The 55,753-nt window shown below is 64.0% G+C and carries 57 protein-coding genes and 1 tRNA gene (1 of these 58 running past the window's edge); 14 read left to right on the plus strand and 44 right to left on the minus strand.

The window, feature by feature from the left end; all coding sequences use genetic code 11:
- Positions 1 to 83: 83 nt before the first annotated feature.
- The 3 genes from HU772_RS20275 to HU772_RS20285 form a co-directional block, all read right to left on the minus strand.
- A complete protein-coding gene (locus HU772_RS20275; RefSeq protein WP_166883726.1) occupies positions 84 to 1,667 on the minus strand; it encodes a peptide chain release factor 3 in 1,584 nt (527 codons plus the stop codon).
- A 110-nt stretch (positions 1,668 to 1,777) separates the two neighbouring features.
- A complete protein-coding gene (locus HU772_RS20280) occupies positions 1,778 to 2,107 on the minus strand; it encodes a helix-turn-helix domain-containing protein (protein ID WP_186658705.1) in 330 nt (109 codons plus the stop codon).
- 3 nt (positions 2,108 to 2,110) lie between these two features.
- A complete protein-coding gene (locus tag HU772_RS20285; RefSeq protein ID WP_367617150.1) occupies positions 2,111 to 2,494 on the minus strand; it encodes a type II toxin-antitoxin system RelE/ParE family toxin in 384 nt (127 codons plus the stop codon).
- A gap of 381 nt (positions 2,495 to 2,875) precedes the next feature.
- Here HU772_RS20285 and HU772_RS20290 point away from each other — a divergent pair, with 381 nt between their 5' ends.
- Genes HU772_RS20290 through HU772_RS20305 form a run of 4 tightly spaced genes read left to right on the plus strand, consistent with a single transcriptional unit; the run spans position 2,876 to position 6,291 of the window.
- A complete protein-coding gene (locus HU772_RS20290) occupies positions 2,876 to 3,562 on the plus strand; it encodes an ABC transporter permease (protein WP_186659035.1) in 687 nt (228 codons plus the stop codon).
- Positions 3,563 to 3,575: 13 nt separating this feature from the next.
- Positions 3,576 to 4,487, plus strand: coding sequence for a glycine betaine ABC transporter substrate-binding protein (locus HU772_RS20295; protein WP_186658708.1), 912 nt, complete (start codon positions 3,576 to 3,578; stop codon positions 4,485 to 4,487).
- Entirely contained in the window at positions 4,484 to 5,137 is a 654-nt protein-coding gene (locus HU772_RS20300) for an ABC transporter permease (protein ID WP_186658711.1), read from the plus strand. Before HU772_RS20295 ends, HU772_RS20300 begins: the two co-directional genes overlap by 4 nt.
- A complete protein-coding gene (locus HU772_RS20305; protein WP_186658714.1) occupies positions 5,134 to 6,291 on the plus strand; it encodes an osmoprotectant ABC transporter ATP-binding protein OsmV in 1,158 nt (385 codons plus the stop codon). Before HU772_RS20300 ends, HU772_RS20305 begins: the two co-directional genes overlap by 4 nt.
- A gap of 115 nt (positions 6,292 to 6,406) precedes the next feature.
- Here the strand turns inward: HU772_RS20305 and HU772_RS20310 are convergent, their stop codons facing one another.
- The 3 genes from HU772_RS20310 to HU772_RS20320 form a co-directional block, all read right to left on the minus strand.
- On the minus strand, positions 6,407 to 8,824 hold the full coding sequence (locus tag HU772_RS20310; protein ID WP_186658716.1) for a TonB-dependent siderophore receptor: 2,418 nt from the start codon (positions 8,822 to 8,824) through the stop codon (positions 6,407 to 6,409).
- Positions 8,825 to 8,931: 107 nt separating this feature from the next.
- Entirely contained in the window at positions 8,932 to 9,894 is a 963-nt protein-coding gene (locus HU772_RS20315) for a FecR family protein (RefSeq protein ID WP_186658719.1), read from the minus strand.
- Positions 9,895 to 9,911: 17 nt separating this feature from the next.
- Positions 9,912 to 10,397 carry a sigma-70 family RNA polymerase sigma factor gene (locus tag HU772_RS20320; RefSeq protein WP_186658722.1) on the minus strand — a complete coding sequence of 162 codons (486 nt, stop codon included), beginning with the start codon at positions 10,395 to 10,397 and terminating at the stop codon, positions 9,912 to 9,914.
- 612 nt (positions 10,398 to 11,009) lie between these two features.
- Here HU772_RS20320 and HU772_RS20325 point away from each other — a divergent pair.
- Positions 11,010 to 12,173, plus strand: coding sequence for a type III PLP-dependent enzyme (locus HU772_RS20325; RefSeq protein WP_186658725.1), 1,164 nt, complete (start codon positions 11,010 to 11,012; stop codon positions 12,171 to 12,173).
- Positions 12,174 to 12,251: 78 nt separating this feature from the next.
- On the opposite strand, the gene HU772_RS20330 is transcribed toward HU772_RS20325, so the two are convergent.
- The 3 genes from HU772_RS20330 to HU772_RS20340 all read right to left on the minus strand — a co-directional run bounded on the left by HU772_RS20330 (position 12,252) and on the right by HU772_RS20340 (position 14,331).
- The gene (locus tag HU772_RS20330; RefSeq protein ID WP_186658727.1) at positions 12,252 to 12,797 is read right to left on the minus strand and encodes a hypothetical protein; all 546 of its coding nucleotides are present in this window, start codon (positions 12,795 to 12,797) and stop codon (positions 12,252 to 12,254) included.
- Between the two features lie 97 nt (positions 12,798 to 12,894).
- The gene (locus tag HU772_RS20335; protein WP_186658729.1) at positions 12,895 to 13,647 is read right to left on the minus strand and encodes a tetratricopeptide repeat protein; all 753 of its coding nucleotides are present in this window, start codon (positions 13,645 to 13,647) and stop codon (positions 12,895 to 12,897) included.
- Positions 13,648 to 13,650: 3 nt separating this feature from the next.
- Entirely contained in the window at positions 13,651 to 14,331 is a 681-nt protein-coding gene (locus HU772_RS20340; protein WP_186658731.1) for a Fe2+-dependent dioxygenase, read from the minus strand.
- Positions 14,332 to 14,556: 225 nt separating this feature from the next.
- Here HU772_RS20340 and HU772_RS20345 point away from each other — a divergent pair, with 225 nt between their 5' ends.
- Together HU772_RS20345 and HU772_RS20350 are read left to right on the plus strand one after the other, a co-directional pair.
- A complete protein-coding gene (locus HU772_RS20345; protein WP_186658733.1) occupies positions 14,557 to 16,809 on the plus strand; it encodes a TonB-dependent receptor in 2,253 nt (750 codons plus the stop codon).
- Positions 16,810 to 16,908: 99 nt separating this feature from the next.
- A complete protein-coding gene (locus HU772_RS20350; protein WP_186658735.1) occupies positions 16,909 to 19,464 on the plus strand; it encodes a sulfite reductase flavoprotein subunit alpha in 2,556 nt (851 codons plus the stop codon).
- A 114-nt stretch (positions 19,465 to 19,578) separates the two neighbouring features.
- On the opposite strand, the gene HU772_RS20355 is transcribed toward HU772_RS20350, so the two are convergent.
- The 21 genes from HU772_RS20355 to trmJ form a co-directional block, all read right to left on the minus strand.
- Positions 19,579 to 20,370, minus strand: a complete 792-nt coding sequence (locus HU772_RS20355; protein ID WP_186658737.1) for an amidohydrolase — start codon at positions 20,368 to 20,370, stop codon at positions 19,579 to 19,581.
- Positions 20,358 to 21,506, minus strand: coding sequence for a pyridoxal phosphate-dependent aminotransferase (locus HU772_RS20360; protein ID WP_186658740.1), 1,149 nt, complete (start codon positions 21,504 to 21,506; stop codon positions 20,358 to 20,360). The genes HU772_RS20355 and HU772_RS20360 overlap by 13 nt, the downstream gene beginning before the upstream one ends.
- Positions 21,507 to 21,697: 191 nt before the next feature.
- The gene (gene der, locus HU772_RS20365; RefSeq protein WP_134689978.1) at positions 21,698 to 23,161 is read right to left on the minus strand and encodes a ribosome biogenesis GTPase Der; all 1,464 of its coding nucleotides are present in this window, start codon (positions 23,159 to 23,161) and stop codon (positions 21,698 to 21,700) included.
- A gap of 117 nt (positions 23,162 to 23,278) precedes the next feature.
- Positions 23,279 to 24,448, minus strand: a complete 1,170-nt coding sequence (gene bamB / locus HU772_RS20370; RefSeq protein ID WP_189664960.1) for an outer membrane protein assembly factor BamB — start codon at positions 24,446 to 24,448, stop codon at positions 23,279 to 23,281.
- The gene (locus HU772_RS20375) at positions 24,423 to 25,064 is read right to left on the minus strand and encodes a tetratricopeptide repeat protein (RefSeq protein ID WP_186658746.1); all 642 of its coding nucleotides are present in this window, start codon (positions 25,062 to 25,064) and stop codon (positions 24,423 to 24,425) included. The genes bamB and HU772_RS20375 overlap by 26 nt, the downstream gene beginning before the upstream one ends.
- 39 nt (positions 25,065 to 25,103) lie before the next feature.
- The gene (hisS, locus tag HU772_RS20380) at positions 25,104 to 26,393 is read right to left on the minus strand and encodes a histidine--tRNA ligase (RefSeq protein ID WP_186658749.1); all 1,290 of its coding nucleotides are present in this window, start codon (positions 26,391 to 26,393) and stop codon (positions 25,104 to 25,106) included.
- Between the two features lie 22 nt (positions 26,394 to 26,415).
- A complete protein-coding gene (gene ispG / locus HU772_RS20385) occupies positions 26,416 to 27,525 on the minus strand; it encodes a flavodoxin-dependent (E)-4-hydroxy-3-methylbut-2-enyl-diphosphate synthase (protein ID WP_134689982.1) in 1,110 nt (369 codons plus the stop codon).
- A 3-nt stretch (positions 27,526 to 27,528) separates the two neighbouring features.
- The gene (locus HU772_RS20390) at positions 27,529 to 28,554 is read right to left on the minus strand and encodes a RodZ domain-containing protein (protein ID WP_186658752.1); all 1,026 of its coding nucleotides are present in this window, start codon (positions 28,552 to 28,554) and stop codon (positions 27,529 to 27,531) included.
- Entirely contained in the window at positions 28,551 to 29,312 is a 762-nt protein-coding gene (gene pilW, locus HU772_RS20395) for a type IV pilus biogenesis/stability protein PilW (protein ID WP_186658755.1), read from the minus strand. The genes HU772_RS20390 and pilW overlap by 4 nt, the downstream gene beginning before the upstream one ends.
- A 13-nt stretch (positions 29,313 to 29,325) precedes the next feature.
- Positions 29,326 to 30,468 carry a dual-specificity RNA methyltransferase RlmN gene (gene rlmN, locus HU772_RS20400; protein ID WP_186658758.1) on the minus strand — a complete coding sequence of 381 codons (1,143 nt, stop codon included), beginning with the start codon at positions 30,466 to 30,468 and terminating at the stop codon, positions 29,326 to 29,328.
- A gap of 28 nt (positions 30,469 to 30,496) precedes the next feature.
- Entirely contained in the window at positions 30,497 to 30,922 is a 426-nt protein-coding gene (gene ndk / locus HU772_RS20405) for a nucleoside-diphosphate kinase (protein WP_011532343.1), read from the minus strand.
- A gap of 89 nt (positions 30,923 to 31,011) precedes the next feature.
- Positions 31,012 to 31,212, minus strand: a complete 201-nt coding sequence (iscX, locus tag HU772_RS20410) for a Fe-S cluster assembly protein IscX (RefSeq protein ID WP_003257859.1) — start codon at positions 31,210 to 31,212, stop codon at positions 31,012 to 31,014.
- Between the two features lie 10 nt (positions 31,213 to 31,222).
- Positions 31,223 to 31,564, minus strand: a complete 342-nt coding sequence (gene fdx, locus HU772_RS20415; RefSeq protein ID WP_134689986.1) for an ISC system 2Fe-2S type ferredoxin — start codon at positions 31,562 to 31,564, stop codon at positions 31,223 to 31,225.
- Positions 31,565 to 31,567: 3 nt separating this feature from the next.
- A complete protein-coding gene (gene hscA / locus HU772_RS20420; protein WP_186658761.1) occupies positions 31,568 to 33,430 on the minus strand; it encodes a Fe-S protein assembly chaperone HscA in 1,863 nt (620 codons plus the stop codon).
- A gap of 43 nt (positions 33,431 to 33,473) precedes the next feature.
- The gene (gene hscB / locus HU772_RS20425; protein ID WP_186658764.1) at positions 33,474 to 33,995 is read right to left on the minus strand and encodes a co-chaperone HscB; all 522 of its coding nucleotides are present in this window, start codon (positions 33,993 to 33,995) and stop codon (positions 33,474 to 33,476) included.
- 8 nt (positions 33,996 to 34,003) lie between these two features.
- Positions 34,004 to 34,327, minus strand: a complete 324-nt coding sequence (gene iscA, locus HU772_RS20430) for an iron-sulfur cluster assembly protein IscA (RefSeq protein WP_023630636.1) — start codon at positions 34,325 to 34,327, stop codon at positions 34,004 to 34,006.
- Between the two features lie 28 nt (positions 34,328 to 34,355).
- Positions 34,356 to 34,742 (minus strand): Fe-S cluster assembly scaffold IscU, encoded by a 387-nt coding sequence (gene iscU / locus HU772_RS20435; protein WP_007929523.1) that lies wholly within the window; start codon positions 34,740 to 34,742, stop codon positions 34,356 to 34,358.
- 46 nt (positions 34,743 to 34,788) lie between these two features.
- The gene (locus HU772_RS20440) at positions 34,789 to 36,003 is read right to left on the minus strand and encodes an IscS subfamily cysteine desulfurase (protein WP_134689989.1); all 1,215 of its coding nucleotides are present in this window, start codon (positions 36,001 to 36,003) and stop codon (positions 34,789 to 34,791) included.
- Between the two features lie 42 nt (positions 36,004 to 36,045).
- Complete coding sequence (gene iscR, locus HU772_RS20445; RefSeq protein WP_008092572.1) at positions 36,046 to 36,537, minus strand: Fe-S cluster assembly transcriptional regulator IscR; 492 nt, start codon at positions 36,535 to 36,537, stop codon at positions 36,046 to 36,048.
- Positions 36,538 to 36,705: 168 nt separating this feature from the next.
- The gene (cysE, locus tag HU772_RS20450; protein ID WP_186658767.1) at positions 36,706 to 37,494 is read right to left on the minus strand and encodes a serine O-acetyltransferase; all 789 of its coding nucleotides are present in this window, start codon (positions 37,492 to 37,494) and stop codon (positions 36,706 to 36,708) included.
- A 3-nt stretch (positions 37,495 to 37,497) separates the two neighbouring features.
- Positions 37,498 to 38,268: a tRNA (cytosine(32)/uridine(32)-2'-O)-methyltransferase TrmJ gene (gene trmJ, locus HU772_RS20455; RefSeq protein ID WP_186658770.1), complete on the minus strand. Its 771-nt coding sequence runs from the start codon at positions 38,266 to 38,268 to the stop codon at positions 37,498 to 37,500.
- Positions 38,269 to 38,420: 152 nt separating this feature from the next.
- Here trmJ and suhB point away from each other — a divergent pair, with 152 nt between their 5' ends.
- Positions 38,421 to 39,239 (plus strand): type III secretion system regulator SuhB, encoded by an 819-nt coding sequence (gene suhB, locus HU772_RS20460; RefSeq protein WP_186658773.1) that lies wholly within the window; start codon positions 38,421 to 38,423, stop codon positions 39,237 to 39,239.
- 215 nt (positions 39,240 to 39,454) lie between these two features.
- On the opposite strand, the gene HU772_RS20465 is transcribed toward suhB, so the two are convergent.
- From HU772_RS20465 to queA, 6 genes are all read right to left on the minus strand, one after another.
- Positions 39,455 to 40,003, minus strand: coding sequence for a glycine zipper 2TM domain-containing protein (locus HU772_RS20465; protein WP_134689993.1), 549 nt, complete (start codon positions 40,001 to 40,003; stop codon positions 39,455 to 39,457).
- Positions 40,004 to 40,124: 121 nt separating this feature from the next.
- Complete coding sequence (gene secF, locus HU772_RS20470) at positions 40,125 to 41,033, minus strand: protein translocase subunit SecF (protein ID WP_186658776.1); 909 nt, start codon at positions 41,031 to 41,033, stop codon at positions 40,125 to 40,127.
- Positions 41,034 to 41,043: 10 nt separating this feature from the next.
- A complete protein-coding gene (gene secD / locus HU772_RS20475) occupies positions 41,044 to 42,906 on the minus strand; it encodes a protein translocase subunit SecD (RefSeq protein WP_186658779.1) in 1,863 nt (620 codons plus the stop codon).
- A gap of 64 nt (positions 42,907 to 42,970) precedes the next feature.
- Positions 42,971 to 43,306, minus strand: a complete 336-nt coding sequence (yajC, locus tag HU772_RS20480) for a preprotein translocase subunit YajC (protein WP_010223473.1) — start codon at positions 43,304 to 43,306, stop codon at positions 42,971 to 42,973.
- A 43-nt stretch (positions 43,307 to 43,349) separates the two neighbouring features.
- A complete protein-coding gene (gene tgt, locus HU772_RS20485) occupies positions 43,350 to 44,465 on the minus strand; it encodes a tRNA guanosine(34) transglycosylase Tgt (protein ID WP_186659038.1) in 1,116 nt (371 codons plus the stop codon).
- Positions 44,466 to 44,479: 14 nt separating this feature from the next.
- Positions 44,480 to 45,529: a tRNA preQ1(34) S-adenosylmethionine ribosyltransferase-isomerase QueA gene (gene queA, locus HU772_RS20490; RefSeq protein ID WP_186658782.1), complete on the minus strand. Its 1,050-nt coding sequence runs from the start codon at positions 45,527 to 45,529 to the stop codon at positions 44,480 to 44,482.
- Positions 45,530 to 45,637: 108 nt separating this feature from the next.
- Here queA and HU772_RS20495 point away from each other — a divergent pair.
- Both HU772_RS20495 and HU772_RS20500 read left to right on the plus strand, forming a co-directional pair.
- A tRNA-Leu gene (locus tag HU772_RS20495) sits at positions 45,638 to 45,722 on the plus strand.
- Between the two features lie 153 nt (positions 45,723 to 45,875).
- Positions 45,876 to 46,358 carry a GNAT family N-acetyltransferase gene (locus tag HU772_RS20500; RefSeq protein ID WP_186658784.1) on the plus strand — a complete coding sequence of 161 codons (483 nt, stop codon included), beginning with the start codon at positions 45,876 to 45,878 and terminating at the stop codon, positions 46,356 to 46,358.
- Positions 46,359 to 46,575: 217 nt separating this feature from the next.
- Here HU772_RS20500 and phnE read toward each other — a convergent pair whose 3' ends face one another.
- The 4 genes from phnE to HU772_RS20520 are packed head-to-tail and all read right to left on the minus strand — an operon-like array spanning position 46,576 to position 49,806.
- Positions 46,576 to 47,343 carry a phosphonate ABC transporter, permease protein PhnE gene (gene phnE / locus HU772_RS20505; RefSeq protein WP_186658787.1) on the minus strand — a complete coding sequence of 256 codons (768 nt, stop codon included), beginning with the start codon at positions 47,341 to 47,343 and terminating at the stop codon, positions 46,576 to 46,578.
- Complete coding sequence (locus HU772_RS20510; protein ID WP_186658790.1) at positions 47,340 to 48,167, minus strand: PhnE/PtxC family ABC transporter permease; 828 nt, start codon at positions 48,165 to 48,167, stop codon at positions 47,340 to 47,342. The genes phnE and HU772_RS20510 overlap by 4 nt, the downstream gene beginning before the upstream one ends.
- Positions 48,161 to 48,955 (minus strand): phosphonate ABC transporter ATP-binding protein, encoded by a 795-nt coding sequence (locus HU772_RS20515; protein ID WP_186658793.1) that lies wholly within the window; start codon positions 48,953 to 48,955, stop codon positions 48,161 to 48,163. Before HU772_RS20515 ends, HU772_RS20510 begins: the two co-directional genes overlap by 7 nt.
- Positions 48,952 to 49,806 carry a putative selenate ABC transporter substrate-binding protein gene (locus tag HU772_RS20520; protein ID WP_186658796.1) on the minus strand — a complete coding sequence of 285 codons (855 nt, stop codon included), beginning with the start codon at positions 49,804 to 49,806 and terminating at the stop codon, positions 48,952 to 48,954. The genes HU772_RS20515 and HU772_RS20520 overlap by 4 nt, the downstream gene beginning before the upstream one ends.
- Before the next feature lie 123 nt (positions 49,807 to 49,929).
- Here HU772_RS20520 and selD point away from each other — a divergent pair, with 123 nt between their 5' ends.
- Both selD and mnmH read left to right on the plus strand, forming a co-directional pair.
- Positions 49,930 to 50,964 carry a selenide, water dikinase SelD gene (selD, locus tag HU772_RS20525; RefSeq protein WP_186658799.1) on the plus strand — a complete coding sequence of 345 codons (1,035 nt, stop codon included), beginning with the start codon at positions 49,930 to 49,932 and terminating at the stop codon, positions 50,962 to 50,964.
- Entirely contained in the window at positions 50,964 to 52,076 is a 1,113-nt protein-coding gene (gene mnmH, locus HU772_RS20530; protein WP_186658802.1) for a tRNA 2-selenouridine(34) synthase MnmH, read from the plus strand. The genes selD and mnmH overlap by 1 nt, the downstream gene beginning before the upstream one ends.
- Before the next feature lie 3 nt (positions 52,077 to 52,079).
- Here mnmH and HU772_RS20535 read toward each other — a convergent pair whose 3' ends face one another.
- Both HU772_RS20535 and HU772_RS20540 read right to left on the minus strand, forming a co-directional pair.
- A complete protein-coding gene (locus HU772_RS20535) occupies positions 52,080 to 52,466 on the minus strand; it encodes a lysozyme inhibitor LprI family protein (RefSeq protein WP_186658805.1) in 387 nt (128 codons plus the stop codon).
- A gap of 33 nt (positions 52,467 to 52,499) precedes the next feature.
- Positions 52,500 to 53,420 (minus strand): LysR family transcriptional regulator, encoded by a 921-nt coding sequence (locus HU772_RS20540; RefSeq protein WP_186658808.1) that lies wholly within the window; start codon positions 53,418 to 53,420, stop codon positions 52,500 to 52,502.
- Positions 53,421 to 53,512: 92 nt separating this feature from the next.
- Here HU772_RS20540 and HU772_RS20545 point away from each other — a divergent pair, with 92 nt between their 5' ends.
- A complete protein-coding gene (locus tag HU772_RS20545; protein ID WP_186658811.1) occupies positions 53,513 to 53,980 on the plus strand; it encodes a DMT family transporter in 468 nt (155 codons plus the stop codon).
- Positions 53,981 to 53,990: 10 nt separating this feature from the next.
- Here HU772_RS20545 and HU772_RS20550 read toward each other — a convergent pair whose 3' ends face one another.
- Positions 53,991 to 54,530 carry a hypothetical protein gene (locus HU772_RS20550; RefSeq protein WP_186658814.1) on the minus strand — a complete coding sequence of 180 codons (540 nt, stop codon included), beginning with the start codon at positions 54,528 to 54,530 and terminating at the stop codon, positions 53,991 to 53,993.
- 52 nt (positions 54,531 to 54,582) lie between these two features.
- Complete coding sequence (locus HU772_RS20555; RefSeq protein ID WP_134690010.1) at positions 54,583 to 55,146, minus strand: GNAT family N-acetyltransferase; 564 nt, start codon at positions 55,144 to 55,146, stop codon at positions 54,583 to 54,585.
- A gap of 418 nt (positions 55,147 to 55,564) precedes the next feature.
- On the opposite strand from HU772_RS20555, the gene HU772_RS20560 reads away from it, so the two are divergent.
- Positions 55,565 to 55,753, plus strand: partial view of a hypothetical protein gene (locus HU772_RS20560; RefSeq protein WP_186658817.1) — the 5' portion only. Its footprint extends 795 nt past the window's final position; 189 of the gene's 984 nt are visible here — the first part of the coding sequence; it begins with the start codon at positions 55,565 to 55,567; its stop codon lies beyond the right edge, outside the window.

The following is a 55,753-nucleotide window of genomic DNA, read 5'->3' on the forward strand; positions in this document are numbered from 1 at the left end:
CAAGCTGCAAGCGGCAAGAAAAAAGCGGGCCAATGCGAACCCGCTTTTTCTTGTAGCTTGCAGCTTGAAACTTGTTACTGCTGTCAGTGATGCTCGCGGGTCGCGCGGAACTTGATGTCCGGCCAGCGCTCTTCCATCAACGACAGGTTGACCCGGGTCGGCGCCAGGTAGGTCAGGTGACCGCCACCGTCGATGGCCAGGTTCTCCATGGCCTTGTTCTGGAATTCCTCGAGCTTCTTCTTGTCGTCGCAGGCAATCCAACGCGCCGACCAGACGGTGATCGGCTCATAGGCGCACTCGACCTTGTACTCTTCCTTCAGGCGGCTGGCGACCACGTCGAACTGCAGCACACCGACCGCACCGAGGATGATGTCGTTGCTGCGTTCGGGGAAGAACACCTGGGTCGCGCCCTCTTCGGCCAGCTGTTGCAGGCCCTGGCGCAGTTGCTTGGATTTCAGCGGGTCCTTCAGGCGCACGCGACGGAACAGCTCCGGGGCGAAGTGCGGGATGCCGGTGAAGCCCAGCGCCTCGCCTTCGGTGAAGGTGTCGCCGATCTGGATAGTGCCATGGTTGTGCAGGCCGATGATGTCGCCGGCGAAGGCTTCTTCGAGCTGTTCACGCTCGGAGGAGAAGAACGTCAGCGCGTCGCCGATGCGCAGGTCCTTGTTCAGGCGCACATGGCGCATCTTCATGCCTTTCTCGTACTTGCCCGAGCAGATGCGCATGAAGGCGATGCGGTCGCGGTGTTTCGGGTCCATGTTCGCCTGGATCTTGAACACGAAGCCGGTGAACTTCTCTTCCACCGGTTCCACGGTCCGCTCGTGGGCGACCCGGCCCAGCGGGCGCGGTGCCCAGTCGACGACCGCGTCGAGTACATGGTCGACACCGAAGTTGCCCAGGGCAGTACCGAAGAACACCGGGGTCAGCTGGCCGTTGATGAACTCGTCCTGGTCGAACTCATGGCAGGCGCCCTGCACCAGCTCCAGCTGTTCGACGAAGCTGTCGTACTGGTCGCCCAGGTGCGCGCGGGCCTCGTCGGAATCCAGCTTCTGGATGATCTTGGCCTCGGTGCGCTCGTGGCCGTGGCCCGGGGTGTAGACGATGATGTAGTCGCCGGTGAGGTGGTACACGCCCTTGAAGTCGCGGTAGCACCCGATTGGCCAGGTGATCGGCGCGGCCTTGATCTTCAACACCGCCTCGATTTCGTCGAGCAGTTCGATCGGGTCGCGGATGTCACGGTCGAGTTTGTTGATGAAGCTGACGATTGGTGTGTCACGCAGGCGGCACACGTCCATCAGGGCGATGGTCCGTGGCTCTACACCTTTACCGCCGTCGAGCACCATCAGCGCCGAGTCCACCGCGGTCAGGGTGCGGTAGGTGTCTTCCGAGAAGTCCTCGTGGCCGGGGGTGTCGAGCAGGTTGATCATGTGCTCGCGGTAGGGGAACTGCATCACCGAGGTGGTGATGGAGATGCCGCGCTGCTTCTCCATTTCCATCCAGTCGGAGGTCGCGTGGCGGTCGGACTTGCGCGACTTCACGGTCCCCGCGACGGAGATCGCCTTGCCCATCAGCAGGAGCTTCTCGGTGATGGTGGTCTTACCGGCGTCGGGGTGGGAAATGATTGCGAAAGTGCGGCGCTTCGCGACTTCGGCGGCCTGGTTGGTCATGGGAAATCGCCTGACTGGGGATTCAAAAAGGGGCGATATCATACCTGAAGTCGGGCGACAGGCCAAAACAAGCCCCAACGGCTCGACCCAGTTCGCCCCTGCCGCATTGCTTAACCATCGATATGCGAATCGCCAGCAAGCCCCTCGATGGTTATCGGGGCTCGGCCAGGCAGATGAGCGACCAGCTCCAATCTTGCGCCCATGGCTTCCAGATAGTCACGCAACGTAGAGATCAACATATCGCTACGGTTCTCAAACCTGGAAACATTGCCCTGACGAACGTCCAGGCGCTCGGCCATGCTTTCCTGGGTGATCTCGAGTTGTTTACGCAAGGCCTGAAGCGTCATTTCCTCACGAATCAGTTCGCGACCACGCTCTTCGATTCTGGCCCTGCGCTCAGGCGTCAGCTCGCTCATCACGTCTTCAAGCGTCTTGTACATTTTTCAACCTCTGGACAAATGTCGATCAAACCGTTCATCGGCACGGGTAATCAGGTTTCCATAAAATCTGCGCTCACTGATGCCAGCCTTGTCTCCCGCGACGAGCAACAATGCAGCGCGCGAACGGTCGAAAGCGAATGCGACTCGCCATACCCCACCATCTGCGTTGAACCTCAACTCTTTCATGTTCGAATGCCTCGAGCCCTTCAGCGTGTCCACATGTGGACGACCCAATGCGGGGCCAAAATGCTTGAGCAGATGAAGCTGAGCCAGCAATTCATCCTGGACTACCTTGGTCAGCGCTTGCAGTTCAGCGCTGAACTCTCGGCACATTCCAATTGACCACCGCATTAAAATACCTCTAAGGGAATATTCCCTCAAGCGCATACCAAGATGATTCGAGAAGAAATTCTGAACATCTGTGAAACGCCTCGATAGCAGGTACTTCAACGCCTCAACGTAATATCTACGCTTGTTTTTCGCGTGAAAATTCCTACAGCCCAGTGATTAGCACTGGCCAAATGCCGCGCCAGATGGGAACCTTTACCCCCACGGAGACGTCCACTCCCCTGCAACCCGCTTCGGTTCAGGGCTGGTTTCACCTGCTTCACGAGCCCGACGGGGTTCGGCTCATGGCCTGATGCCGCGCATCGGGCTGCTACTCGCGATCACGCTGCCCGCCGCCAGGAATGGCCGGCCGCACGGGGGTGTGATCGCCGACTATAAAAAAGGAGTCCGCCTGTGGCTGCACGCTACGGAAAAGGGCTGATGGGATGGGCCGCCGTGCTCGTCATCCTGGCCCTGCTGGTCCACTGGATCGGCATCGACACGATCGCCCGCTATCGCGACGATCTTGGGTTCTACCTGCAAGCGCACCTGGTTCTGGTGCTGGCTTCGATGGCGGCGGCGTTGGCCGTGGGCATCCCTGCCGGCATTGCCTTGAGTCGACCGCACAGGGTCGACAAAGCCGAACGCTTCATGCAGTTTTTCAACGTAGGCAACACCATCCCTCCCCTGGCCGTCCTGGCCATCGCCCTGAGTATCCTGGGCATCGGCGCCGGCCCTGCGATCTTCGCGCTGTTCCTCGCCTCCCTGCTGCCCATCGTGCGCAACACCTACGAAGGCCTGAAAAACGTCCCCGCCTCGCTCAAGGAAGCCGCCACCGGTATCGGCATGACCCCGCGCCAGCAGTTGTGGCAAGTGGAGCTGCCCAATGCCATGCCGATCATTGTCGGCGGCGTGCGCGTGGCCCTGGCGCTGAACGTCGGCACCGCGCCCCTGGCGTTCCTGATCGGCGCCAACAGCCTGGGCAGCCTGATCTTCCCCGGCATCGCCCTGAACAACCAGCCGCAGCTGTTGCTGGGTGCCGCGTGCACCGCGCTGCTGGCCCTGGCGCTCGACGCGCTGGTGAGTGTCGCCAGCAAGCGCTGGCTGGAAGCTGGCCTGGCCCGATAACAAGAGGCAAACGATGAAGAAGACAATCGCCTTGCTCCTGGGCGCGGCCCTGCTTTGCGCAGGCTTAGCCCAGGCCATGGAAAAACCGCTGATCCGCATCGGCGCCCGGGTGTTCACCGAACAGACCGTGCTCGCCGAAATCACCGCCCAGTACCTGCGCGCCAACGGCTTCGAGGTGCGGGTCACCTCCGGCCTTGGCAGCAATATCGCCCGCCAGGCCCAGGAAACCGGCCAGCTCGACCTGATGTGGGAATACACCGGGGTCTCGCTGGTGTCGTACAACCATGTCGACGAGCGCATGCCCAATGCCGCGGCCACCTACGCCCGGGTCAAGGCACTGGATGCGCAGAAGGGCCTGGTCTGGCTGACACCGTCACGGTTCAGCAACACCTACGCCCTGGGCCTGCCCAAGGCGGTCGCCACGGCCTATCCGCAGATCAACTCGATCAGCGACCTCAACCAGGTGCTGCATGACGAGCAGCAGCGCAAGCACCTGGTCGCGCTGGACACCGAGTTCGCCAATCGTCCCGATGGCCTGGTCGGCCTGCGTGAGCTGTACGGCCTGCCGCTGGATCGGCGCAATATCCGCCAGATGGACGGCGGCCTGGTGTACACCGCGATGCGCAATAACCAGGTGTTCGCCGGGTTGGTGTACACCACCGACGGCCGCCTGGACGCCTTCGACCTCAAGCTGCTGGACGACGACAAGCACTACTTCCCCGACTACACCGCCGCCCCCGTGCTGCGCCAGGCGGTACTCGACGCTCATCCGCAACTGGCCGACCTGCTCAAGCCGCTGGCCGAACGACTGGACGACCAGACCATGCGCCAGCTCAACGCCAAGGTCGATGTCGAGCACCAGAGCCCGGCGGTCGTGGCCGCCACCTTCCTGCGTGAGCATCCACTCGGCGAGGTACAGCCATGAACCTGCTCGACACCTTCGCCCACCTCGACTGGGCCCAGGTCCTGCAACTGACTGGGCAGCACATCACCCTGGTCGGCGTCGCCGTGGGCCTGGCCATCGTCGTCGGCGTGCCGCTAGGCATCCTGATGACTCGCTTCCCGGTGTTCGCCGGCCCCCTGCAGGCCAGCGCCACCGTGCTGCTGACCATTCCATCCATCGCCCTGTTCGGCCTGCTGCTGCCGTTCTATTCCAAGTTCGGCCAAGGCCTAGGCCCACTGCCGGCGATCACCGCGGTGTTCCTCTATTCGCTGCTGCCGATCCTGCGCAACACCTACCTGGCCCTGACCAACGTCGAACCCGGCATACGCGAGGCTGCCCGAGGCATCGGCATGACCTTCGGCCAGCGCCTGCGCATGGTCGAGCTGCCCATCGCCGTGCCGGTGATCCTCGCCGGGGTGCGCACCGCCGTGGTGATGAACATCGGTGTGATGACCATCGCCGCCACCATCGGCGCCGGTGGCCTCGGCGTGCTGATCCTCACCGCCATCAGCCGCAGCGACATGTCGATGCTGCTGGTCGGCGCCGTGCTGGTCAGCCTGCTGGCGATCATCGCCGACCTGCTGCTGCAAATCCTGCAACGTGCCCTGACTCCGGAAGGACTGCGCTCATGATCGAATTGAAGAACCTCAGCAAGACCTTCAACGTCAACGGCAAGGACGTCAAAGCCGTTGACTCGGTAAGCCTCACCGTCAATGAAGGCGAAATCTGCGTGTTCCTCGGCCCCTCGGGCTGCGGCAAGAGCACCACGCTGAAGATGATCAACCGGCTGATCACCCCGACCTCGGGCCAGGTGTTCATCAATGGCGAGGACACCAGCGGCCTGGACGAAGTCACCCTGCGTCGGCACATCGGCTATGTGATCCAGCAGATCGGCCTGTTCCCCAACATGACCATCGAAGAGAACATCACCGTGGTCCCGCGCCTGCTGGGCTGGGACAAGCAGCGCTGCCACGAGCGCGCCCGCGAGCTGATGAGCATGATCAAGCTCGAGCCCAAGCAATACCTGCAGCGCTACCCTCGCGAGTTGTCCGGGGGCCAGCAGCAGCGGATCGGCGTGATCCGCGCACTCGCGGCAGAAGCACCGCTGCTGTTGATGGACGAACCCTTCGGCGCCGTCGACCCGATCAACCGCGAGATGATCCAGAACGAATTCTTCGAGATGCAGCGGGCCCTGAACAAGACCGTGATCATGGTCAGCCACGACATCGACGAAGCGATCAAGCTCGGCGACAAGATCGCCATCTTCCGCGCCGGCAAGCTGCTGCAGCTCGACCATCCCGATACCCTGCTGGCACATCCGGTGGACGACTTCGTCAGCAATTTCGTTGGCCAGGACAGCACGCTCAAACGCCTGCTGTTGGTACGTGCCGAGGACGCCGCCGACAACGCGCCATCGGTGAGCCCGGAAACGCCGGTGAGCGACGCGCTGGAACTGCTGGACGAGCATGACCGGCGCTACGTGGTGGTCACCGATGGGCAGAACAAGGCGCTGGGCTATGTGCGTCGGCGCGACATGCACCGCCAGCAGGGGACGTGCGGGGATTTCCTGCGGCCGTTCAATGCCACGGCGGCGCATGACGAGCATCTGCGCATCCTGCTGTCACGGATGTACGAGTTCAACCGCGCATGGTTGCCGGTGCTGGATGGTGAGCAGGTGTTCCTGGGGGAGGTGACGCAGGAGTCGATTGCGGCCTACCTGAGCTCGGGCAGATCGCGGGGGGCCAAGACCAGTATTGTGTCGCCAGCCGAGGCAGTGACCTCCTGATAGAAAGCCGGGGGCGCTGTGCGCCCCTTTCGCGGCACAAGGCCGCTCCTACAGAGGAATGCGATCTCCTGTAGGAGCGGCCTTGTGCCGCGAAAGGACCGCAAAGCGGTCCCATTCAGAACCCTACACTGGCCTGCACATAGAACGTGCGCGGCTCACCCACATAGATGCCAGCGTTGTTGTCGCTGGAACGGGTGAAATACTGCTTGTCGAACAGGTTCTTCACCCCGGCGGCCAGCTTCAGGTTCGACAGCTGCGGCCCGAAGTCATACCCGCCGCGGGCATGCCAGGTCACGTACCCCGGAATATCGCCATACTGCCCGTCGGCACTCGGCTCGGTGATGTAGTTGCCATTGAAGCTGCCATTGGCGTTCATCCCGGTACCCGGCGCGCGCTGCTTGGATTGGGCGTAGGCGTCGAGGTTCCAGGTCCAGCGGTTGACGGCGTAACGCAGCCCAGCAGTGGCCACCTGGCGCGAGTAGAACGGCAGGTCGCGGCCCTTGAAGCCGGGAATCTCCCCTTCATAGGTGGCGCGGGTGTAGGTGTAGCCACCATTGACCGACAGCCCTTCCAGGCGTGGATCGAGCCCAGCCAGGTCGTAGCGCACCGAGGCCTCGAGGCCCTGGTGCTTGGTCGCCCCCAGGTTGGTCCAGCCGACATCGTTGCTGATGTACTGCAGTTCGTCGTCGAAGTCGATGTAGAACGCGGTCAACTCGCCCGCCCAATGGCCGTTGTCATAGCGGGTGCCGATCTCGTAGGTCTTGGCCTTCTCCGGCTCCAGGCCGTTGGCGGTGCTGTCGCCAACGCCTCCCTGGCCGAGCTGGAAGTACTGCAGGCTGCCGAACGAGGTCTCGTAGTTGGCGAACAGCTTCCAGGCGTCGGACAGGTGGTACATCACGCTCAGTGCCGGCAGCGGCTCGTTGCTGGTGATGCTGCGGTTCTTCTCCGGCACCGTGCGGTAGTTGGCATCCGGCACCGGGCGGTCGCGCCAGTCGGTGTTGATGTGCTCGAAGCGAATGCCCGGGGTGATGGTCCAATTGCCCACATCGATCTTGTCATCGATGTAGTAGGCGCTGGCCTCGGTGCCGCCGCTGCGGTCCTGGAACACGTGGCCGTCGGAAGTCGGGGTCACGGTGGGCACGTTGTCGATCAAGGCCAGGCGGCTGGACTGCTCTCGCATCGCTTCTTTCAGGTAGCGATAGCCGACGCTGACTTCCTGGGTGGTCGGGCCGACGAAGAAGATCCGCGACAGCCGCGGCTCGATGGCGAAGGTGTGGTAGTTGCGCGGGTAGAACGACAGGGTCTTCATGTCGCGGGCGGCGATGGCGCTGCCGCGGAAGCTGTCGGTGTAGTAGGTCAGCACCTCGAACTGGGTGGCGTCGTCGATCTGGCGCAGCCACTTGAACGACACATCCTTGCGTCGGCCGCTGAAGTAGTCGTAGTCGCGCAGCGACTGGTAAGGATTGTGGTCGTACTGGGCCTGGGTCAGGCCGCCAGGCATGTCGGCGCGCCCGTCGTAATAGTGGAAGTTGAGCCAGAACTCGTCGACGTCGGTCGGCGCCCAGTGGGTCTTGAGCATCACATCGTCGATGTCGTTGCCGTTGTTGCGCTCACGGTAGCCATTGCCGTTGACCCCGGTATACAGCAAGGCCACGCCCATGCCGTTGTCGGCGGTGCCACCGACGAAGGCCGACTCGGTGTGTTTCCAGCCACCATGACGCGAGGTTTCCATCGTGGTCGACAGCTCGCCGGTGGCCTTCTCGGGGATAGCTCGGGTGACGAAGTTGATCACCCCGCCGACGTTCTGCGGGCCATAGCGCACGGAGCCGGCGCCACGGACCACATCGATGCTGTCGAGGTTGCCCGAGGAGATCGGTGCCATCGACAGCTGTGGCTGGCCATAGGGTGCGAAGGCGGCCGGAATGCCATCGATCAGCACCGTGGAGCGCGGCGACAGGCGCGAGGTCAGGCCACGCACGCCAACGTTGAGTGACAGGTCGCTGCCACCGGTGCCGTTGGAGTCCTGCACCTGCACACCCGGTATGCCGCGCAGCACGTCGCGCACGTTCATCGCGCCCTGCTCCACCATGGCCTCGCGACGGATCACGGTACGCGCGCCGGGATGGTTCTGCACCACGCTCTGGTCGGCATCGCCGAGCCAGTCACCCACCACCTTGACGTCCGTGGGGGCCAGTTCCAGGCTGCCGCTGGTCATGGTCCCGGCACTTGCGGCCGGCTTGACCACCACGGTGTCGGCGGACTGCTCGAAGGTCAATCCGCTGCCCTGCAGCAGTTGTTGCAAGGCCTGCTCCGGCGCCAGGTCGCCGGACACCGCCGGGGCCTGCTTGCCGGCCACCAGTTCCGGGCTGAAGAACAGTTGCAGGTTGGACTGCTGGCCCAGTTGCTTCAAGGCACTGCCCAGAGGCTGGGCCGGGATCTGCAGGGTATCGGCGTAGCTGTGACCAGCGGCGACACTGACCGCCAGGGCCAGCGCCATTCGGCGCAGCGGGAGAAGGGGCTTATTGTTGTTCACGTCTTCGAGAGGTCCTGAGAGTCGGATAAACGCCAACTGCATGCAAATGTAAATGCTTGGCAGTTGCAGCTGGCGGGGAAGACGAACGAGCGGAAAAAAACCTGAATCTATTTCGCGATTATTTCGCTGGAGCCATCCGCGTGCTGGCGCACGGCCACCGGCAAGATGCTTGGCAAGGCCCGCAACAAGGCATCAGGATCATCCGCGCTGAAGGTGCTCGACAGGCGCAGGTTGGCCACCTTGCCCGGTGCCACGCGCAACGGCTGGGCACGGTAGCGCGAGACTTCGGCCACCACCTCGCCAAGCGTGGCGTTGTCGAACACCAGCTTGCCATGGCGCCAGGCGGTCAGGGCATTGGCATCGATGGCATAGGGCGCGGCGACCTTGCCCCGCGGGTCGATATGCGCGCCCTGCCCGGCCGTCAGTTGCGCCTGCGACGCACCGGCGCCCTGCACATGCACCGATCCCTGCTCCACCGCCACCCGGGTACTGTCCATATCCTGGCGCACATCGAAACGGGTACCGGTGACCGTCACCTCGCCCTGCGCGGTACTGACCACGAACGGCCGGCTTTGGTCATGGACAACGATGAACATCGCCTCGCCCCCCTTCAGCTGAACGTGGCGGCGACCTGCGGAGAACGACACCTGCAACTGCGTGGCGCTGTTGAGCTCCAGGTGCGAACCGTCCGGCAACTCGACCTGACGCCGCTCGCCCAACACCGTGCTCAGCGTGTCGTGGTAATTGAGTTGCTGGTACTGCCAACCGCTCCAGCCCAGCCCCAGCGCGGCCAGCGCGATACCGGCCGCCAAGGCCTGGCGCAACAGCCGGCGCCGTGGCAACTGGCGTACCGGCTCGGCCTGGCACAGGGCTGCCAGGCGCTGACGTGGAATGAAGTCGACCGCCCGCCACAGGCTCGCCAAGCGCTGGTATTCCTCGGCATGCCGCAGGTCCAGCGCCAGCCACTGCTCCAAGGCCACCTGCAAGGCGCGATCCTGCGGCGCGTCCTGGACCCGGGCGAACCATGCGGCCGCCTGCTCGCCCACGGCGTCGGGCACGTGCTGTTTCATCAATGGGGTCTCCTGACTCATCCGGCCGACACATCCAGGTGCTCACGCAGATGTCGGAGCGTGCGGATCATATACTTTTCGACCATGTTCTTGGTCAAACCCATGCGCTCGGCGATCTCTGCCTGGGTCAGGCCCTCCAGTTTCTGCCAGATGAACACCCGCCGGCAGTTCAGTGGCAACTCAGCCAGGGCCCGCTCGACCCTGTCGGCCAGCTCCAGGGCATGCACATAGGCCTCCGGGTCGTGCGCCCCGGCATCCTCGCTGAAGACCTGCTGCTCCAAGGCCTGGCGCCGGTCCTCGCGGCGATAGCCGTCCACCGCGATATTGCGTGCGGTCTGGTGCAGGTAGGCGCGGGGCTGCTCGACCTGCTCGCGCGGGTTTTCCAACACGCGGACGAAGGCATCGTGGGTGAGGTCCTCGGCCTGCTGACGACTGCGCAACTTGCGCGTCCAGGTGCCGATCAGCTCGTGGTAGTGGTCGAGGAAGCCTTTGTGTCCGGACACGTTCGGGGTCGTCAGGGAGGCAGATGAGGTCGCGAATAGTAATGTTTCTCATCAATACCGGCAATCGGCCCTTGCCCGAGCCGACCAAGGGCATTTTCCGGTGTTGGTAACAAAAAATTTATGGCTGATTGGAAAAAAAACCGCGCGTCCCGGCGTGGCCATAAATATGAACACTCCAGGGACCTTGGCGGGCGAGCCCGCAGCCACGGAAAAACGCTCGCCCCTGTGGGATAGGGCTTGCCGGCGAAGCGCTCGGCACGGTCCATTCCACAATTTTTTACGCTTGCCAGAGCCCGGGGAACATCTACCGGTCATATGGGTCGGTTACTCAGGTAACAGCTCATCGATCCACGGCGAAACCACCGGGTTTGCCTGTTGATCTTGCGGTTTTCACGCCCTAAAGTGCGCGCCGAACGTCCATGCTGGAAACGATCCATCCGGCTCAAGTACTGACGACGAGACAGCAAGGTCACCCGCCGCCCTTTACCGGCACGGTTGGCCTTTTTGCTTTCGGCGACATGCCTTGGGAAGTAGGCGAACCAAAGTGGGGATACGGAGGACGTTCAGTGTGCTGCCACTTACCTTTTCAGTTTGCCCATGGAGCCCTCGAGCATGTCGATCCAGGTCGAAGACTATTTCGCGCGTGACACCTTCCAGAAGATGAAGGCGTTCGCCGACAAGCAGGAAACCCCGTTCGTACTCATCGATACCCAGATGATCAGCCAGGCCTACGACGACCTGCGCGCCGGGTTCGAATTCGCCAAGGTCTACTACGCGGTCAAGGCCAACCCGGCGGTCGAGATCATCGACCTGCTCAAGGAAAAGGGCTCGAGCTTCGACATCGCCTCGATCTACGAACTGGACAAGGTGCTTGGCCGCGGCGTCAGCGCCGACCGTATCAGCTACGGCAACACCATCAAGAAGTCCAAGGACATCCGCTACTTCTACGACAAGGGCGTGCGCCTGTACGCCACCGACTCCGAAGCCGACCTGCGCAACATCGCCAAGGCCGCGCCGGGTTCGAAGGTCTATGTGCGCATCCTCACCGAAGGCTCGACCACTGCCGACTGGCCGCTGTCGCGCAAGTTCGGCTGCCAGACCGACATGGCCATGGACCTGCTGATCCTCGCCCGCGACCTGGGCCTGGTGCCCTACGGCCTTTCCTTCCACGTCGGCTCGCAACAGCGCGACATCAGCGTGTGGGACGCGGCCATCGCCAAGGTCAAAGTGATCTTCGAGCGCCTGAAGGAAGAAGACGGCATCGAGCTGAAGCTGATCAACATGGGCGGTGGCTTCCCGGCCAACTACATCACCCGCACCAACAGCCTCGAGACCTACGCCGAGGAAATCATCCGCTTCCTCAAGGAAGACTTCGGCGACGACCTGCCGGAAATCATCCTCGAGCCTGGCCGCTCGCTGATCGCCAACGCCGGCATCCTGGTCAGCGAAGTGGTGCTGGTCGCGCGCAAGTCGCGCACCGCCGTCGAGCGCTGGATCTACACCGACGTGGGCAAGTTCTCCGGCCTGATCGAAACCATGGACGAGGCGATCAAGTTCCCGATCTGGACCGAGAAGAAGGGTGAAACCGAGGAAGTGGTGATCGCCGGCCCAACCTGCGACAGCGCCGACATCATGTACGAAAACTACAAGTACGGCCTGCCGCTGAACCTGGCCATCGGTGACCGTCTGTACTGGTTGTCGACCGGTGCCTACACCACCAGCTACAGCGCGGTGGAGTTCAATGGCTTCCCGCCGTTGAAGGCCTACTACCTGTAATGCAAGACGGGGCCGCAAGGCCCCGTTTTCATAGGTGCCAGCAATCACCGGCGAGATCAGGCGTACCTGCCCGTCGCTTCAGCGCCGGCGGTATGCGCTGAGCGCGCTGACATGATTGAACTCGGGGACATCCGTATGCTCGATGTCCAGGCACATGATCAGCTTGTTCGACGCCCCTGCCTGTACGAATTGCTCCTCGTAGGACGGCCGGTTACGAATACCCAGGAACGTGCTGCCGACTGCTGCAATCGTAATTTTCTCGGAGCGGCCAGCAAGCGGAAGGCCGAGCGCCTGCCCATCGTTCCAAATACGCCAGCGCACAGGGTTCTTGGAAGTCGGGTAATAACCGACATAGCCATTGCGGCTGAGGTCCCAGGGGCTGAAATAGTCATCGCTGTCTTCGATCCTAACGGTTCTGATCACATACCCAGGATCTTTGCCTTCGTAATAGCCGAACCAGAAACGTTGCTGGTGCGCTACCGACCAATTGGAGCTCAATGTCAGCCAGTTGTTCTTGCGAACGCTGGCTCCGGTATCCCACTCAACCGAGTCGAGAATACCTTCTTTGCCGGGCATCATCGACGACAATCTGCCGATGAACGAGCGTGCTTGTACGTACTTCATTTGTAGTGCCTCTTCAGTCTGAAATCATGACGCAGGCACCAGGCCTGCAGCGCCATGTTCTCGAGAACCGAATCGCACGTGCAGAAGGTCAGGCTTCCTACAGGGGGTCGCTCGCTTTCAACGCCTGTGCATAGGCAAGCGCGTGAGTGGTCATCATCGGCCCCGCCGCCTGCAAGGACGCCAAGGCCGAACGCAGGAAGTTGCCATTGCCCGACAATCGCGCCTTGTCGAGCCACCGGCCCGCCGCCTCCAGCTCCCCCCGCTCGACCAGCACCATCGCCAGGCTGAACATTCCGCGAAAATCGCCGGACTCGGCGGAGCGCCGGTACCAGCGTAGCGCACGTGCCGGGCTGCAAGCAGTAGCGATACCCTGTTCAATGTAACGCCCGTAAAGGTTCATCGACTTGGCATGTCCCAGGTGCGCCGCCTTTTCGTAGCAGGCCAGCGCCTGGACCTGATCGGCCGGCAGTCCGCGCCCGGTGGCCAGCAGGTTGCCCAAGTTGTACATGCCCCAGTCCAGCCCGCTGTCGGCCGCTCGCGCGTAGTGAATGGCCGCCTGGGCCAGGTCCACCGCACCGCCCCAGCCATGCTCCAGACAGCGCCCTAGCATGTTGTGCGCCATGCCATTGCCCCCTTGGGCGGCAATCTGGAACCAGCGCCGGGCTACCTCGGCATCCTGCTCGATACCGCGCCCGTCGAGCAGGATCTGCCCCAACAGCAACTGTGCCTCGACCACGCCCTGCCCTGCCGCGGCGAGGATGGCCTGGGCGGCCTGGCCGGGGCTGTGTTCGAGCATGGCTTGTAACCCGGCCAGGTCCACCACCTCTTCACGACGCAACTGATAGGACATGACTCAGACCTCGGCCCAGCGGCGCAGCAGGTTGTGATAGGTACCGGTCAGCTGCAGCAGCGACGGGTGTTCGGGCACATCGGCAGTGAGCTGGCGAATGGCGTTGTCCATCTCGAACAGCAAGGTGCGCTGGCTGTCCTCGCGCACCAGGCTCTGGGTCCAGAAGAACGCCGCGTAGCGCGCCCCACGGGTAACCGGGTTGACCTTGTGCAGGCTGCTGCCGGGGTACAGCACCAGGTCGCCGGCAGCCAGCTTGACCTGCTGCACGCCATAGGTGTCCTGGATCACCAGCTCGCCGCCATCGTAGCTGTCAGGGTCGCTCAGGAACAGGGTCGAGGACAGGTCGGTACGCACCCGCTCGGCGCTGCCCTTGGGCTGGCGCAGGGCATTGTCGATATGAAAGTCGAAGCTGCCGCCCTCGCGGTAGCAGTTGACCAGCGGCGGGAACACCTTGTGCGGCAATGCCGCCGACATGAACAGCGGGTTGCGCCACAGGCGATCGATCAACGCGCCGCCGATTTCCTTGGCCAGCGCATGGCCCTCGGGCAGTTGCAGGTTGTGCTTGGCCTTGGCCGACTGATAGCCCGCGGTGACCTTGCCGTCGGCCCAGTCGGCCTGCTCCAGGGCCTGGCGAATGCGCAGGATTTCGTCGGCGTCGAACAGCCCGGGAATGTGAAGCAGCATGACAGCGGCACCTGATGCGCGAGGAGTGAGGCGGCAATGATATTGATTACCTTTTACGTAGGACAAGCCCCCGACATTGATCCACGACGTATGACACCTTAAAAACCGTAAGGTGAAATTGTAAAGAATGTAAATTTATAGCGAATGGTAACGCTTCTCAATTGTTCCTTACATTCGCTTACATTATCATCCGCGGCCTTCATACCTTGGGGAAGGTCCATCACCATGCGTCACGTGCCAACCGCTGTGAGTTCACCACGCCTGCTCGTTTCCGCCATTGGCATGGCAATCACCGCCACTTCCGCCTATGCCGCGGATCCCGCCGCCAGCAACGCCGTCACCCTCGACGCCACCAGCGTCAACGGCAAGGCCGAAGCGAACACCGAGTACAAGGTCGAAAAGGCCTCTTCGCAGAAATACACCGCACCGTTGGTGGACACTCCGCGCTCGGTCACCGTGGTCCCACAACAGGTACTCAAGGACACCGGCGCCGTGTCCCTGCAGGACGCCCTGCGCACCGTGCCCGGCATTACCTTTGGCGCGGGCGAAGGCGGCAACCCGCAAGGTGATCGCCCGTTCATTCGTGGTTTCGATGCCCAGGGCGACACCTTCCTGGACGGCGTCCGTGATACCGGCGCGCAGACCCGCGAAATCTTCGCCGTCGAATCCATCGAAGTCAGCAAGGGGCCAAACTCGGCGGTCGGCGGACGTGGTGGTGCCGGTGGTACCCTCAACCTGGTGAGCAAGGCGCCCAAACAGGAAGACTTCCTCAACGGCGGCTTCACCTACGGCTCGGACCAGACCCGTCGCTACACCCTCGACGTCAACCGCCAATTCCTCGACACGGCCGCGTTCCGCCTCAACCTGATGAGCCACGAGCAGAACGTCGCCGGTCGCGACTCGGTCAACTACGACCGCTGGGGTGTCGCGCCTTCGGTGACCTTCGGCCTCGGCACGCCGACCCGGGTCAACCTGAACTACTACCATATGGAAAGCGACGACCTGCCGGATTCGGGCATTCCATACGGCTACAAGATCGCCGGCGCGAGCGCCCCGCACAAGCACGACAAGCCCACCGACGGTGGTGACAGCGACAACTTCTATGGGTTGAAGGACCGCGACTTCCGCAAGACCCGCGCCGACATCAGCACCTTCGCCGTCGAGCACGACATCAACGACTCGATGACCATCAAGAATACCCTGCGCCACGGCAACACCAGCCAAGACTACGTCCTGACCCAGCCAGACGACAGCGCCCACAACGTCAGCCAGTTCGGCACCGTCTGGCGCCGGGCCAACTCGCGCATCAGCAACACCAGCACTACCACCAACCAGACCGACCTGTATGGTGACTTCCAGGCCCTGGGCTTCAAGCACAGCTACTCGACCGGTATCGAGTTCACCCGCGAAGACACCATGGTCAGCCGCTACAACGTCAACCCCAACAGCAAACTGACCTGCAATCCAGGCAGCGCGCCGACCTGTACCTCGCTGTCGAACCCGACGCCAAACGATCCGTGGACCGGCTCGATCACCCGCGACTACGCGACCGTGACCGACACCGAGTCCACCACCCGCGCCGCCTATGTGTTCGACACCATCGAGCTCGACCCACAGTGGCTGTTGAACCTCGGCACCCGCTACGATTCGTTCCGTACCAAGGCCGACAGCACCACCACCGGCAAGGCCACCAACGACACGAACTTCTGGAGCTGGCAAGCAGGCTTGGTATGGAAACCAGCTGAAAACGGCTCGATCTATGCGTCGTTCGCCACCTCGGCGACCCCGCCAGGCGGCGTGGTCGATGGTGTCGATACCAACCCATATACCCCGGGCAACAGCACAATCAAGAGCGACCTGGAACCAGAAACCACCAAGAACTATGAAATCGGCACCAAGTGGGACCTGTTCCACGACCGCCTGGCGCTGACCGCCGCGATCTTCCGCACCGAGAAAGAGAACACCCGCGTCCTGGTGGACAACGGCACCTACGCCAACTCGGGCACCACCCGCGTCGACGGTTTCGAACTGGGCGCCAGCGGCAAGATCACCGACAAGTGGCAAGTGTTCGCCGGTTACAGCTACCTCAAGAGCGAGGCCGTCGACCCAGGCCAGGCCGGTGACCGCAACGGCAAGCTGACCGGTGGCGCCAACCCGGCCAAAGGCAACGAACTGCCCAACACGCCGAAGAACAGCTTCAGCCTGTGGACCACCTACGCAGTCACCGATCGATTCACCCTCGGCGGCGGCGCGTTCTATGTCGACGAAGTCTGGGGTGACCTGAACAACACCGTCTACGTACCGTCCTACGTACGCTATGACGCCATGGCCGCCTACAAGCTGACCAAGAACATCGACCTGCAGCTGAACGTGCAAAACCTCACCAACGAGGTTTACTACGACAAGGCCTACGCCGCCCACTTCGCCAACCAGGCGGCAGGCCGCACGGCATTGCTGACCACCAGCTTCCACTTCTAAAGGCTGGCACCCAAGCCCCGTTCATCCCCATGAACGGGGCTTTCGCATATCAAGGCATAATGCACGCCGCGCACCAGGCGGCCAGACAAGGTAATCGATGTGGTGAAGAAGACGCTGTTCCAAGTGCACTGGTTCTTTGGCATCAGCGCCGGCCTGGTGCTGGCGCTGATGGGCATCACCGGGGCGATCTGGTCATTCCAGGAAGAGCTGCTGCGTGCGTTCAACGCCGAAGTGCTCAAGGTCGAGGTACGCCAGCAAGGCGTGCTGCCACCGGCCGAGCTGGTACGCCGGGTCGAGGCCGCCGAAGGTGACAAGGTGTCGATGCTCTGGGTCGACACCCGCGAAGGCAACGCCGCGCGGATCTTCTTCATGCCCGCGCCCGGCGAGCGCCGCGGCCAGCTGCGCTATGCCGACCCCTATACCGGCGAGCTCAAGGGCGAGGTCGCCGGGCTGGGATTCTTCAACCTCATGCTCAACCTGCACCGCTTCCTGGCCATGGGTGACAGCGGCCGGCAGATCACCGGCGCCTGCACGCTGATGCTGATCTTCTTCTGCCTGTCTGGCCTGTACCTGCGCTGGCCACGCCAGGCCTTGAACTGGCACGCCTGGCTGACCCTGGACTGGGCCAAGAAAGGTCGCGCCTTCAACTGGGACCTGCATGCGGTATTCGGCACCTGGTGCCTGCTGTTCTACCTGCTGTTCGCCTTGACCGGGCTGTTCTGGTCCTACGAGTGGTACCGCGAAGGCCTGAACCGCCTGCTGGCCGACCAGCCAGCCGCCGGGGCGCAGAAACGCGGTGAAGGCCGTGGCGGACGCCATGGGCCACCCAAGGCGGACAACAACGCGCCGCCGTTGCTGGTCGACTACGACGCCATCTGGGCCAACCTCAAGGAGGCCGCCGGCCCGAACCTTGCCAGCTATAACCTGCGCCTGCCGCCGGTTGGCGGCCAACCGGCGACCCTGTTCTACCTGTTGCAAGGCGCCGAGCATGAGCGGGCCTTCAACACCCTCACCCTTGATCCGGCCACCGGCGTGATCAAGCGCCACGAGCGCTATACCGACAAATCGTTCAAGGCCCAGTTGCTGCAGAGCGTCTACGCCCTGCACGTGGGCAGCTACTTCGGCCTGCCGGGGCGCATCATCGTCACCGTGGCCAGCCTGACCATGCCGTTGTTCTTCGTCACCGGCTGGCTGCTGTACCTCGACCGCCGCCGCAAGAAACGCCAGGTCCGTGCCGCCCGTGGCGCGGTGGGGAGCACGGCCAGCACTGGTGACAGCTGGTTGATCGGCTTCGCCAGCCAGAGCGGGCTGGCCGAGCAACTGGCCTGGCAGAGCGCCGGCCAGTTGCAGGCCGCAGGCTTGCCGGTCCAGGTGCGCCCACTGGCCGAACTGGGCGAGCCCGAGTTGCGCCAGGCCAAGCGCGCCTTGTTCGTGGTCAGCACCTTCGGCGACGGCGAAGCGCCGGACAGCGCTCGCGGCTTTGAACGCAAGGTGCTGGGCCAACCCTGGACGCTGGAACACCTCAACTACGCCCTGCTGGCCCTGGGCGACCGCCAGTATCCGCACTTCTGCGGCTTCGCCCGGCGGCTCCAGGCCTGGCTCGGCGAGCGCGGCGCCAGCAATGCCTTCAGCCCGGTGGAGGTGGACAACGCCGACCCCGCCGCGCTGCAACTGTGGCAACAAGAACTGGCGCAATTGACCGGAGCCCGCCCGGTCGCCGCCTGGCAACCGCCAAGCTTCGGCAACTGGCGCCTGGTGCGCCGCGACTTGCTGAACCCTGGCAGCCAGGGCGCCCCGGTATACCTGCTGGGCCTGCAAGCCGAAACACCCTGCACGTGGGATGCCGGTGACCTGATCGAGATCCTGCCACGCAACGGCCAGCCCCGTGTCGATGCCTTCCTGGCCGGCCTGGGCCTCGACCCAGGCAGCCCGGTGCGGCTCGAAGGTCTGCAGGAGACCCTGGCGCAGGCCCTGGCCACCCGCCAGTTGCCGGTCAGTCGCGAACACCTGGTCGGCCTGCACGCCCAGGCACTGGTCGATGCCCTGATCCCGCTGACCGCCCGTGAATATTCGATTGCCTCCATCGCCAGCGATGGCGTGCTGGAGCTGATCGTGCGCCAGGAGCGCCACGCCGATGGCAACCTGGGCCTGGGCTCCGGCTGGCTGACCGAGCACCTACCATTGGAAGGCAGTGTCAGCGCACGCTTGCGTCGCAATAGCGGCTTCCACTTGCCCGCCGAGTCGGCGCCCTTGGTGCTGATCGGCAATGGCACCGGCCTGGCTGGTCTGCGCAGCCTGCTCAAGGCGCGCATCGCTGCCGGCGAGCAGCGCAACTGGCTGCTGTTCGGCGAGCGCAACCGCGCCCACGACCTGCTGTGTGCTGACGAGTTGCACGGCTGGCTGGAAAGCGGCGATCTGCAACGACTGGACCTGGCGTTCTCGCGGGACCAGGCCGAGAAGGTCTATGTGCAGGATGTGCTGTTGCAGCAGGCCGCCGAGTTCAAGCGTTGGATCGAGGGCGGCGCGTGCGTGTATGTCTGCGGCAACCTGCAAGGGATGGCCGCTGGGGTGGATGCGGCGTTGCGGGGAATCCTCGGTGAAGCTGTCGTGCAGCAGCTGATCGAGGATGGGCGGTATCGGCGGGACGTGTATTGAACAGTCACATCCCCGGGGGCGCGTTGCGCCCCTTTCGCGGCACAAGGCCGCTCCTACATGGGGTTGCGATCTCCTGTAGGAGCGGCCTTGTGCCGCGAAAGTGCCTCATGACCTTCAATGCAATTCGAAGGTATCGGCATCCAGGTTGGCCGGGAAGCGCGCGCGGTACGCCGCCAGTTCCGCCGCGCGCAACACCACGGTGAACACACCGTCGGCCTCGCCCGCGCTCAACAAGCTCTCGCCCTGGAAGTCCAGCACCTGGCTGTCGCCTGAATAGGCGAAGCCCTTGCCGTCGGTGCCCACCCGGTTCACCGCCGCGACAAAACACAGGTTCTCGATCCCACGCGCCGGCAACAGCCGGTTCCAATGCAGGCGCCGCGCCGCCGGCCAGTTGGCGGTGTACAGCAGCAGGTCGGTGTCCTGGGCATCGCGGCTCCACACCGGGAAACGCAGGTCGTAGCAGATCAGCGGGCGGATACGCCATCCCTTGAGTTCGAACTGCACCTGGCGCTCGCCCGAGGTGTAGTGCTTGTGTTCGCCGGCCATGCGGAACAGGTGGCGCTTGTCGTAGTGCAGGACCTCGCCGTCCGGGCGAGCCCACAACAGGCGGTTGCGGTGGCTGCCATCGGCGGCCTGGATGATCACGCTGCCGGTGATCACCGCGTTGGCCTTCTTTGCCTGGGCCTTGAGCCACTTGTAGGTCGGGCCGTTTTCCGGCTCGGCAAGCTGCTCGGACTCCATCGAGAAGCCAGTGGTGAACATCTCCGGCAGGATCACCAGGTCAACCTCACCGGCCTGCGCGATCATTTCCTCGAAGTGCGCGTAGTTCGCTTCGCGGTCGTGCCAGGCCAGGGTGGTCTGCACCAGGGCGATTTTCAGGTTCGGTAGTTCGCTCAGATCGCGCATAGTCGTTCCGCCGCCTGTCGCAGCGTCTCCTCACGTTTGGCAAAGCACAGGCGTACCAGGCGTTGCTCGGGGATGGGTTGCTGGTAGAACACCGACACCGGGATGCTGGCCACGCCATGCTCGCGGGTCAGCCACAGGGCCATGTCGACATCGTTGAGGTCGGGGCGGATCTGTGAATAGTCGACCAGTTGGAAATAGGTACCCGGGGTGCGGGTGAAGGTGAAACGCGAGCCTTGCAGCAGGTCGCAGAACAAATCGCGCTTGGCCTGGTAGAAGCCCGGCAGCTCATCGATGTGCTCGGGGTGTTCGGCCATGAAGTCGGCCAGGGCGCACTGCAACGGCGTGACACCGCAGAAGTTGACGTACTGGTGCACCTTGCGCAGTTCTGCGGTCAAGGCCGGCGGGGCGACCACGTAGCCGGTCTTCCAGCCAGTAACGTGGTAGGTCTTGCCGAACGAACTGATGACGAATGCCCGTGCATAGAGCTGCGCGTGGGCCAGCACGCTGGCATGGCGCACGCCGTCGTAGATCAGGTGTTCGTACACTTCGTCGCTGACCAGGTAGATGTCGCGGTCGGCGATCAGCCTCGCCAGCTGGTCCAGGTCGTCGCGGCTGATCAGCGCGCCGCTGGGGTTGTGCGGCGAGTTGAGGATGACCATGCGCGTACGCGGGCTCAGCGCATCGCTGAAACGCTGCCAGTCGATACTGAAGCTGCCGTCGCGCAGCGGTACATGCACGCAGCGCCCGCCGGCCAGCTCCACCGAGGGTTCGTAGCTGTCGTAGCTGGGGTCGAAGACGATCACCTCGTCACCGGGGTGGATCACCGCCTGGATGGCGCAGAAGATCGCTTCGGTGGCGCCGGGGGTGATGGTGACTTCCTGATCGGCGTCCACCTGCGCGCCATACAACCGGGCGATCTTCGCCGCCACCTGCTGGCGCAGGGCCGGCAAGCCGGTCATGGGCGAATACTGGTTGTGCCCGGCGGCCACGTGGCGGCCAACGGCATCGAGCAAGGCCTGGGGGCCGTTGAAGTCAGGGAAGCCCTGGGAAAGGTTCAGCGCACCGGTCTGCATGGCCAGTTGCGACATGGTGGTGAAGATGGTCGTGCCGACGTTCGGCAGTTTGCTGCGGATCATGGAGCCCTCTTTCCTGGGGTTTGTCCGGCACGGGGGAGTCCGAGCATAGCGGATCGAGCAGTCAGGAAAAAGGTTGAAACAATAGGGGGATTGCGGTGGGTCAACTGACCACTTCGCGGGTAAACCCGCTCCCACAGGGACAGCGCCGTTCCTGTGGGAGCGGGTTTACCCGCGAATGGCCAGCAAGAATACTAGCGCTTGTCGCGGCGCTTCTTCTCGGCCTTCTTGTGGTGCGACATCAAGCGGCGCTTCTTGTTGACCTGGCGATCGGTGAGGGTGTTCTTCTTACCCTCGTAAGGGTTGTCACCGCCCTTGTACTCGATGCGGATCGGCGTGCCGACCAGCTTGAGCACCCGGCGATAGGTGTTCTCCAGGTAGCGCGAGTACGAGTTGGGGATCTTGTCGGTCTGGTTGCCATGGATCACGATCAGCGGCGGGTTGGCGCCACCGAGGTGGGCATAGCGCAGCTTGATCCGACGCCCGTTGACCAGCGGCGGCTGGTGCACGCTGATGGCGTCTTCGAGGATCTGTGTCAGGCGGCTGGTCGGCCAGCGGGTGACCGCCGACTTGAACGCGGCCTGCACCGACTTGTACAGGTGGCCCACGCCAGTGCCGTGCAGCGCCGAGATGAAGTGGATGTCGGCGAAGTCGACGAAGAACAGCCGGCGCTCCAGCTCGGTCTTCACGTAGTCGCGTTCACCCGACTCCATGCCATCCCACTTGTTCAGGGCGATGACCACGGCGCGGCCGGCGTCCAGGGCGAAGCCCAGCAGGTTGAGGTCGTGGTCGACCACGCCTTCGCGGGCGTCCATGACGAAGATCACCACGTTGGCGTCCTTGATCGCCTGCAGCGTCTTGACCACCGAGAACTTCTCGACTTCCTCGTGGATCTTGCCGCGCTTGCGCACGCCGGCGGTGTCGATGAAGGTGTACTTCTCGCCATCACGCTCGAACGGGATGTAGATACTGTCGCGGGTGGTGCCCGGCTGGTCGTACACCACCACGCGCTCTTCGCCGAGCATGCGGTTGACCAGGGTCGACTTGCCGACGTTGGGACGGCCGATGATGGCGATCTTGATGCCATCCTTTTCGCTTGGGCCAGGAATGCGCGTGGCTTCCTCGCCTTCGGCGACGTCCTCGTCGAGGGCTTCTTCCTCGGGGTCGCGAGGAATGTGGCCGAGCAACGACTCCATCAGGGCGTTGATGCCACGGCCCTGGGAACCGGCCACCGGGATGGCGTTGCCCATGCCCAGCGGCGAGAACTCGGCGCGGGCGATATCAGGGTCGATGTTGTCGATCTTGTTGGCGACCAGCACCGCTTCCTTGTTCCGCTTGCGCAGGTGGTCGGCGATCATCTGGTCGGCGGCGGTCATGCCGGCGCGGGCATCGACCAGGAACAGCACGTAGTCGGCTTCCTCGATGGCCATCAGCGACTGCTCGGCCATCTTCTCGTCCATGCCCACTTCGTCACCGGTGATACCGCCAGTGTCGATGAGGATGTAGGAACGACCCTGCCAGGAGGCGTCGCCGTACTGGCGGTCACGGGTCAGGCCAGACAGGTCGCCGACGATCGCGTCGCGGGTCTTGGTCAGGCGGTTGAACATGGTGGATTTGCCGACGTTCGGCCGGCCCACCAGGGCGATTACGGGAACCATGCGGCTCTCCACTCTTGAATTCTTGAAAATGCAAAGGCCGCTGCAAGGCAGCGGCCGGTATTCGGGCGGCGCGTCGTGCGCCGCAGCCCGGGGCCGGTCAGAGCCCCAAGCTTAGCTTCAGCGGATGGTCAATGCCTCGAGCTTACCGCTGTTGCCGAAGACATAGATGGTGTCGCCGACCACCAGGGGCCGGGCGCGCAGGCCATCGCTGTCGATACGCTCACGACCGACGAAGCGGCCATCGACCTGGCTCAGCAGGTGCAGGTAACCCTCGAAGTCACCCACCGCCACGTAGCTGGAGAACACTTCCGGCGCCGACAGCTGACGGCGAGCCATGCTGTCGTTGCTCCACAGCGCGCTGGAGGAACGCTCATCGACACCCTCGACGGTGCCCGAAGCCAGGCTCACGTAGACGTTGCCGAAGCCCTGGGCGACGCCGACATAGCTGCTGGCATCGCGCTGCCAAAGCACTCGACCACTGTCCAGATCCAGGCCAGCGACGCGGCCTTGATAGGTGCTGACGTACAGGGTGCCACCGGACAGCAGCAGGCCGCCGTCGATGTCCACCACGCGGTCCAGCTCGGAACGGCCCTGCGGAATCGCCACACGGGCTTCCCACACCGGCACGCCGTTGCTGATGTCCACCGCCACTACCTTGCCGGTGGACAGGCCAGCGATAGCCAGACGGTTGGTCACCACAGGGGCGCCAGTACCGCGCAGGGTCAGTACCGCCGGGCTGTTCTCGTAGATCCAGCGACGATCGCCAGTGGCGGCGTCCAGGCCGATCAGGCGATCGTCCTGGGTCTGCACCACCACCACGTCGCCGTTGTTGGCCGGCGGCGCCAGCACTTCGCTGGTGACGCGGGAACGCCAGCGTTCCTCACCGGTGCTGGCGTCCAGGGCAACCACTTCACCTTTGAGGGTACCGAGCATGACCAGGCCATAGCCGACACCGACCGCGCCGGACACCGGCAGCTCCAGGTCCTGCTTCCACACCACGTCGCCGTTGATGCGGTTCAGTGCGAACACCTTGCCATTGACGTCGGCGGCGTAGATGCGGTCGTTCTCGATGGCCGGTACCAGGGTGTTGTAGGTTTCGCCCTGGCCGTCACCGATCGAACGGCTCCACTGCTTCTTCAGCACCACTTCCTCGGTGAACTTGGTCAGCTCGGCCGGGGGCAGTTCCTTCTTGCTGTTGCTGCTGCAACCCGCTGCCAGCACGGCGAGGGTGAGCACTGCTGCTGTTTTCCAACCCTTCACTTCAAGCGTCCCCTTTGGCCAGGTCATCCAGCTTCAGTTGCAGGCCACCGATCGCGGCGTCGTCGGACAGCGCGGCCTTGGCTTTTTCGTAGGCGCTGTGCGCATCGTCGACGCGGCCCAGCTGGACCAGCAGGTCGCCCTTGAGTTCTTCACGGCTGGCCTGGAAGGCCTTGTCGGTGTCACCGGCCAGCAGCTTGAGCGCGTCCTCGGCCTTGTCCTGGGCCGCGAGCACGCGGGCCAGGCGCTGGCGCGAGATCTCGCCCAGGGTGGCATCGGCCGGTTTGTCCATCACGCCCTTGAGCTCGCTGGCCGCGTCGTCCAGCTTGCCGCTCTCGACCGCGACCTTGGCCACGAACAGGCTGCCGTACTGGGCATAGGCGGTGCCGCCGAACTCGCTCTTGAGCTTGCCCGACAGTTCCGCGACCTTGGTCGCGTCAGGCTTGCCGTCCGGGGTCAGCGACGTCTCCAGCAGGGCCTGGTACAGCGCCGAGGCACCTTGCGACTGGTTGGCCTGGTACTTGTGCCAGGTCTGCCAGCCCATCACCACCACGCCGGCCAGCAAGGCACCGGTCAGCAGCGGCTTGCCGTTGCGGTTCCACCAGTCCTTGATCCCTGCCAGATCATCATCATCGGTACTCGACACCCCAATACTCCTTTTCGCCTATTCGCTTGTTGAACCGCGTTACGCTTGCGCGATCGCGGTTTCCAGGTGCTCAGCCAGAGCAGCCCAGGCAATGTTCTGTTGTTCGCCCTGGCCACGCAGGGGCTTGAGGCCGATCTCTTGCTTGGCCAGTTCGTCGTCGCCCAGGATCAGGGCGAACAGCGCGCCGCTCTTGTCGGCTTTCTTGAACTGGCTCTTGAAGCTGCCGCCACCGGCGTTGACCGCCAGGCGCAGGCCCGGCAGGCGATCGCGCAGGCTTTCGCTCAGGCGCAGGCCGGCCAGCTCAGCCGGCTCGCCGAAGGCGCACAGGTAGACATCGAGGGTACGGCTGAGCGACTCGGGCACCTTGCCCAGGGTCTCCAGCAGCAGGATCAGGCGCTCGATGCCCATGGCGAAACCAACGCCCGGGGTCGGCTTGCCGCCCATCTGCTCGACCAGGCCGTCATAGCGGCCACCGGCGCAGACGGTACCCTGGGCGCCGAGCTTGTCGGTGACCCACTCGAACACGGTCTTGCTGTAGTAGTCCAGGCCACGCACCAGCTTGGTGTTGATCACGAACGGAATGCCGGCGGCATCGAGGCGAGCCTTGAGGCCCTCGAAGTGCACGCGGGATTCTTCGTCCAGGTAGTCTTCCAGCTTCGGCGCGCCGACCAGCACCGCCTGGGTGTTCTGGTCCTTGCTGTCGAGGATGCGCAGCGGGTTGCTCTTCAGGCGGCGCTGGCTGTCTTCGTCCAGCTGCTCGAGGCGGGCGCTGAGGTAGTCGACCAGCGCGTCGCGGTAGCGCGCGCGGGCTTCGCTGGTGCCCAGGCTGTTGAGCTGCAGCTCGACCGCGTCCTGGATGCCGAGCAGGCCCCACAGGCGCCAGGTCAGCATGATCAGCTCGGCGTCGACGTCCGGGCCGTCGAGGTTGAACACCTCCACGCCGATCTGGTGGAACTGGCGGTAGCGGCCCTTTTGCGGGCGCTCGTGGCGGAACATCTGGCCGATGTACCAGAGCTTCTGCACCTGGCCGTTGCCGGTGATGCCGTGCTCGAGCACGGCACGCACGCAGGCGGCGGTACCTTCGGGACGCAGGGTCAGCGAATCGCCGTTGCGGTCCTCGAAGGTGTACATCTCTTTTTCGACGATGTCGGTGACTTCACCGATGGAGCGCTTGAACAGCTCGGTGAACTCGACGATCGGCGTGCGGATCTGGCTGTAGCCGTAGCTGTCCAGCAGGCCGGCCACGGTGCCCTCGAAGTAGCGCCACAGCGGCGACTGGTCGGGCAGGATGTCGTTCATGCCACGAATGGCTTGCAGCGATTTGCTCACGAATAGTCCTTACGAATCTGTGTCAGCCGCGGGCGATCAGCGCCGCGTCGGCCTCGGCCTTCTCGGCCGCTTTCTGGCGGATGAGCTTTTCCAGCTCATCGACCAGGTTGTCGTTGTTCAGCTTCTGCGACGGCTTGCCATCGATGTAGACCAGGTTCGGCGTGCCGCCGGTCAGGCCCACGTGCGACTCCTTGGCTTCGCCCGGGCCGTTGACCACGCAACCGATCACCGCCACGTCCAGCGGCACCAGCAGGTCTTCCAGGCGCCCTTCCAGCTCGTTCATGGTCTTGACCACATCGAAGTTCTGCCGCGAGCAGCTCGGGCAGGCGATGAAGTTGATGCCACGCGAACGCAGGTGCAGCGACTTGAGGATGTCGTAGCCGACCTTCACTTCCTCGACCGGGTCGGCCGCCAGCGAAATGCGAATGGTGTCGCCGATGCCTTCGGCCAGCAGCATACCGAGGCCGACGGCGGATTTCACCGTCCCCGAGCGCAGGCCACCGGCTTCGGTGATCCCCAGGTGCAGCGGCTGGATGATCTGCTTGGCCAGCAGGCGGTAGGCTTCGACGGCCATGAACACGTCGGAGGCCTTGACGCTGACCTTGAAGTCCTGGAAGTCGAGGCGATCGAGGTGCTCGACATGGCGCAGCGCCGACTCGACCAGCGCCGCCGGCGTAGGCTCGCCGTACTTCTTCTGCAGGTCCTTTTCCAGGGAGCCGGCGTTGACGCCGATACGGATCGGGATACCGCGGTCGCGGGCGGCATCGACCACCGCGCGCACACGGTCTTCACGGCCGATGTTGCCTGGGTTGATGCGCAGGCAATCGACGCCAAGCTCAGCCACGCGCAGGGCGATCTTGTAGTCGAAGTGGATGTCGGCGACCAGCGGCACGCTGACCAGCTGTTTGATACGGCCGAATGCCTCGGCGGCGTCCATGTCCGGCACCGAGACGCGAACGATGTCCACGCCGGCATCGACCAAGCGCTGGATCTGCGCCACGGTGGCGGCCACGTCGTTGGTGTCGGTGTTGGTCATGCTCTGCACCGCGATGGGCGCATCGCCGCCCACCGGTACATTGCCGACCCAGATTTTGCGGGATTCGCGACGTTTGATCGGAGATTCGCCGTGCATGACTTACTGTCCCAACTTCAGGCGAGCGGTTTCGCCACTGGTGAACGGGGCGACATCGACCGCCTGGCCGTTGTAGCTCACCTGGGCGCCGCGGGCGAAGCCCAGGCGCACCGCGAACGGTGGCTTGCCGGTCAGTTCCAGGCTGTCGCCCTTGCGCTTGATGGCGCTGAACAGCACCTTGCCGTTGCCGTCGGTGACCTGGGTCCAGCAATCGGCGGTGAACTGGATGTGTACATTGGCGCTACCGGCAGGCGCCGGGGCGGCCTCGCTGGCCGGGGCCGGGGCCGGGGCCGCGACCACGGGCGCAACGGGCGCTACCGGGACAACGGGTGCAGCAGGTGTGCTGGCGACAGCCGGGGCCGGGGCGCTGACGACCGGCGCTACCGGGGCAACCGGCGCGCTGCCGCCAGCCGCGGCGGCGGGCGCTGGCGCGGCCTCGGCCGGGGCGGTTTCGCTGCCGGCCGGCTGCAGTGGCAGGGCCTGTTCGTCGGTTTGCTGTCCCTCGCTCACGGCCTGGTCTTCCGGCTCGTCCAGCGGGTGAATCTGGGTGGTGCCGTCGGCGCTCTCGACCTCGACGTGCTCCAGGGCAATCTTGGCCAGGTCCTTGCCTCGCTGGCTGCTCTGGTCCTGCCACCAGAAGAAGCCACCGCCGACCACGGCCACCAGCAGCAACAGGCTGACCACCCGCAGAATATTGTGGGACAGGCGCACCGGCTCTTCGATACGGCCCAGCGCGTGCACTTCGCTGCCCTTGGCATGGGTCCCGGTGATCTGGTCGAAAGCCTCGACCAGCGGCGCCTGGTCCATGTCCATCAGCTTGGCGTAGGCGCGGATATAGCCACGGGCGAAGGTATGCCCCGGCAGCTTGTCGAAGGCGCCGTTTTCCAGGTTGTTCAGCGAAGTTACCGTGAGGTTGAGCTTTCGAGCGACCTCGGCCTGGCTCCAGTCCCGCTTCTCGCGGGCCTGGCGCAGGACGTCACCGGGGTTCTGACCAGTCGCTGCTGCTACTTCGGTGTGCGCGGCTTTCATCGTTGCTCCGACAGGTATTGCTGATATTCCGGCGTACCGGGATAAAGTCGTTGTAATTGCTGGCCCAACCGGGCCGCGGTGCCCTGTTCGTCGAGGGCGCGGGCCAGGCGACTGCCCAGCAGCAGGCTACGGGCGTTCTGGTCGCTCAGCTGGCTGAATCGATCGTAGTAGTCCCGGGCCGGCACATAATGCCTGTTTTCGTAGGACAACTCAGCCATTTCGAGCAAAGCCTTCGGTTGCCGCTGATTGAGCCGAAGGGCCTTTTCCAGATAGTCGCGCGCTTGCCCTGCCTGCCCCAGCTTCAGGGCGGTCAGCCCCAGGTTCTCGTAGACCCGGGACCGCTCAGGATACAGGGTATCGGCGCCAGCCTGACGAAAGTTCGCCTGGGCTTCAGCGAAACGGCCCTGAGCATATAGGAAACTGCCGTAATTGTTGCGGATTCGTGTGTCATTCGGGCGGGCGGCCAGGGCCTTCTGGAAGTGCTGGTCGGCCAATGCCGGCTCGCCTTCGGCCTGGAATACCAGCGCCAGGGCGGCGTGTGCATCGGCATCGCGGCCATCGAGGGCCAGGGCCTTGCCCAACGGCGCCTTGGCCTGCTCGGTCAAACCTTGTTGCAAATACCCCAGCCCCAGTTGCACGTACGCCCTGCCCGCATCCTCGCGCCCCTGGCGGCTGGCCAGGGGATCGCCCGCGCCGCCGGACACGCAGCCGGCCAGCAGCGAAAGCGTCAGGATCGACAGCGCGGCGCGCAAGGTCATGGGCAAGTGCTCGTCAGGTGCGCGCGGCGTTGTCTTGCGACTCGTCGGCGGCCAATTGGCGCACGGCGATGTAACGCTCGCTGCGGCGGGTACGGTCGTTGACCTGCCCGACCAACTGACCACAGGCGGCGTCGATGTCGTCACCGCGGGTGGTGCGGGTGGTGACGTTGAAACCACCGTGGTGCAGCAGGTCCTGGAAACGCCGGATGGCGTTGTTGCTCGGGCGCTCGTAGCCCGAATGCGGGAACGGGTTGAACGGGATCAGGTTGATCTTGCACGGCACATCGCGCAGCAGTTCGATCATTTGCGCAGCGTGCTCGGGCTGGTCGTTGACGTCCTTGAGCAGGGTGTACTCGATGGTCAGCACACGCTTGCCGCCCAGGGTGGACATGTAGCCCATGCACGATTCCAGCAGCATCTTCAGCGGGTACTTCTTGTTGATCGGCACCAGCTGGTTGCGCAGTTCGTCGTTCGGCGCGTGCAGCGACAAGGCCAGCGACACATCGATGTGCTTGGCCAGTTCGTCGATCATCGGCACCACGCCCGAGGTGGACAGGGTGACGCGGCGCTTGGAAATGCCATAACCCAGATCTTCCATCATGATCTTCATGGCGGCGATGACATTGTCGAAATTCAGCAGGGGTTCGCCCATGCCCATCATGACCACGTTGGTAATCGCGCGGTCGATCTTGGCCGGGACAGTCCCGAAGGATTTGTTGGCAAGCCACACCTGGCCGATCACTTCGGCGGCGGTGAGGTTGCTGTTGAAGCCTTGCTTGCCGGTGGAGCAGAAGCTGCAATCCAGGGCACAGCCGGCTTGCGACGACACGCACAGGGTGCCGCGATCGTCGGTGGGGATGTAGACGGTCTCGACGCAGCTGCCGGAGGCAACGCGGACCACCCACTTGCGGGTACCGTCGGCGGAAATGTCTTCACTGACCACCTCCGGACCACGAATCTCGGCAACGGCCTCGAGCTTTTCGCGCAAGACCTTGCCGACATTGGTCATGGCGGCGAAATCATCGACGCCATAGTGGTGAATCCATTTCATCACCTGACCGGCACGGAAGCGTTTCTCCCCGATTGAGTCGAAAAACTGTTCCATTTCCGCCAGGGTCAGCCCCAGCAGGTTGATCTTGCCAGTAGATGTCGTCATGGATTCACCCTCACCCGTAAGCTTTCGCTTAGCGAGTGGTTACCTCGGTAGCAGCGAAGAAGTAAGCGATTTCGCGAGCAGCGGCGGCTTCGGAGTCCGAACCGTGAACGGCGTTGGCGTCGATCGACTCGGCGAAGTCAGCACGGATGGTGCCTGGAGCAGCTTCTTTAGGGTTGGTGGCGCCCATCAGCTCACGGTTCAGAGCGATGGCGTTTTCGCCTTCCAGAACCTGAACGACAACCGGACCGGAAGTCATGAAGGCAACCAGGTCACCGAAGAAACCACGAGCGCTGTGCTCGGCGTAGAAGCCTTCGGCTTCGGCTTTGGACAGTTGCTTGATTTTCGAGGCAACGATTTTCAGGCCGGCTTCTTCGAAGCGAGTGGTGATCTTGCCGATGACGTTTTTGGCGACGGCGTCAGGCTTGATGATCGAGAAAGTACGTTGAACAGCCATGGAAAACTCCAGAATATTGAGTGTTGCGAAAAATTAAACCCGCGAATTATACGCGGGTTCCAGGGGATTGCCTAACCTGCAGCGTGCGCTCAGTCGGCTTCTTCGATCCAGGCCGCCTGGATGGCCTCCAGCACTTTCTCACCGCCGCGTGACGGATCGTCGCTGAACTCTGGCAGGGCCAGCACCCAGCGGTGCAGATCGACGAAATTCACGTAACGAGGATCGACCTCAGGCTTGCTTTCCGCAAGCTGGATGGCGATCTCAAGTACATCAATCCATTTCAGGCTCATGGGGCAAACCTCAGTGCGGCGCTTCGGCGGCGTGGTTGAGCGAGTACTTGGGGATCTCGATGGTCAGGTCTTCGTCGCCGACGATCACCTGGCAGGCCAGGCGCGACTGCGCTTCCAGGCCCCACGCCTTGTCCAGCATGTCTTCCTCGAGCTCATCGGCCTCTTCGAGCGAATCGAAGCCCTCACGCACGATGCAGTGGCAGGTAGTGCAGGCGCACACGCCACCACAGGCGCTTTCCATTTCGATGTGATGCTCGTGGGCCAGCTCCAGGATATTGGTGCCCGGTTCCACTTCAACCACCAGCCCATCCGGGCAGAACTTCTCGTGCGGCAGGAAAATCACCTGGGGCATCGGTTACTCCTCGATCTCATTCAGGTTGCGCCCGGCCAGTGCGGCTTTGACCGTCGAATCAAGGCGACGGGCGGCAAATGCATCGGTCACCTGCGACAGGCGCTTGGTCTGTTGTTCGATGGCGGCGCCATCGGTGCCGGTGAGCAAATCACGCAATTCTTGCATCTGGAACGCGATAGCCTCGCGCTCGTCACTGCTGAGCAGGCGCTCGCCATCGGCGTCCAGGGCGCCCTGCACGGCTTCGAGCAGGCGCTCGGCGTCGACCTGGTGCTCGCGCAGCTGGCGGGCGTGCTTGTCGGAGCCTGCGTGCTCGAAGGAGTCCTTGAGCATGCGCGCGATCTCGCCGTCGGTCAGGCCGTAGGACGGCTTGACCTGGATGCTCGACTCCACGCCCGACCCCAGTTCGCGGGCCGCGACGCTGAGCAGGCCATCGGCGTCGACCTGGAAGGTCACGCGGATCTTCGCAGCGCCCGCCACCATGGCCGGGATGCCGCGCAGCTCGAAGCGCGCCAGCGAACGGCAATCGCTGATCAGCTCGCGCTCGCCTTGCAGCACGTGGATCATCATGGCCGACTGGCCATCTTTATACGTGGTGAATTCCTGGGCACGGGCCACCGGAATCGTGGTGTTGCGCGGGATCACCTTCTCCATCAGCCCGCCCATGGTCTCGAGACCGAGCGACAGCGGGATGACGTCGAGCAGCAGCAGCTCGCCACCCTCGCGGCGATTGCCGGCCAGGGTGTCGGCCTGGATGGCGGCGCCGATGGCAACTACCTGGTCCGGGTCGATCGAGGTCAGCGGGGTGCGGCCAAACAGCGTGCCGACGGCTTCACGCACACGCGGCACGCGGGTCGAACCACCGACCATCACCACCGCGCCGACGTCCTCCAGCTCGATGCCGCTGTCGCGCACGGCGCGGCGGCAAGCTTTGAGGCTGCGGGCGATCATGGGTTCGATCATGGCTTCGAAAGCGCTACGGGTCAGTTCGCCCTGCCAGGCGCCATGCTGGACGCTGACCGCGTCACGGTCGGTCAAGGCTTCCTTGGCGGCGCAAGCGGTCTGCAGCAGCAGGCGCTGGGTGGCGGGGTCGAGGTCGGCGGACAAACCGGCCTGCTCGATGATCCAGCCAGCGATCGCGTGGTCGAAGTCATCCCCACCCAGGGCCGTGTCGCCGCCGGTGGCCAGCACTTCGAAGACACCTGCGGTCAGGCGCAGGATGGAAATATCGAAGGTGCCGCCGCCCAGGTCGAAAATCGCCACCACGCCTTCGGCATCCTGGTCCAGGCCATAGGCTACGGCCGCCGCGGTCGGTTCGTTGAGCAACCGCAGGACATTGAGGCCGGCCAGCTTGGCGGCATCCTTGGTGGCCTGGCGTTGAGCGTCGTCGAAATAAGCAGGCACGGTGATCACCGCACCGACCAGCTCGCCACCGAGGGTTTGCTCGGCACGCTGACGCAGCACCTTGAGAATGTCGGCCGACACCTCCACCGGGCTCTTCGGCCCCTGGACAGTGTCGATGAACGGCATGTGCGACTCGCCACCGACAAACCGGTACGGCAGCTGCTCGCCCAGTTGCTTGACGTCCGCCAGGCCACGCCCCATCAGGCGCTTGACCGAGAGAATGCTGTTGAGCGGGTCGCTGGGCGCGGCCTCGCGCGCAGCCAGGCCGACTTCGATGGCGCCGTCGAGATAGCGCACGGCGGACGGCAGTATGACGTTGCCCTGGGCATCGGGCAGCGGTTCGCTGCGCCCGCTGCGCACGGCGGCGACGAGAGAATTGGTGGTGCCCAGGTCGATGCCCACCGCCAGGCGGCGCTGGTGCGGCTGGGGGCTCTGACCGGGTTCGGCGATCTGCAGTAGGGCCATGCTTATCTGAGTACCTTAGGCGTCATCACGGGCGACGCCGGGGTTAATCGTCGAGGCGCTCTTCGAGTTGGCGCACTTCTTGGGCGAGCTTGTCGAGGAACTGCATGCGGCGCATCAGGCGCTCGGCCTGGTCGCGCTCGGCAGCCACGTCCCAGCAGGCGGCGAAATCCTCGTTGAGCGTGTCCTGGGCGGCCTTGAGGCGCTTCTTGAACACGGCGACACCGTCGAGATCGGCTTCGTCCTGCAGCTCTTCGAGCTCTTCGCGCCACTGCATCTGCTGCAGCAGGAAGTCCGGGTCATGCACCGTGACTTCCTGGGGCACTTCGTGGCCACCGATGGCCAACAGGTAGCGAGCCCGGCGCGGGGCGCTGCGTAAGGTCTGGTAGGCGTCGTTGAGGGCCGCCGACTTTTCCAGGGCGACGCGTTGCTCGCGCTCGGAAGCATCGGCGAAGCGGTCCGGATGGACCTCGCGGGCCAGCTCGCGATAACGCGCGGCCAACTGGTCGAGGTCCAGGCGGAAACCCGGCTGCAGGTCAAACAAGGCGAAATGACAAAGAGTACCCACAGCCAGCCTCAGACGTTGAAGCTTTCGCCGCAGCCACACTCACCGCGCACGTTGGGGTTGTTGAACTTGAAGCCTTCGTTCAACCCTTCCTTGACGAAGTCCAGCTCGGTGCCATCGAGGTACACCAGGCTTTTCGGGTCGATGATGACCTTCACGCCATGGTTCTCGAACACCTGGTCCTCTGCGGCCAGCTCGTCGACGAACTCCAGGACGTAGGCCAGGCCCGAGCAGCCGGTGGTGCGCACGCCCAGGCGAATGCCCTCACCCTTGCCGCGCCCGTCGAGGGAGCGGCGAATGTGGTTGGCGGCGGCTTCTGTCATGCTGATAGCCATCGGAACTCCTTACCTTGCGTCAGTCGACTCAGATCAAGCCTTTCTTCTGCTTGTAATCGCGAACAGCGGCCTTGATGGCATCTTCGGCGAGTACCGAGCAGTGGATCTTGACCGGCGGCAACGCCAGCTCTTCAGCCAGCTGGGTGTTCTTGATGGTCTCGGCTTCGTCCAGGGTCTTGCCCTTCATCCACTCGGTGGCCAGGGAGCTGGAAGCGATGGCCGAACCGCAGCCGTAGGTCTTGAACTTGGCGTCTTCGATGATGCCTTGCTCGTTGACCTTGATCTGCAGACGCATCACGTCGCCACACGCCGGAGCGCCGACCATGCCGGTCCCGACATCCGGGTCCTCGGCATTCATCTTGCCGACGTTGCGTGGGTTTTCGTAGTGGTCGATGACCTTTTCACTGTATGCCATGGTGCAATTCCTTCCTCATCAGGGAGCCGCTCTTGCCGGCGACTGCTTAGTGGGCGGCCCACTCGATCTTGGAGATGTCGACGCCGTCTTTGTACATGTCCCACAGCGGCGACAATTCACGCAGCTTGTTGACCGCCTTGCAGACTTCCTGCGCGGCGTAGTCGACTTCTTCTTCGGTGGTGAAGCGGCCGAAGGAGAAGCGGATCGAGCTGTGCGCCAGTTCGTCGTTGCGGCCCAGGGCGCGCAGGACGTAGGACGGCTCGAGCGAAGCGGAGGTACAGGCCGAACCCGACGACACGGCGATGTCTTTCAGCGACATCAGCAGCGACTCGCCTTCGACGTAGTTGAAGCTCAGGTTCAGGTTGTGCGGTACGCGCTGGGTCTGGCTGCCGTTGACGTACAGCTCTTCGAGGTCCGAGACCTGCTTGAAGAAGCGGTCGCTCAGGGCCTTGATACGCACGTTCTCGGCGGCCATTTCCTGCTTGGCGATGGCGAAGGCCTCGCCCATGCCGACGATCTGGTGGGTCGGCAGGGTGCCCGAACGCATGCCGCGCTCATGGCCACCGCCGTGGATGATGGCTTCCAGGCGCACCCGCGGCTTGCGGCTGACGTACAGCGCGCCGATACCTTTGGGGCCGTAGACCTTGTGCGCCGAGAACGACATCAGGTCGACCTTGAGCTTCTGCACATCGATCTCGACCTTGCCGGCCGACTGGGCGGCGTCGACATGGAACAGCACGCCGCGCGAACGGGTCAGTTCACCGATTGCGGCGATGTCGTTGATCGAGCCGACTTCGTTGTTCACGTGCATCAGCGAGACCAGGATGGTGTCGTCACGCAGGACGGCCTCGACCATGGCCGGGGTGACGATGCCGTCTTCGCCCGGTTCCAGATAGGTCACTTCGAAACCTTCACGCTCGAGCTGGCGAGCGGTATCCAGGACCGCCTTGTGCTCGATCTTGGAGGTGATGATGTGCTTGCCCTTGGTCTGATAGAAGTGCGCCACGCCTTTCAGGGCGAGGTTGTCGGACTCGGTGGCACCGCTGGTCCAGACGATCTCGCGTGGGTCGGCGTTGATCAGCTCGGCCACCTGGCGGCGACCGTTCTCCACCGCTTCCTCGGCCTTCCAGCCGAACACGTGGGAACGCGAGGCCGGGTTACCGAAGTTCCCGTCGACCAGCAGGCACTCGGCCATTTTCTGGGCAACGCGCGGGTCGACCGGGGTGGTCGCGGAGTAATCGAGGTAGATCGGCAACTTCATTGAGTATCTCCTATCAGGCGGTGGCGTCGCTCATCGCTGCTATCAGTCGACGGCGGACGTCTCAATCTTGTCCAGCTGGGCGGTACGGCCTGCGACGCGACGCAGGTCCTGGCGCTGGGCGACTTCCTGCACCTCGCGGCGCATGACGAGGTCGGCCAGGCTGATGCCACTGAGGAATTCATGGATCTGCTGGCTGAGATCGCACCACAGGTGGTGGGTCAGGCAGGTATCACCGGCATGGCAGTCCCCCAGGCCCTGGCAACGGGTGGCATCGACCGATTCGTTGACCGCATCGATGACCTGGGCCACCTGGATGGTTTCCATGCCTCGCGACAGCTGGTAGCCGCCGCCCGGGCCGCGAACGCTGGAAACCAGGCTGCTGCGGCGCAGCTTGGCGAACAGCTGCTCCAGATAAGAGAGGGAAATGCCCTGGCGCTCGGAAATATCGGCCAGAGACACCGGCCCATGCTGCGCGTGCAACGCCAGGTCAAGCATGGCAGTCACGGCGTATCGGCCTTTGGTAGTCAGTCGCATGGCGTATGGGTACCACGGGAGTTACAGGATGTGTGCGAGTATGCGATTCCCGAGCATTTAAGTCAACTATTAGACCTAGTGCTTTAGTCGGGTATGCATGCGGGAGGCGGGCGCGAGTGTAGCAGACAAGGGGCGCGAGCACACGCCCCTTGTGTCGGGCCGGCGTAATCAATGCGACTGAGTGTCGCCCTGCTTCGCCTCGGCACAGGCTTCGGCGAAGTCATCGGCGGGCAACGCCGGCAGCTCCTTGGCGCAGTAGTCACTGCCCATCCGGGTCAACGCGCCACACATGCCCTCCAGGCGCTCGTCGACGGCCTGCAAGTGATCGAGCATCTGGCCGATGGCGCGGGCCACCGGGTCAGGCATGTCGCCACTGACACCGTAGGCGTCGAAGCCGATCTTCTCGGCCATGGCCTTGCGCTTGGCCTCGACCGCGTCATCCTCGCTCTTGACGATGATCCGCCCGGGAATGCCCACCGCGGTGGCGCCGGCCGGCACGGCCTTGGTGACCACGGCGTTGGAACCGATCTTGGCCCCTGCCCCCACAGTGAACGGCCCCAGCACCTTGGCGCCGGCACCGACCACCACGCCGTTTTCCAGGGTCGGATGGCGCTTGCCTTTGTTCCAACTGGTGCCGCCCAGGGTCACGCCCTGATACAGGGTCACGTCGTCGCCGATCTCGGCGGTCTCGCCGATGACGATACCCATGCCGTGGTCGATGAAGAAGCGCCGGCCAATGGTCGCGCCCGGATGGATCTCGATGCCGGTCAGCCAGCGACCGAAGTTCGACACCAGCCGCGCCAGCCACTTGAGATCACGCTTCCACAGCGCATTACCGAGGCGGTGCAGCCAGATCGCGTGCATGCCGGGGTAGCAGGTCAGCACCTCGAAGGCGTTGCGCGCCGCTGGGTCGCGATGGAAAACGCTCTGGATATCTTCACGCAGACGCTCGAACATCTTTCAGTCCTTCCGTTTATGCGGCTCGCCCCGTGCGACTTTCTGGGTCTCGGTGAGGATGCCGCGCAAAATGCTCATTTCCGAACGATTGACCGCGCTGCGCCCGTAGAGCCGGCGCAGGCGCGGCATCAAGTGCTTGGGCTTTTCCGGGTCGAGGAAGCCGATGTCCACCAGGGTCTTTTCCAGGTGTTCGTAGAACAGCTCCATTTCGTCCATGGTTGCCGGCTCGTTGCTGCGCAACGAGTTGGCATCGAACTTCTCGACTTTCGACGGCGCGCCTTCTGCCGCCAGCCAGGCCATGCGCACCTCGTAGGAGAGCACCTGGACCGCCGCGGCAAGGTTCAGCGAGCTGAAGTCGGGGTTCGAGGGAATGTGCACGTGGAAGTGACATCGCTGCAGTTCTTCGTTGGTCAGGCCGGCGTGCTCGCGCCCGAACACCAGGGCGATCTCCTCGCCGCCACGGGCGTGCTCCACGGCCTTGGCCCCGCACTCGCGCGGGTCGATCAGTGGCCAGGGGATGCTGCGCTCGCGGGCGCTGGTGCCCATTACCAAGCTGCAACCGACCAGCGCGTCTTCGAGGCTGTCGACCACCTGGGCATTGGCCAGGATGTCGTCGGCGCCCGAGGCGCGCGCGGTGGCATCGCCAGACGGAAACTCTTTCGGCTGTACCAGCACCAGGCGCGACAGGCCCATGTTTTTCATGGCACGCGCAGCGCCGCCGATATTGCCGGGGTGGCTGGTATTGACCAGAACAACACGAATATTCTGCAACAAGGTGTTGAGCTCACGGAGTAAGGGATAAAGGGGCAAACGATCTTACAGAAGCGACGGACGTAACGCCACGAAAGCGCATCTGACCCTTCTGCCGTCGTGGATTTCTGATAGACTATGCGGCTTTCCTCTTTAACATCCCAGGTGAAACGCCCATGCAGCCTATGCTGAATATCGCCCTGCGCGCCGCTCGCAGCGCCAGTGAACTGATTTTCCGCTCCATCGAACGCCTGGATAGCATCAAAGTCGACGAAAAGCAGGCCAAGGACTACGTCTCCGAGGTCGATCGCGCCGCCGAGAAGGTCATCGTCGAGGCCCTGCGCAAGGCCTATCCGAACCACTCCATCCAGGGTGAAGAGACCGGCCTGCACGCCGGTTCCGGTGAAGAAGGCAAGGACTACCTGTGGATCATCGACCCGCTCGATGGCACCACCAACTTCCTGCGTGGCGTTCCTCACTTTGCGGTCAGCATCGCCTGCAAATATCGCGGTCGCCTCGAGCACGCGGTGATCGTCGATCCGGTTCGCCAGGAAGAATTCACCGCCAGCCGTGGCCGTGGCGCCCAGGTCAATGGCCGCCGTATCCGCGTCAGTTCGCGTACCAGCCTCGACGGCGCCCTGCTGGGCACCGGCTTCCCGTTCCGCGACAGCCAGATGGCCGACCTGGACAACTACCTCGGCATGTTCCGCGCCCTGACCGGCCAGACCGCCGGCATCCGCCGTGCCGGCTCCGCCAGCCTGGACCTGGCCTACGTCGCCGCCGGCCGATTCGACGCCTTCTGGGAGTCGGGCCTGTCGGAGTGGGACATGGCTGCGGGCGTGCTGCTGATCCAGGAAGCAGGCGGCCTGGTGAGCGACTTCAACGGCGGCCACGACCACCTCGAGAAGGGCCACATCGTTGCCGGCAACATCAAGTGCTTCAAGGCCGTGCTGACTGCCATCCAGCCGCACCTGCCGGAGCACATGAAGCGCTAAGCGCCGATTGCGAACACAAAAAAAGCACCTCCCGAGGTGCTTTTTTTGTGCCTGCAATCCAGCCAGGAATGCGATCCCCTGTAGGAGCGACCTTGTGTCGCGAAAGGGCTGCAAAGCAGCCCCAGGGGTTTCAGGTAGAGCGAAGATCCTGGGGGCGCTTCGCACCCCTTTCGCGACACAAGGCCGCTCCTACAGAAAAGCAGCCTGCAAAAGGCTCACTGCCCCGGCTGATTCTGGCTCAGTACCAGCTTGCCATTCTTGTCCAACGGAATGGTCGAACCCGGATCCCGGTCCATCTTCACCTTGCCCACCTGGTCACCGATGGAATAGGTCACGTTGTACCCCACTACCTTCTCGCTCAGGTCATTGACCGTGTTGCAGCGCGTCTGGGTGGTGGTGTAGGTGTCACGCTCCTGCATGTACTCCTGGGCCTTGTTGCCCGCATAACCACCACCGACCGCACCGGCCACCGTGGCGATCTTCTTGCCGGTACCGCCGCCGATCTGGTTGCCCAGCAGGCCGCCAGCGAGGGCACCAACCACGGTGCCGGCGATCTGGTGCTGGTCCTTGACCGGCGCCTGGCGCGTCACGGCCACGTCCTTGCACACCTGGCGCGGCGTCTTGATGGTTTCCTTGATCGGCTGCACGTCAGTGACCTGGGCGTATTCAGGCCCCTTGTTGACCAAGCTGTAGGTCGCCACAGCACCTCCGGCGGTTACACCGACAGCACCCAGTACCGCACCCACCAGCATTGATTTGTTCACGCGAACCTCCTAGTCATACCCGCGGGGTCTTGGCCCGCCTTCTCCCTGCCTTGGAGCAAAAAAAAAGGCGCGAGTTCAACACTCGCGCCTTTCTTTGCGCCGGGCGGCGCAGGACGAAGCCTTACGGACGCTCGTCCACGCCCTCGTTCTTCACCGGCGGGATCAGGTCTTCGCTGTTCAGGTTCAGCCAGATCAGCACCACGTTGGCGATGTAGATCGACGAGTAGGTACCCGCCATGACGCCGATGAACAGCGCCAGGGAGAAGCCGAACAGGTTGTCGCCGCCGAAGAACAGCAACGCGGCGATCGCCAGCAGGGTCGATACCGAAGTGGCGACCGTACGCAGCAGGGTCTGGGTGGTCGAGATGTTGATGTTCTCGATCAGCGAGGCCTTGCGCATCACGCGGAAGTTCTCGCGCACCCGGTCGAACACGACGATGGTGTCGTTGAGCGAGTAACCAATGATCGCCAGTACCGCCGCGAGTACGGTGAGGTCGAAGGTGATCTGGAAGAACGACAGGATGCCCAGGGTCACCACCACGTCGTGGATCAGCGAGATGATCGCGCCCACGGCGAACTTCCACTGGAAGCGGAAGGCCAGGTAGATGAGGATGCCGCCCAGGGCCAGGAGCATGCCGAGGCCGCCCTGGTCGCGCAGCTCTTCACCCACCTGCGGGCCGACGAACTCGACGCGCTTGACCGTAGCTGGGTTGTCGCCGCCGATCTTTTGCAGCGCTGCGGCGACCTTGTTGCCCAGCTGCGCGTCATCACCCGGCATGCGCACCAGCAGGTCGGTGGTGGCGCCAAAGCTTTGCACCACGGCATCGTGGAAGCCGGAGCCGACCAGCTCGGTACGCACCTTTTCCAGGTCCGCCGGGCGCTCGTAGGTGAGCTCGATCAGCGTGCCGCCGGTGAAGTCCAGACCGAAGTTCAGGCCCTTGTGCCACCAGCTGAACAGCGCCAGCACGGTCAGCAGCACGGTGATGGCGAACGCGACATTGCGCACGCCCATGAAGTTGATGGTTTTCATCGCAGCTCCCTCAAACCCACAGCTTCTTGATGTCACGCCCGCCGCAGGTCAGGTTGACCAGTGCGCGGGTCACCATGACGGCGGTGAACATCGAGGTGAAAATCCCGAGGGACATGGTGACCGCGAAGCCCTTGACCGGGCCGGTACCCATGGCGAACAGGATACCGCCGACCAGCAGGGTGGTCAGGTTGGCGTCGACGATCGCCGAGTAGGCACGGTTGAAGCCTTCGTGGATGGCGCGCTGCACCGACATGCCGGCGGCGATCTCTTCGCGGATACGCGAGAAGATCAGCACGTTGGCGTCCACCGCCATGCCCATGGTCAACACGATACCGGCGATACCCGGCAGGGTCAGGGTAGCGCCCAGCAGCGACATCAGCGCCAGCAGCAGGACCATGTTGCCCGCCAGGGCGATGGTCGCCAGCACACCGAAGGCGCGATAGATGGCGATGATGAACAGCGAGACGAACAGCATGCCCCACAGGGACGCATCGATACCCTTGGTGATGTTGTCGGCACCCAGGCTTGGGCCGATGGTACGTTCTTCGGCGAAGTACATCGGCGCGGCCAGGCCACCAGCACGCAGCAGCAGGGCCAGTTCGGACGACTCACCCTGGCCGTTCAGGCCGGTGATGCGGAACTGGCTGCCCAGCGGCGACTGGATGGTCGCCAGGCTGATGATCTTCTTCTCTTCCTGGAAGGTCTGCACCGCGACTTCTTTCTCGACACCGTCGACGGTCTGCTTCTGGTAGCGGGTGACCGGCTTCTGCTCGATGAAGATCACCGCCATGCTGCGCCCGACGTTGCTGCGGGTGGCGCGGCTCATCAGCTCGCCGCCGTGGCCGTCGAGGCGAATGTTCACCTGCGGGCGACCGTGCTCGTCGAAGCTGGCCTGGGCGTCGGTCACCTGGTCACCAGTGATGATCAGGCCGCGCTCGACCGCGGCGGAGCGGCCGCCTTCGCGGAACTCGAACACCTCGGTGGTGGCCTTGGAGGCACCCGGCTCGGCGCCGAAGCGGAACTCCAGGTTGGCGGTCTTGCCGAGGATACGCTTGGCCTCGGCGGTGTCCTGCACGCCCGGCAGCTCGACCACGATGCGGTTGGCGCCCTGGCGCTGGACCAGCGGCTCGGCCACGCCCAGCTCGTTCACACGGTTGCGAACGGTGGTCAGGTTCTGCTTGATGGAGTATTCGCGGATTTCGGCGACCTTGGCCTGGGTCAGGGCCAGGCGCAGCACAGCAAGTTCGCTGCGCTCGGTGGTGGTCAGGTCGAAATCATTGAAATTCTTGCGGATCAGGCTGCGGGCCTGCTCGCGGGTCGCATCGTCGGCGAAGCCCAGCATGATGCCGCCGTCCTGCTGGGGCAGGCTGCGGTAGCGGACGCGCTCTTTGCGCAGCAAGGTCTTGACCTCGCCTTCGTAGACTTTCATGCGCGCGGTCATGGCCTTGTCCATGTCCACTTCCAGCAGGAAGTGCACGCCACCGGACAGGTCCAGGCCGAGCTTCATCGGGCTGGCACCCAGGTTGCGCAGCCACTGCGGGGTGGTCTGGGCCAGGTTCAGGGCCACGACATAGTCGTCGCCGAGGGCCTTGCGCGCCACATCCTTGGCTGGCAGCTGGTCTTCCTGGTTGGTCAGGCGCACCAGGGCACTGCCCTTCTCGCCCAGGCTGCCGCCCTTGACGGTGATGCCGGCATCGCCCAGCGCCTTGGTGACGCGGTCGAGGTCGGCCTGGCTGACATGCAGGGCGGAACTGGCGCCGCTGATCTGCACCGCCGGATCATCCGGGTAGAGGTTGGGTGCGGAATAAATGAAGCCGACCGCCAGTACCACCACGATCAGCAGGTATTTCCACAGAGGGTATTTGTTCAGCATCACGCCGCCCGTTCAAGACGCGGGGCGCTTTGCGCGCCCCGACTGGAAAAATGAAACCGGTAACTCAGATAGCCTTGAGCGTACCTTTTGGCAGGGTCGCGGCAACGGCGCCCTTCTGGAACTTCAGTTCGACATTGTCGGACACTTCCAGCACCACGAAGTCATCGGCGACCTTGACGATCTTGCCGGCGATGCCGCCGTTGGTAACCACTTCGTCACCTTTTTGCAGGTTGCTCAGCAGGTTTTTCTGCTCTTTGGCACGCTTGGCCTGCGGGCGCCAGATCATCAGGTAGAAGATGACCAGGAAACCGACCAGGAAAATCCACTCGAAGCCGGTACCGGCTGGGCCGGCGGCTGGGGCTGCTGCGTCCGCGTAAGCGGCGGGGATCAAGAAGCTCATTGGGCACTCCTAATGCTAATTTTCTAATAATGGATGCGAACAGTCAGTCCAAGGGCGGCACAGGCAGCCCGCGCTTGGCGTAGAAGGCGTCGACAAAGGCGGCCAATTTACCTTGTTGGATAGCTTCGCGTAAACCGGCCATCAAGCGCTGGTAATGGCGCAAGTTGTGGATGGTATTCAGCATGCTGCTCAGCATTTCGCCGCACTTGTCCAGATGGTGCAGATAAGCGCGGGAGAAGTTGCTGCAGGTATAGCAATCGCAGGTCGGATCCAGCGGCGATTCATCGTGGCGATGGAAGGCGTTGCGGATCTTGATCACCCCTGTATCGACGAACAGGTGGCCGTTGCGCGCATTGCGGGTAGGCATCACGCAGTCGAACATGTCGACGCCGCGGCGCACACCCTCTACAAGATCTTCCGGCTTGCCTACCCCCATAAGGTAACGAGGTTTGTCAGCGGGCATTTGCGCCGGCAGGTAGTCCAGCACCTTGATCATCTCGTGCTTGGGCTCGCCCACCGACAGGCCGCCGATGGCCAGGCCGTCGAAGTCGATGTTGACCAGCGCTTCCAGCGAGCGCATGCGCAGGTCCTGGTACATACCGCCCTGGACGATACCGAACAGCGCCGCGGTGTTGTCGCCGTGGGCATTCTTCGAACGCTGGGCCCAGCGCAGCGACAGCTCCATCGAGGTGCGCGCCACGTCGTGCTCAGCCGGATACGGCGTGCACTCGTCGAAGATCATCACGATGTCCGAGCCCAGGTCGCGCTGGACCTGCATGGACTCTTCCGGGCCCATGAACACTTTAGAGCCATCCACCGGCGAGGCGAAAGTCACGCCCTCCTCCTTGATCTTGCGCATGGCGCCCAGGCTGAACACCTGGAAACCACCGGAATCGGTGAGGATAGGGCCTTTCCATTGCATGAAGTCGTGCAGGCCGTTGTGTTTCTTGATGACCTCGGTGCCTGGGCGCAGCCACAGGTGGAAGGTGTTGCCGAGGATGATCTCGGCGCCGATGGCCTCGATATCGCGCGGCAGCATGCCCTTAACCGTGCCGTAGGTGCCCACCGGCATGAAGGCCGGGGTCTCGACGGTGCCACGGGGGAAGGTCAGGCGGCCACGACGGGCCTTGCCGTCGGTGGCCAGCAGTTCGAACGACATTCGACAGGTGCGACTCATGCTTGATCCTCTGGGCCGCGTGGCGCCGGATTGCGGGTGATGAACATGGCATCACCGTAACTGAAGAAGCGGTAACCGTGCTCGACCGCCGCCGCGTAGGCAGCCATGGTCTCGGGGTAACCGGCGAAGGCCGAGACCAGCATCAGCAGCGTGGACTCCGGCAGGTGGAAATTGGTGACCAGGCAATCGACCACATGGAACGGCCGGCCCGGGAAGATGAAGATATCGGTATCGCCACTGAAGGCCTTGAGCTCGCCATCGCGCGCCGCGCTTTCCAGCGAGCGCACGCTGGTGGTGCCCACGGCGATGACCCGCCCGCCCCGGGCGCGACAGGCTTGCACCGCGTCGACCACGTCCTGGCTCACTTCGAGCCACTCTTTATGCATGGTGTGGTCTTCGATCTTGTCGACCCGCACCGGCTGGAAGGTGCCCGCGCCCACGTGCAGGGTGACGAAGGCCCGCTCGACGCCCTTGGCGGCGATCTTCTCCAGCAGCGACTCATCGAAGTGCAGCCCGGCAGTGGGCGCGGCGACCGCGCCGGCGCGCTCGGCGTAGACGGTCTGGTAGCGCTCGCGGTCGGCGCCCTCGTCGGGGCGGTCGATGTACGGCGGCAGCGGCATGTGGCCAACGCGCTCGAGCAGCGGCAGCACTTCTTCGTTGAAGCGCAGCTCGAACAGCGTCTCGTGGCGAGCGACCATCTCGGCCTCGCCACCGCCGTCGATGAGGATCTGCGCGCCCTCTTTCGGCGCCTTGCTGGCGCGCACATGGGCCAGCACGCGATGGCTGTCGAGCACCCGCTCGACCAGCACTTCCAGCTTGCCGCCGGAGGCTTTCTGGCCGAACAGCCGCGCCGGGATCACCCGGGTGTTGTTGAACACCATCAGGTCGCCGGGGCGCAGGTAGTCGAGCAGGTCGGTGAACTGCTTGTGGGCCAGCTCGCCGCTGGGGCCGTCGAGCACGAGCAGGCGGCTGCCGTGACGCTCGGCCAGGGGGTGGCGGGCGATGAGGGAGTCTGGAAGTTCGAAGGAGAAATCGGCGACGCGCATGATGATGTTCGGTTCGACAGGGCCGGGAAGTTTAGCCCAATGCATGAAAATTGACCATGAAAGCCGATTGACCGACTTGGGCGACCTCTCTATACTGCGGCGCCACAAGCCCTGATGGCGGAATTGGTAGACGCGGCGGATTCAAAATCCGTTTTCGAAAGGAGTGGGAGTTCGAGTCTCCCTCGGGGCACCAAGATCCAGAAAAAACCGACCTTATGGTCGGTTTTTTTGTGCCTGGGATTTGCTACCAAATCTACCGCGATGGGGTGTTGCCCAACCCAGCTCAATGGAGCTCAAATAGAGCCCATACAGCTCACCGCACAATGTTTGCGAAGGTAGTCAGCCAATGAAATTGCACAACCGCCCCGTCGCGAGTGCCGATATTCCTGCCCTTTGCTGCTTTCCACACGGCCCAGACGAACTGTTCTACATGTTCCCCAAGGCCACCTACCCCCTAACCCCCGCACAACTGAACGACGCCATCGCCCAGCGCAGCGGCTCGACGGTGGTCGAGGCCGATGGCGTGCTCGTAGGCTTCGCCAACTTCTACAAAGCCGAACACGGCGGCATCTGCGCGCTCGGCAACGTGGTGGTGGCACCGGCGGCACGGGGCAAGGGCGTGGCGCGTTACCTGGTGCAAAGCATGATCGCCTTGGCCCGTGACCAGTTCGCCGCGCGAGAGGTGTGGGTGTCTTGCTTCAATCACAACACCGCAGGGTTGCTGCTTTATCCACAGCTGGGCTTTGTGCCGTTCGCGATCGAAGAGCGGCGAGCACCGGATGGCAGCCGGGTGGCACTGGTGCAAATGAAGCAAAGTTGGAACGAATAACCCTGTGGGAGCAACTGTCTTGCTCAACTGCTAAAGCTAGCGCGGTCGCTGTGGGAGCGGCTTCAGCCGCGAACACCGGCACAGCCGGTGCCAGACACTGCGTCGCTTGCTTCGCGGGCGAGCCCGCTCCCACAGAGATCGCGCCAGATTGCGCAATATCAGCCAGACAGTTGCTCCCACAGAGACTGCGTCACGCCCACAGCAGCCCCAAGCCCCATCAAGCCCTCACATACCGCTGGCGCAGCACGTCGCTGAAGGCATCCACCACCAACACCAACACCAACATGGCGATGATCACCGTGCTGGCCTGGGCCTCCTGGAACAGGCTCAGGGTGGTGTAGAGCATCTGCCCCAAGCCACCCGCACCTACAAAACCGAGCACGCTGGCCATGCGGATGTTGTTCTCCCAGCGGTACAGGCTGTAGGCCAGCAGCTGCGGCCACAGGTTGGGCAAGGTGCCGAAACAGAACGCCGCCACCTGGCTGCCGCCCTGCAGGCGAATCGCCGCCGCCGGCTCCGGCGGGGCGTTTTCCAAGGCCTCGGCGAACAGGCGACCGAGCACCCCGGCGGTATGCAGCGCCAAGGCCAGCGTGCCGGCGTTGGGCCCAAGCCCGGCAGCGAGCACGGTCAATGCCGCCCACACCAGCTCGGGAATCGCCCGCAGCGCATTGAGCAACAAGCGCGCCGCCCCTTGCAGCGGCCAACCGAATCGGCCGGCCGCCGGCAGTGCCAGCAACATGCCCAGCAGCATCGCCAGCAAGGTGCCAAGCCCGGACATCGCCAGGGTCTCCAGCGCGCCCCGGCCCACCGCGCGCAGGTGCTCGAGTGATAGGTCCGGTTGCAGGAAGCGCCCCGCGTACTCGGCCATCTGCCCCAGCCCGCCATCGCCGACCACGGCATGCAGGTCCAGCTCCAGGTAGGCGAACGAGGCCACCACCGCCACGACGATGCCCAGCAGCACCAGCAAGTTGATTGCCCGGTTCATGCCAGCCTCCCACGCAGGAAGCGGCTGAGCAGATCAGCCAGCACCACCAGCAGCAGGAACGCCAGCAGCATGCTCGCCACCTGGTCGCCGGCGAACATGCGCATCGACAGGTCGATCTGTTGCCCCAGGCCACCGGCACCGACGAAGCCCATCACCACCGAGGCGCGCACCGCGCATTCCCAGCGGTAGACGGTGTACGACACCACCTCGGCCGCGGCATTGGGCAGGATGCCGTAGCAGAAGGCCGCCAAGCGGCCGCTGCCGGCCTGCAGCAAGGCATGGGCCGGGCGTTGGTCGACTGACTCGAAGATTTCCGCATAGACCTTGCCGAGCATGCCGCTGTAGGTGATGGCGATGGCCAGCACCCCTGCAGTCGGGCCCAGGCCCACGGCACGGACGAACAGCAACGCCCAGACAATCTCCGGCACGCTACGCAAGAACACCAGCAAGCCGCGCACCGGCAAGCGCACGGCGCGCGACCAGAACCCCGGGCGCCCGCCGCGCGAGGCGGCGCGCAGCGACAGGGCGCGGCTGGCCAGCAGGCTGGCCGGCACCGCCAGCAGCAGTGCCAGGGCCATGCCGGCAGTGGCCACGGCCAAGGTCTGCAAGGTGGCCTGCCACAGCAGGCCAAGGAAGTCGTGATCGTGAGCCGGCGGCCAGAAACCACTGACGAAACCGGCCATCTGCTGACGGTTATCCGCCTGCAACAACACACCGGGGTTCAGTTCGCTCAATTGCAAGCCGGGCCACAGCAACGCCAGGCACAGCAAGGTCAACAACAGGCGAGGTAACGCTGCTGGGTCGCGGGCATCGGCACTCAGCATCGCGGGATCTGCACCGTCAGGGTCGCGCCGGCGCTGACCGGCGCAGCCAACTGTTCATTGGCGTACAGCGCATCCAGCAAGCTTTCGCTCACCGCGTCAGCCGGGCAATCGAAGACCACCTGCCCTTCGCGGATACCAATAATGCGGGGGAAGTGCGCCAACGCCAGCTCCACCGCGTGCAGGCTGGCGACCAGGGTCACGCCGTGGGCCTGGGCATGGCGGTTGAGCAGTGCCAGGCTGTGCTCGGCCAGCACCGGGTCCATCGCCGAGACCGGCTCGTCGGCCAGCAGCACCTGCGGGCGCTGGTACAGCGCCCGGGCGATGCCGACTCGCTGCAACTGGCCGCCGGACAACTGCCCGCACTGGACGAACAGCTTGTCCGCCAGCCCCAGTTCGGCAAGGGCCTGGCGCGCGCCCGGCACATCACTTGGGTGCAGCAGGTTGAGCAACCCGCGCAGGGTGCCCCATTGCCCCAGGCGCCCGGCCAGCACCGCCGTCACCACCCGCTGACGCGGCGGCAAGGGCGGCGCCTGGTGCACCAGTGCCACCCGTGCCCGCAAGCGTTGCCGCGCAGATGCCGACAACGCCCAGGGCTGGGCGTCGAGCAGCGTCAGTTGCCCGGCGCTGGGTTGCACGGCGGTGGCCATCAGGTGCAGCAGGCTCGACTTGCCCGCCCCGGACGGGCCGATGATTGCCACCCGCTCACCCTGGTCGATCCGCAGGTCAACGGTGTTCAGGGCCTGGACCTGGCCGTGGCGCAGGCTGGCCCCTTGCAGACGAATAGTCACTTGAGCAGGCCGGCCTCACGCGCGGCTTGCTCGGTGCCCTGGTAGTTCTCGGGCTGGGTCTCGATGAAGCGGCTGGCGGCCTGCAGGTCGAGGATCGCCTTGTCGGCAGGCTTGGCCGGGTCCAGGGCGAGGAACGCCTGCTTGATCTTGTCTTTGAGCGCCGGGTCCATATTGCCGCGCACGGTCCAGTTGTAGTCGTAGTAGGTCGGCGTGGTGGCGAACACCTTGACCTTGCTGGTATCGACCTTGCCGGCATCGACCAGCTTCTGCCACACGCTGGCGTTGAGCACGCCGGCATCGACCTTGCCTGCCTGCACCCAGGCCACGGTGGCATCGTGGGCGCCGGAATAGGCGACGCGGCTGAAGTAGCTCTCGGGCTTGATGTTGTCTTGCTTCAACATGAAGTAGCGCGGCATCAGGCTGCCGGAGGTGGACGAGATCGAGCCGAAGGCGAAGGTCTTGCCCTTGAGGTCGGCCAGGCTCTTCACGTCCGGGTTGGCGGTGATGAACTTGGAGGTGAACTGGGCGTCCTGCTCACGCTGCACCAGCGGCGTCGCGGTCGGGTCTTTCAGGTGCACCTGGACGAAGGTGAAACCGCCGAGCCAGGCCATGTCCAGACGGTTGCTGGCCAGCGACTCGACCACTGCCGGATAGTCGGCCACCGGCACGAACTGCACCTTCATGCCCAACTGCTGCTCGAGGTATTCACCCAACGGCTTGAACTTGCGCAGCAGCTCGGTCGGCGCTTCGTCGGGAATGGCGCTGACGCGCAGTACCTCGGCAGCCTGGGCGAAAACGGCGCAGCAGGACAGCGCGAGGCCGGCAGCAAGTGCCAGGGGGCGTTTGAACATGGGGGTTCTCCGGTTCAATAGCGGGGAAGGTGCGGCAAGACGCCGACGGAGTGGAATTATAAGAGGCGCAGGCGCAAAGGTCAGCTTTGCTACAATCGCCCATCACGAAAATCCGAGGTGCGTATGAGCGAGCCGATTCGTCTGACCCAGTACAGCCACGGCGCTGGCTGTGGCTGCAAGATTTCCCCCAAGGTGCTGGATGTGATCCTCGCCGAGAGCGGCACCCAGGCCCTGGACCCGAAACTCTGGGTCGGCAACGCCTCGCGCGACGACGCCGCGGTCTATGCCCTGGACGACGAACGCGGCGTGGTCTCGACCACCGACTTCTTCATGCCCATCGTCGATGACCCGTACGACTTCGGCCGCATCGCCGCCACCAACGCCATCAGCGACATCTACGCCATGGGCGGCGATCCGCTGATGGCCATCGCCATCCTCGGCTGGCCCGTCAACCTGCTGCCGCCGGAAGTGGCCCGCGAAGTGATCCGTGGTGGCCGCGCGGTGTGCGCCGAAGCCGGCATTCCGCTGGCCGGCGGCCACTCCATCGACGCCCCCGAGCCGATCTTCGGCCTGGCCGTCACCGGCGTGGTCAGCAAGCGCCACCTCAAGCGCAACGACACCGCCCGTGTCGGCTGCAAGCTGTACCTGACCAAGCCGCTGGGCATCGGCATTCTCACCACCGCCGAGAAGAAGGCCAAGCTGCGCGAGCAGGACCAGGGCCTGGCCCGTGACTGGATGTGCACCCTCAACACCCCGGGCAGCCGCTTCGGCAAGCTCGATGGCGTGCTGGCGATGACCGACGTCACCGGTTTCGGCCTGCTCGGCCACCTGGTCGAAGTCGCCGAAGGCAGCGGCCTGACCGCGCGCTTGCAGTTCGACGCCGTGCCACGCCTGTCCAGCGTCGACTACTACCTGGCCGAGGGCTGCATTCCCGGCGGGACCCTGCGCAACTACGAAAGCTATGGGCACAAGATCGGGGCCCTGAGCGACGACCAGAAGCACCTGCTGTGCGACCCGCAGACCAGCGGTGGCCTGCTGGTGGCGGTCAGCCCCGAAGGTGAGGCCGAGTTCCTCGCCGTGGCCCGGGAACTGGGCCTGGACCTGGCGCCCATCGGCGCGCTGGTCGAGCGACAGAGCCACGCGGTCGAGGTGATCTGATGCGCCCCGACTGCACCGAGCTGAAACAGCTGTTCCTCGACGATGTGCCGCTTATGGACATGCGCGCCCCAATCGAGTTTGCCAAAGGCGCCTTCCCCGGCGTGGTCAACCTGCCGCTGATGACCGACCAGGAGCGGCAGAAGGTCGGTACCTGCTACAAGCAGCAGGGCCAGGCCGCCGCCATCGCCCTGGGCCACCAACTGGTCAACGGCGTGCTCAAGCAGCAACGCCTGGACGCCTGGGCGGCCTTCGCCCAGGCCCACCCCGAAGGCTACCTGTACTGCTTCCGTGGCGGCCTGCGTTCGCAGATCGTCCAGGGCTGGCTCAAGGAAGCCGGCATCCAGTACCCGAAAGTCGTCGGCGGCTACAAGGCCATGCGTACCCTGCTACTGGAAACCACCCAGCAAGCCGTCGAGCAGTGCGACTTCGTGCTGGTGGGTGGGCTCACCGGCACCGGCAAGACCGACGTGCTGCACCAGCTGGACAACGTGCTCGACCTCGAAGGCCATGCCAACCACCGTGGCTCCAGCTTCGGCAAACGTGCCACGGCGCAGCCGGCGCAGATCGACTTCGAGAACACCCTGGCCATCGATGTGCTGAAAAAGCGCGACCGTGGGATAGAGCAGTTCGTGCTCGAGGACGAAGGACGCATCGTCGGCAGTTGCTCGGTGCCGCTGGAGCTGTACCAGGGCATGCAGCAGTACCCGCTGGTATGGCTGGAAGACAGCTTCGCCAACCGCGTGGAACGCATCCTGCGCGACTACGTGATCAACCTGTGCGCCGAATTCGTAGCGGTAAATGGCGAGGAAGATGGCCGTCGGCTGTTCGCCGAGCGCATGCGCCAGAGCATGGCCAATATCCACAAGCGCCTCGGCGGCGAGCGCTTCCAGCGCCTGTCCGAGCTGCTGGGGCAAGCCCTGGACGAGCAACTGCGCAGTGGCGATGTAAGCCTGCACCGGAGCTGGATCGAAGGCTTGCTCAAGGAGTACTACGACCCGATGTACGCCTACCAGCGCGAAGCCAAGTCGAGCCGTATCGAGTTTGCCGGCGATGGCGTGGAGGTGCGCGAGTACCTCAAGGCCCGGGCCAAACGCCAACAGCGCAGCGCATGACGGTCACTGCCCCGGGCTGAGAATTCGCTCCAGCTCGGCGGCGCGGTCCTTGCTCATGTCCATTTCGCACATCGCCCCTTCGATACGGTAGATGCTGCCGTTGCTCAGCTTGCCGTGGAACGCGCAGTTGCCGTCGCGGTACTTCATCCAGGTGCGTTGCACCTCGCGCAGGTCTTTCTGCTGCTGGGCGTCGAGCTTGGCCATCAACTGCTTGTACACCCGGTTGAGACGGTCATCCTGCAACTTGGTCTCGGCCTGGATGCAGGCGCCCATGGCCAAGGTACTGGAGGCCTTGTCCATGCACTGGGTGTAGGTGGACGAATAGTCGTCGGCCTGGGCGCAGGCCATCGCCAGCAAGGCACCGGCGCCGAGCAGATAGTGCTTGAACATGGGCATTCCTTTATTGGGTGATCGCGGCACAGCCTAGCACCTTGCCGCGCTTTCATTCACGCACAAGGCGGCGATCTGCGCGCGCAACCAGCGGTGCCCAGCGTCGCCATCGCGGCGTGGGTGCCAGGCCTGGGCGAAGGCAAAAGGCGCAATGGCCAAGGGCGGCGAAAACTGGCGCAAGGCTGGGTCCAGGCGCGCGCCGGCCAGGCTGCGGCGGGCGACGGTGAGGATCAGGTCGGTGCCGACGATCACGCCCTGGGCCACGCCCCAATGGGGCAGGGTCAAGGCGATACGGCGACGCTCGCCCAAGGCGCCAAGGGCCAGGTCGATCTCATTGTCGATACCCGCCCGCACCGCCACCAGCACGTGGGGCCGGGCCAACCACTGGGGCAAGTCCAGCCCGCCGCGCGCCGGCAGGCTGGCACGGTCGGCCAGGCAGACGAAAGACTCCTCGAACAGCACCTGCTGGGCCATTTCTCCCGGTAACTCCGGGAACACGCCCAGCGCCAGGTCCGCTTCGCCATCGATCAGCTGCCCGAGCATCGCCTCGCGGCTGCCCTGCGCCACCACCACATCGATGCCCGGCGCCTCGCGGCGCAGCAGGCGCATCAGCGCCGGCAGCACCACCCGCGCACCGTAGTCGGACATCGCCAGGCGAAAGGTACGCCGGGCTTTGCCTGGCTCGAAGCCAGGGCTGCCGAGCAGGCCATCGAGTTGCTGCAACGCCTGTTGCAATGGTTCGCGCAGGGCCTCGGCGCGGGCACTGAGTTGCAACCGACCGCCCCGACGCAGCAACAGCGGGTCGGCAAAGATTTCGCGCAACTGTGCCAGGGCGTGGCTGACGGCCGGTTGGCTGCGGTGCAGGCGCACGGCGGCGCGGGAGACATGTTGCTCGCTGAGCAGCGCGTGCAAGGTGAGCAACAGGTTGAGGTCGATACGGCGCAAGTCATCCATGGGGCGAATAAAGCCTGTGCGAAGTTCGAATTTCCATCATTGAAATGCATAACCGAGACTGAAGCCAGTGTTCAGACCAGGAGTACATCGCCATGCCCGCCAACCTCTTCGCCACCCTGCCCTTGCTCATTGCCGTGCTGGCTGGCGCCGCCGTGCCCTTCCAGGCCGGCAGCAATGCGGCGCTGGGTCGCCTGCTGGGGCATCCATTGTGGGCGGCGGGGGTGTCGCTGCTGGTCAGCCTGTTGATGCTGGTACCGGCGTTGTTGCTGATGCGCGCACCGTTGCCCCAGGTGCAGGCGTTGGCGCAGGCGCCGTGGTGGGCCTGGAGCGGCGGGATTGCCGGGGTGCTGTACATCACCGCCGCGCTGGTCCTCACGCCGCGCCTGGGCGCGGCGGGGTTCATCGTCTGCGTGGTGGCCGGGCAGGTGTTGTCGTCGTTGCTGATCGACCAGTTCGGCTTGATGGGGCTGCCGGAACGGCCGGTGAACCTGGCGCGCCTGCTCGGGGTGGGGATGATCGTGGCAGGGATGGCCGTGGTGCAGTGGGGGACGGCGCGCTAGCCTTGTACGATCACAATGTGTGGGGCTGCTCCGGCGGCACGATCACCTTGTGCGGCTCGAAGCGCAGCGAGGGCATTTGTGTCGCGGCATACAGCGTCACGCCCAGGGCCGCGATCAGGGCCACGTCGAGCCAGCGCCAGCCCGGCATGTCATCGGCCGAGCGCGCCTTCCAGCACCACCAGGCCTGCCCCGCGCAGAACACCAGCATCGCCAGCAACCACAGGTAAAACCCTGCGCCAAACCCGGTGAGATCCTGGAAGCCGTAGCTTTGGTTGTCGGGCAAACGCTCGATGGTGAAGCTGCTGGCCGCCAGGTACAGGGCCGCCAGGCCGAAGCCAAGGGCCAGCCGGCGAAAGCGCCGATGGGCCAGGATCGCCAGCGCCAGCAGGGGATTGGCGAACCATTGGTACAGGCCGAAGGCAATCCCCCAAGGCCCGTAGAGCAACATCTGCAACGCCGGCATGTGCCGCCCGGCGCCAGTCAGCGCGCCATCGAAGGCCAGGCTCAGCAGGTACAGCGCCAGGCTGCAGGTCAAATAGAAGGCAGGCAACCGCGAACTCCGTCAGTCCAATATCGAACGCCGACCATAGCGCACCCGGGCGTCAGGCGACAGGCGGCTCTAGTAGCAGGCCGTAAAGCCCCGAGTCAGACAACTCGCCGGCCACGCACCAGCGTGCGCGCAAGGTGCCTTCGAGGACAAAGCCCTGGCGTTCGAGGGTGCGTGCCGACCCCTGATTGCGCGGGTCGATTTCCGCCTCCAGGCGGCGCAGGTGCAGGGTGTGGGCAAGGTAGTCGATAAAGCAGGTCAGGGCTTCGTCCATGTAGCCACGGCCCTGGGCCGACTTGGCCAGGCAGTAGCCGATCTCGCCACGGCGCGAGCCCTCTTCGAGGTTGAACAGTTGGACCATGCCGATCAGCTCGCCATTGTCGCGGCGGTACATGCCCAGCTTGAGCAACTGGCCGGCGGCATAGGCTTCGCGGTCGGCGGCCAGGGCGCTTTCGGCTTCGGCCAGGGTCTGCCAGGGGGCGTGGTACCAGTAACGCATCACCTCGGGGTCGGCCATGATGGTCAGCCACTGCTGCGCATCGCCGTGGCGCATGGGGCGCAGTTGCAGGCGTGGGCTATCGAGGCACAGGTCGCTGGGGAAACTGCGGGGGTCGGGCACGCCGGGACTCCTGTCCGGTGGTGGGGAGGATGACAGTTTAGCGTCAGTGGGTACCCGGACGCACGCGTGCGAGATAGGCCGAAAGGAATGGTGGATAAAGACAGTTATCTACTCATACCCCCGATAGCGCCTGCCTCGGTGGCTCCAGGAAAATCTGTAACCCAAGCATCGGAAACATTGAGTAGCCCCCCCCCCGCGAAGCAGATTTCATTACTTGGAGTACATGAGCATTCCGAGCCCTGCTTCAACGCAGTATGGGCGGGTGCAGATACATTTCGTACAGAGCCTAGCACTTCTGCCAGGTGTCAGACATAAGGGACTCTGTTACATGTATTGATGCGTGGGTACAGTACAGACTACCCACACCGGTGTGACGTATTCAATCATTGAATTGCATTAACCTATGAGGGGAACTGCCATGTCTACTGAGGAAGCCAACCTCCAATTCCTGGAAAAACCGGAGATAGAAGAAGCGCTCAGCGGGGAGTTAGACTGGCACGCTCTAAATGGCAAAAATTTCAATGTCATCATTAAAAACCTCCCCTCCGACGCCGTCGACAAAGAACTGAAACTGACATGGCTGGGCACCACCTCTGACGAAGAAGAG

The sequence above is a fragment of the Pseudomonas xantholysinigenes genome (assembly GCF_014268885.2).
GTDB classification, from domain to species: domain Bacteria; phylum Pseudomonadota; class Gammaproteobacteria; order Pseudomonadales; family Pseudomonadaceae; genus Aquipseudomonas; species Aquipseudomonas xantholysinigenes.

Coding starts and splice junctions, on each gene's coding strand:
- HU772_RS20390 (WP_186658752.1), bottom strand. CDS start 28,554: ATGAAAGCCGCGCACACCGAAGTAGCAGCAGCGACTGGTCAGAACCCC.
- bamB (WP_189664960.1), bottom strand. CDS start 24,448: ATGACCTGGCCAAAGGGGACGCTTGAAGTGAAGGGTTGGAAAACAGCA.
- HU772_RS20290 (WP_186659035.1), top strand. CDS start 2,876: ATGGGATGGGCCGCCGTGCTCGTCATCCTGGCCCTGCTGGTCCACTGG.
- HU772_RS20295 (WP_186658708.1), top strand. CDS start 3,576: ATGAAGAAGACAATCGCCTTGCTCCTGGGCGCGGCCCTGCTTTGCGCA.
- HU772_RS20520 (WP_186658796.1), bottom strand. CDS start 49,806: ATGTTCAAACGCCCCCTGGCACTTGCTGCCGGCCTCGCGCTGTCCTGC.
- HU772_RS20285 (WP_367617150.1), bottom strand. CDS start 2,494: ATGCGCTTGAGGGAATATTCCCTTAGAGGTATTTTAATGCGGTGGTCA.
- der (WP_134689978.1), bottom strand. CDS start 23,161: ATGGTTCCCGTAATCGCCCTGGTGGGCCGGCCGAACGTCGGCAAATCC.
- HU772_RS20500 (WP_186658784.1), top strand. CDS start 45,876: ATGAAATTGCACAACCGCCCCGTCGCGAGTGCCGATATTCCTGCCCTT.
- HU772_RS20345 (WP_186658733.1), top strand. CDS start 14,557: ATGCGTCACGTGCCAACCGCTGTGAGTTCACCACGCCTGCTCGTTTCC.
- tgt (WP_186659038.1), bottom strand. CDS start 44,465: ATGTCGTTCGAACTGCTGGCCACCGACGGCAAGGCCCGTCGTGGCCGC.
- HU772_RS20355 (WP_186658737.1), bottom strand. CDS start 20,370: ATGCGCGATCTGAGCGAACTACCGAACCTGAAAATCGCCCTGGTGCAG.
- ndk (WP_011532343.1), bottom strand. CDS start 30,922: ATGGCTGTTCAACGTACTTTCTCGATCATCAAGCCTGACGCCGTCGCC.
- HU772_RS20300 (WP_186658711.1), top strand. CDS start 4,484: ATGAACCTGCTCGACACCTTCGCCCACCTCGACTGGGCCCAGGTCCTG.
- secF (WP_186658776.1), bottom strand. CDS start 41,033: ATGAAAACCATCAACTTCATGGGCGTGCGCAATGTCGCGTTCGCCATC.
- HU772_RS20315 (WP_186658719.1), bottom strand. CDS start 9,894: ATGAAACAGCACGTGCCCGACGCCGTGGGCGAGCAGGCGGCCGCATGG.
- hscA (WP_186658761.1), bottom strand. CDS start 33,430: ATGGCCCTACTGCAGATCGCCGAACCCGGTCAGAGCCCCCAGCCGCAC.
- ispG (WP_134689982.1), bottom strand. CDS start 27,525: ATGCACGGCGAATCTCCGATCAAACGTCGCGAATCCCGCAAAATCTGG.
- selD (WP_186658799.1), top strand. CDS start 49,930: ATGAGCGAGCCGATTCGTCTGACCCAGTACAGCCACGGCGCTGGCTGT.
- HU772_RS20360 (WP_186658740.1), bottom strand. CDS start 21,506: ATGATCCGCAGCAAACTGCCGAACGTCGGCACGACCATCTTCACCACC.
- secD (WP_186658779.1), bottom strand. CDS start 42,906: ATGCTGAACAAATACCCTCTGTGGAAATACCTGCTGATCGTGGTGGTA.
- cysE (WP_186658767.1), bottom strand. CDS start 37,494: ATGTTCGAGCGTCTGCGTGAAGATATCCAGAGCGTTTTCCATCGCGAC.
- HU772_RS20275 (WP_166883726.1), bottom strand. CDS start 1,667: ATGACCAACCAGGCCGCCGAAGTCGCGAAGCGCCGCACTTTCGCAATC.
- phnE (WP_186658787.1), bottom strand. CDS start 47,343: ATGAACCGGGCAATCAACTTGCTGGTGCTGCTGGGCATCGTCGTGGCG.
- HU772_RS20330 (WP_186658727.1), bottom strand. CDS start 12,797: ATGAAGTACGTACAAGCACGCTCGTTCATCGGCAGATTGTCGTCGATG.
- fdx (WP_134689986.1), bottom strand. CDS start 31,564: ATGCCCCAGGTGATTTTCCTGCCGCACGAGAAGTTCTGCCCGGATGGG.
- suhB (WP_186658773.1), top strand. CDS start 38,421: ATGCAGCCTATGCTGAATATCGCCCTGCGCGCCGCTCGCAGCGCCAGT.
- HU772_RS20335 (WP_186658729.1), bottom strand. CDS start 13,647: ATGTCCTATCAGTTGCGTCGTGAAGAGGTGGTGGACCTGGCCGGGTTA.
- iscX (WP_003257859.1), bottom strand. CDS start 31,212: ATGAGCCTGAAATGGATTGATGTACTTGAGATCGCCATCCAGCTTGCG.
- yajC (WP_010223473.1), bottom strand. CDS start 43,306: ATGAGCTTCTTGATCCCCGCCGCTTACGCGGACGCAGCAGCCCCAGCC.
- HU772_RS20510 (WP_186658790.1), bottom strand. CDS start 48,167: ATGCTGAGTGCCGATGCCCGCGACCCAGCAGCGTTACCTCGCCTGTTG.
- HU772_RS20440 (WP_134689989.1), bottom strand. CDS start 36,003: ATGAAGTTGCCGATCTACCTCGATTACTCCGCGACCACCCCGGTCGAC.
- iscA (WP_023630636.1), bottom strand. CDS start 34,327: ATGGCTATCAGCATGACAGAAGCCGCCGCCAACCACATTCGCCGCTCC.
- HU772_RS20535 (WP_186658805.1), bottom strand. CDS start 52,466: ATGTTCAAGCACTATCTGCTCGGCGCCGGTGCCTTGCTGGCGATGGCC.
- HU772_RS20325 (WP_186658725.1), top strand. CDS start 11,010: ATGTCGATCCAGGTCGAAGACTATTTCGCGCGTGACACCTTCCAGAAG.
- HU772_RS20305 (WP_186658714.1), top strand. CDS start 5,134: ATGATCGAATTGAAGAACCTCAGCAAGACCTTCAACGTCAACGGCAAG.
- HU772_RS20545 (WP_186658811.1), top strand. CDS start 53,513: ATGCCCGCCAACCTCTTCGCCACCCTGCCCTTGCTCATTGCCGTGCTG.
- pilW (WP_186658755.1), bottom strand. CDS start 29,312: ATGACCTTGCGCGCCGCGCTGTCGATCCTGACGCTTTCGCTGCTGGCC.
- iscU (WP_007929523.1), bottom strand. CDS start 34,742: ATGGCATACAGTGAAAAGGTCATCGACCACTACGAAAACCCACGCAAC.
- HU772_RS20540 (WP_186658808.1), bottom strand. CDS start 53,420: ATGGATGACTTGCGCCGTATCGACCTCAACCTGTTGCTCACCTTGCAC.
- HU772_RS20280 (WP_186658705.1), bottom strand. CDS start 2,107: ATGTACAAGACGCTTGAAGACGTGATGAGCGAGCTGACGCCTGAGCGC.
- mnmH (WP_186658802.1), top strand. CDS start 50,964: ATGCGCCCCGACTGCACCGAGCTGAAACAGCTGTTCCTCGACGATGTG.
- rlmN (WP_186658758.1), bottom strand. CDS start 30,468: ATGACGACATCTACTGGCAAGATCAACCTGCTGGGGCTGACCCTGGCG.
- HU772_RS20340 (WP_186658731.1), bottom strand. CDS start 14,331: ATGCTGCTTCACATTCCCGGGCTGTTCGACGCCGACGAAATCCTGCGC.
- queA (WP_186658782.1), bottom strand. CDS start 45,529: ATGCGCGTCGCCGATTTCTCCTTCGAACTTCCAGACTCCCTCATCGCC.
- iscR (WP_008092572.1), bottom strand. CDS start 36,537: ATGCGACTGACTACCAAAGGCCGATACGCCGTGACTGCCATGCTTGAC.